The organism is Methylolobus aquaticus, assembly GCF_054172105.1.
The window spans coordinates 1-57,553 of the sequence record NZ_JBSYXP010000020.1 but is presented as its reverse complement, the minus strand read 5'-3'; the positions used below and the strand labels follow the sequence as shown (position 1 = coordinate 57,553).

The 57,553-nt window shown below is 64.0% G+C and carries 52 protein-coding genes (1 of these 52 cut by a window edge); 23 read left to right on the top strand and 29 right to left on the bottom strand.

The window, feature by feature from the left end; all coding sequences use genetic code 11:
• The 6 genes from ubiB to hslV form a co-directional block, all read right to left on the bottom strand.
• Window positions 1–1,335, bottom strand: partial view of a ubiquinone biosynthesis regulatory protein kinase UbiB gene (ubiB, locus tag ACW73L_RS20020; protein ID WP_498924337.1) — the 5' portion only. It extends 315 nt beyond the left edge of the window; the window shows 1,335 of its 1,650 coding nt (coding positions 1–1,335); its start codon is at window positions 1,333–1,335; the stop codon falls past the left edge of the window.
• Between the two features lie 9 nt (window positions 1,336–1,344).
• Window positions 1,345–1,995, bottom strand: coding sequence for a ubiquinone biosynthesis accessory factor UbiJ (locus ACW73L_RS20015; protein WP_498924336.1), 651 nt, complete (start codon window positions 1,993–1,995; stop codon window positions 1,345–1,347).
• 9 nt (window positions 1,996–2,004) lie between these two features.
• The gene (gene ubiE / locus ACW73L_RS20010) at window positions 2,005–2,754 is read right to left on the bottom strand and encodes a bifunctional demethylmenaquinone methyltransferase/2-methoxy-6-polyprenyl-1,4-benzoquinol methylase UbiE (protein ID WP_129883309.1); all 750 of its coding nucleotides are present in this window, start codon (window positions 2,752–2,754) and stop codon (window positions 2,005–2,007) included.
• Window positions 2,755–2,817: 63 nt separating this feature from the next.
• The gene (locus tag ACW73L_RS20005; protein ID WP_129883310.1) at window positions 2,818–3,174 is read right to left on the bottom strand and encodes a gamma-butyrobetaine hydroxylase family protein; all 357 of its coding nucleotides are present in this window, start codon (window positions 3,172–3,174) and stop codon (window positions 2,818–2,820) included.
• 2 nt (window positions 3,175–3,176) lie between these two features.
• Entirely contained in the window at window positions 3,177–4,502 is a 1,326-nt protein-coding gene (gene hslU, locus ACW73L_RS20000) for an ATP-dependent protease ATPase subunit HslU (protein ID WP_129883311.1), read from the bottom strand.
• Window positions 4,499–5,062, bottom strand: a complete 564-nt coding sequence (gene hslV / locus ACW73L_RS19995; protein WP_498924335.1) for an ATP-dependent protease subunit HslV — start codon at window positions 5,060–5,062, stop codon at window positions 4,499–4,501. Before hslV ends, hslU begins: the two co-directional genes overlap by 4 nt.
• Window positions 5,063–5,407: 345 nt before the next feature.
• Here hslV and ACW73L_RS19990 point away from each other — a divergent pair, with 345 nt between their 5' ends.
• Both ACW73L_RS19990 and metK read left to right on the top strand, forming a co-directional pair.
• Window positions 5,408–8,488, top strand: a complete 3,081-nt coding sequence (locus ACW73L_RS19990) for a cation-translocating P-type ATPase (protein WP_498924334.1) — start codon at window positions 5,408–5,410, stop codon at window positions 8,486–8,488.
• 3 nt (window positions 8,489–8,491) lie between these two features.
• Window positions 8,492–9,679, top strand: a complete 1,188-nt coding sequence (gene metK, locus ACW73L_RS19985) for a methionine adenosyltransferase (RefSeq protein ID WP_498924333.1) — start codon at window positions 8,492–8,494, stop codon at window positions 9,677–9,679.
• Window positions 9,680–9,744: 65 nt separating this feature from the next.
• On the opposite strand, the gene ACW73L_RS19980 is transcribed toward metK, so the two are convergent.
• Together ACW73L_RS19980 and ACW73L_RS19975 are read right to left on the bottom strand one after the other, a co-directional pair.
• Complete coding sequence (locus ACW73L_RS19980) at window positions 9,745–10,029, bottom strand: YMGG-like glycine zipper-containing protein (RefSeq protein WP_498924332.1); 285 nt, start codon at window positions 10,027–10,029, stop codon at window positions 9,745–9,747.
• A 15-nt stretch (window positions 10,030–10,044) separates the two neighbouring features.
• The gene (locus ACW73L_RS19975; RefSeq protein WP_498924331.1) at window positions 10,045–10,482 is read right to left on the bottom strand and encodes a Rap1a/Tai family immunity protein; all 438 of its coding nucleotides are present in this window, start codon (window positions 10,480–10,482) and stop codon (window positions 10,045–10,047) included.
• Window positions 10,483–11,080: 598 nt separating this feature from the next.
• Between ACW73L_RS19975 and ACW73L_RS19970 the strand changes: the two genes are divergently transcribed.
• Window positions 11,081–11,278, top strand: coding sequence for a YgaP family membrane protein (locus ACW73L_RS19970; RefSeq protein WP_498924330.1), 198 nt, complete (start codon window positions 11,081–11,083; stop codon window positions 11,276–11,278).
• 710 nt (window positions 11,279–11,988) lie between these two features.
• Here ACW73L_RS19970 and lnt read toward each other — a convergent pair.
• The 5 genes from lnt to ACW73L_RS19945 form a co-directional block, all read right to left on the bottom strand.
• Window positions 11,989–13,557 (bottom strand): apolipoprotein N-acyltransferase, encoded by a 1,569-nt coding sequence (gene lnt / locus ACW73L_RS19965; protein ID WP_129883316.1) that lies wholly within the window; start codon window positions 13,555–13,557, stop codon window positions 11,989–11,991.
• Between the two features lie 285 nt (window positions 13,558–13,842).
• Entirely contained in the window at window positions 13,843–14,565 is a 723-nt protein-coding gene (locus ACW73L_RS19960; protein WP_498924329.1) for a hypothetical protein, read from the bottom strand.
• The gene (locus ACW73L_RS19955) at window positions 14,543–15,088 is read right to left on the bottom strand and encodes a copper resistance CopC family protein (RefSeq protein ID WP_498924328.1); all 546 of its coding nucleotides are present in this window, start codon (window positions 15,086–15,088) and stop codon (window positions 14,543–14,545) included. The genes ACW73L_RS19960 and ACW73L_RS19955 overlap by 23 nt, the downstream gene beginning before the upstream one ends.
• Before the next feature lie 16 nt (window positions 15,089–15,104).
• Window positions 15,105–16,355, bottom strand: coding sequence for a sialidase family protein (locus tag ACW73L_RS19950; protein ID WP_498924327.1), 1,251 nt, complete (start codon window positions 16,353–16,355; stop codon window positions 15,105–15,107).
• A 38-nt stretch (window positions 16,356–16,393) separates the two neighbouring features.
• A complete protein-coding gene (locus ACW73L_RS19945) occupies window positions 16,394–16,732 on the bottom strand; it encodes a hypothetical protein (protein ID WP_129883319.1) in 339 nt (112 codons plus the stop codon).
• A gap of 615 nt (window positions 16,733–17,347) precedes the next feature.
• On the opposite strand from ACW73L_RS19945, the gene ACW73L_RS19940 reads away from it, so the two are divergent.
• A complete protein-coding gene (locus ACW73L_RS19940; protein WP_139559348.1) occupies window positions 17,348–17,632 on the top strand; it encodes a DUF4389 domain-containing protein in 285 nt (94 codons plus the stop codon).
• Here ACW73L_RS19940 and ACW73L_RS19935 read toward each other — a convergent pair.
• The 12 genes from ACW73L_RS19935 to ACW73L_RS19880 all read right to left on the bottom strand — a co-directional run bounded on the left by ACW73L_RS19935 (window position 17,604) and on the right by ACW73L_RS19880 (window position 29,555).
• Window positions 17,604–18,347 carry a YdcF family protein gene (locus ACW73L_RS19935; protein WP_498924326.1) on the bottom strand — a complete coding sequence of 248 codons (744 nt, stop codon included), beginning with the start codon at window positions 18,345–18,347 and terminating at the stop codon, window positions 17,604–17,606. The two genes, ACW73L_RS19940 and ACW73L_RS19935, sit on opposite strands and share 29 nt — an antisense overlap.
• A 45-nt stretch (window positions 18,348–18,392) precedes the next feature.
• Window positions 18,393–19,397: a lipoyl synthase gene (gene lipA, locus ACW73L_RS19930; protein WP_498924325.1), complete on the bottom strand. Its 1,005-nt coding sequence runs from the start codon at window positions 19,395–19,397 to the stop codon at window positions 18,393–18,395.
• A complete protein-coding gene (gene lipB, locus ACW73L_RS19925) occupies window positions 19,394–20,017 on the bottom strand; it encodes a lipoyl(octanoyl) transferase LipB (RefSeq protein WP_498924324.1) in 624 nt (207 codons plus the stop codon). Before lipB ends, lipA begins: the two co-directional genes overlap by 4 nt.
• Window positions 20,018–20,021: 4 nt before the next feature.
• Window positions 20,022–21,470, bottom strand: coding sequence for a magnesium transporter (mgtE, locus tag ACW73L_RS19920; RefSeq protein ID WP_236102407.1), 1,449 nt, complete (start codon window positions 21,468–21,470; stop codon window positions 20,022–20,024).
• A 121-nt stretch (window positions 21,471–21,591) separates the two neighbouring features.
• Window positions 21,592–21,867 carry a YbeD family protein gene (locus tag ACW73L_RS19915; protein ID WP_129883324.1) on the bottom strand — a complete coding sequence of 92 codons (276 nt, stop codon included), beginning with the start codon at window positions 21,865–21,867 and terminating at the stop codon, window positions 21,592–21,594.
• The gene (locus tag ACW73L_RS19910) at window positions 21,864–22,715 is read right to left on the bottom strand and encodes a D-amino acid aminotransferase (protein WP_498924323.1); all 852 of its coding nucleotides are present in this window, start codon (window positions 22,713–22,715) and stop codon (window positions 21,864–21,866) included. Before ACW73L_RS19910 ends, ACW73L_RS19915 begins: the two co-directional genes overlap by 4 nt.
• 15 nt (window positions 22,716–22,730) lie before the next feature.
• Complete coding sequence (locus ACW73L_RS19905; RefSeq protein WP_498924322.1) at window positions 22,731–23,894, bottom strand: D-alanyl-D-alanine carboxypeptidase family protein; 1,164 nt, start codon at window positions 23,892–23,894, stop codon at window positions 22,731–22,733.
• A gap of 146 nt (window positions 23,895–24,040) precedes the next feature.
• On the bottom strand, window positions 24,041–25,174 hold the full coding sequence (rodA, locus tag ACW73L_RS19900) for a rod shape-determining protein RodA (protein ID WP_498924321.1): 1,134 nt from the start codon (window positions 25,172–25,174) through the stop codon (window positions 24,041–24,043).
• Window positions 25,171–27,042: a penicillin-binding protein 2 gene (gene mrdA, locus ACW73L_RS19895; protein ID WP_129883327.1), complete on the bottom strand. Its 1,872-nt coding sequence runs from the start codon at window positions 27,040–27,042 to the stop codon at window positions 25,171–25,173. The genes rodA and mrdA overlap by 4 nt, the downstream gene beginning before the upstream one ends.
• A 15-nt stretch (window positions 27,043–27,057) precedes the next feature.
• On the bottom strand, window positions 27,058–27,552 hold the full coding sequence (gene mreD, locus ACW73L_RS19890) for a rod shape-determining protein MreD (protein WP_498924320.1): 495 nt from the start codon (window positions 27,550–27,552) through the stop codon (window positions 27,058–27,060).
• Entirely contained in the window at window positions 27,533–28,438 is a 906-nt protein-coding gene (gene mreC, locus ACW73L_RS19885) for a rod shape-determining protein MreC (protein ID WP_498924355.1), read from the bottom strand. The genes mreD and mreC overlap by 20 nt, the downstream gene beginning before the upstream one ends.
• A 67-nt stretch (window positions 28,439–28,505) precedes the next feature.
• Window positions 28,506–29,555, bottom strand: a complete 1,050-nt coding sequence (locus ACW73L_RS19880) for a rod shape-determining protein (RefSeq protein WP_129883329.1) — start codon at window positions 29,553–29,555, stop codon at window positions 28,506–28,508.
• Window positions 29,556–29,653: 98 nt separating this feature from the next.
• On the opposite strand from ACW73L_RS19880, the gene gatC reads away from it, so the two are divergent.
• The 7 genes from gatC (at window position 29,654) to ACW73L_RS19845 (ending at window position 38,522) form a co-directional block, all read left to right on the top strand.
• Window positions 29,654–29,941, top strand: a complete 288-nt coding sequence (gatC, locus tag ACW73L_RS19875; RefSeq protein ID WP_498924319.1) for an Asp-tRNA(Asn)/Glu-tRNA(Gln) amidotransferase subunit GatC — start codon at window positions 29,654–29,656, stop codon at window positions 29,939–29,941.
• A gap of 94 nt (window positions 29,942–30,035) precedes the next feature.
• Complete coding sequence (gatA, locus tag ACW73L_RS19870) at window positions 30,036–31,490, top strand: Asp-tRNA(Asn)/Glu-tRNA(Gln) amidotransferase subunit GatA (protein WP_498924318.1); 1,455 nt, start codon at window positions 30,036–30,038, stop codon at window positions 31,488–31,490.
• A gap of 142 nt (window positions 31,491–31,632) precedes the next feature.
• Complete coding sequence (gatB, locus tag ACW73L_RS19865) at window positions 31,633–33,066, top strand: Asp-tRNA(Asn)/Glu-tRNA(Gln) amidotransferase subunit GatB (protein ID WP_498924317.1); 1,434 nt, start codon at window positions 31,633–31,635, stop codon at window positions 33,064–33,066.
• A gap of 106 nt (window positions 33,067–33,172) precedes the next feature.
• Window positions 33,173–36,001, top strand: coding sequence for a cation-translocating P-type ATPase (locus ACW73L_RS19860; RefSeq protein WP_498924316.1), 2,829 nt, complete (start codon window positions 33,173–33,175; stop codon window positions 35,999–36,001).
• A 248-nt stretch (window positions 36,002–36,249) separates the two neighbouring features.
• Entirely contained in the window at window positions 36,250–37,494 is a 1,245-nt protein-coding gene (locus tag ACW73L_RS19855) for a glutaredoxin family protein (RefSeq protein ID WP_498924315.1), read from the top strand.
• A gap of 48 nt (window positions 37,495–37,542) precedes the next feature.
• On the top strand, window positions 37,543–38,073 hold the full coding sequence (locus tag ACW73L_RS19850) for a DNA-deoxyinosine glycosylase (RefSeq protein ID WP_498924314.1): 531 nt from the start codon (window positions 37,543–37,545) through the stop codon (window positions 38,071–38,073).
• A 323-nt stretch (window positions 38,074–38,396) separates the two neighbouring features.
• Entirely contained in the window at window positions 38,397–38,522 is a 126-nt protein-coding gene (locus ACW73L_RS19845) for a hypothetical protein (protein WP_498924313.1), read from the top strand.
• Window positions 38,523–38,621: 99 nt separating this feature from the next.
• On the opposite strand, the gene ACW73L_RS19840 is transcribed toward ACW73L_RS19845, so the two are convergent.
• The 4 genes from ACW73L_RS19840 to ACW73L_RS19825 are packed head-to-tail and all read right to left on the bottom strand — an operon-like array spanning window position 38,622 to window position 43,128.
• Window positions 38,622–39,533: a metal ABC transporter substrate-binding protein gene (locus ACW73L_RS19840; RefSeq protein WP_498924312.1), complete on the bottom strand. Its 912-nt coding sequence runs from the start codon at window positions 39,531–39,533 to the stop codon at window positions 38,622–38,624.
• 11 nt (window positions 39,534–39,544) lie between these two features.
• Complete coding sequence (locus tag ACW73L_RS19835; RefSeq protein ID WP_498924311.1) at window positions 39,545–40,732, bottom strand: ABC transporter permease family protein; 1,188 nt, start codon at window positions 40,730–40,732, stop codon at window positions 39,545–39,547.
• A 6-nt stretch (window positions 40,733–40,738) separates the two neighbouring features.
• Window positions 40,739–41,395: an ABC transporter ATP-binding protein gene (locus ACW73L_RS19830; RefSeq protein WP_498924310.1), complete on the bottom strand. Its 657-nt coding sequence runs from the start codon at window positions 41,393–41,395 to the stop codon at window positions 40,739–40,741.
• A complete protein-coding gene (locus ACW73L_RS19825; RefSeq protein WP_498924309.1) occupies window positions 41,392–43,128 on the bottom strand; it encodes a hypothetical protein in 1,737 nt (578 codons plus the stop codon). Before ACW73L_RS19825 ends, ACW73L_RS19830 begins: the two co-directional genes overlap by 4 nt.
• A gap of 905 nt (window positions 43,129–44,033) precedes the next feature.
• Here ACW73L_RS19825 and ACW73L_RS19820 point away from each other — a divergent pair.
• The 12 genes from ACW73L_RS19820 to ACW73L_RS19765 all read left to right on the top strand — a co-directional run bounded on the left by ACW73L_RS19820 (window position 44,034) and on the right by ACW73L_RS19765 (window position 56,750).
• Window positions 44,034–44,498: a hypothetical protein gene (locus ACW73L_RS19820; protein WP_498924308.1), complete on the top strand. Its 465-nt coding sequence runs from the start codon at window positions 44,034–44,036 to the stop codon at window positions 44,496–44,498.
• A 115-nt stretch (window positions 44,499–44,613) separates the two neighbouring features.
• On the top strand, window positions 44,614–45,192 hold the full coding sequence (locus ACW73L_RS19815; RefSeq protein ID WP_498924307.1) for a hypothetical protein: 579 nt from the start codon (window positions 44,614–44,616) through the stop codon (window positions 45,190–45,192).
• Window positions 45,193–45,204: 12 nt separating this feature from the next.
• Window positions 45,205–45,678 carry a hypothetical protein gene (locus ACW73L_RS19810; protein ID WP_498924306.1) on the top strand — a complete coding sequence of 158 codons (474 nt, stop codon included), beginning with the start codon at window positions 45,205–45,207 and terminating at the stop codon, window positions 45,676–45,678.
• Between the two features lie 13 nt (window positions 45,679–45,691).
• Window positions 45,692–46,063, top strand: a complete 372-nt coding sequence (locus ACW73L_RS19805; RefSeq protein WP_498924305.1) for a copper resistance CopC family protein — start codon at window positions 45,692–45,694, stop codon at window positions 46,061–46,063.
• A complete protein-coding gene (locus ACW73L_RS19800; protein ID WP_498924304.1) occupies window positions 46,063–46,719 on the top strand; it encodes a hypothetical protein in 657 nt (218 codons plus the stop codon). Before ACW73L_RS19805 ends, ACW73L_RS19800 begins: the two co-directional genes overlap by 1 nt.
• Window positions 46,720–47,166: 447 nt before the next feature.
• Window positions 47,167–49,305: a LamG-like jellyroll fold domain-containing protein gene (locus ACW73L_RS19795; protein WP_498924303.1), complete on the top strand. Its 2,139-nt coding sequence runs from the start codon at window positions 47,167–47,169 to the stop codon at window positions 49,303–49,305.
• Window positions 49,306–49,559: 254 nt separating this feature from the next.
• Window positions 49,560–50,171, top strand: a complete 612-nt coding sequence (lexA, locus tag ACW73L_RS19790; RefSeq protein WP_498924302.1) for a transcriptional repressor LexA — start codon at window positions 49,560–49,562, stop codon at window positions 50,169–50,171.
• Window positions 50,172–50,179: 8 nt separating this feature from the next.
• Complete coding sequence (gene imuA, locus ACW73L_RS19785; protein WP_498924301.1) at window positions 50,180–50,797, top strand: translesion DNA synthesis-associated protein ImuA; 618 nt, start codon at window positions 50,180–50,182, stop codon at window positions 50,795–50,797.
• Window positions 50,798–51,019: 222 nt separating this feature from the next.
• Complete coding sequence (locus ACW73L_RS19780) at window positions 51,020–52,513, top strand: Y-family DNA polymerase (protein WP_498924300.1); 1,494 nt, start codon at window positions 51,020–51,022, stop codon at window positions 52,511–52,513.
• Complete coding sequence (locus ACW73L_RS19775; protein ID WP_498924299.1) at window positions 52,497–55,610, top strand: error-prone DNA polymerase; 3,114 nt, start codon at window positions 52,497–52,499, stop codon at window positions 55,608–55,610. The genes ACW73L_RS19780 and ACW73L_RS19775 overlap by 17 nt, the downstream gene beginning before the upstream one ends.
• 142 nt (window positions 55,611–55,752) lie before the next feature.
• The gene (gene crcB / locus ACW73L_RS19770; protein ID WP_498924298.1) at window positions 55,753–56,460 is read left to right on the top strand and encodes a fluoride efflux transporter CrcB; all 708 of its coding nucleotides are present in this window, start codon (window positions 55,753–55,755) and stop codon (window positions 56,458–56,460) included.
• On the top strand, window positions 56,436–56,750 hold the full coding sequence (locus ACW73L_RS19765) for a DUF190 domain-containing protein (protein WP_498924297.1): 315 nt from the start codon (window positions 56,436–56,438) through the stop codon (window positions 56,748–56,750). Before crcB ends, ACW73L_RS19765 begins: the two co-directional genes overlap by 25 nt.
• Window positions 56,751–57,553 lie beyond the last annotated feature (803 nt).

Genomic DNA, 57,553 nt, shown 5'->3' with positions numbered 1-57,553 from the left:
CTCGAACGCCGCCTTGGGGCCGATTTGTTCGCGGAACCACTTTTCCAGGAACGGCTTTGCCGTTTTCCACAGGTCCAGTTCGGGATAGAGCTGCCGACCCAGGCCCTCGATGTTGAGCAGGGTCTTCTGCAGCAGCACGAGTTGCGGCTGCACCTGCATGTCGAAGCGCTGCGCGACCTGGAACAGCCGCAGCAGCAGCGCACCGTAGGAAATCTCGCTGAGCGGCTTCTCGAAAATCGGCTCGCAGACGGTCCGGACCGCGGATTCGAATTCCTCGACACGGGTCGAGGCCGGTACCCAGCCCGACTCGATATGCATTTCCGCGACGCGTCGGTAGTCCCGGTTGAAGAAGGCCAGCAGGGCTTCCGCGACATAATGCTGATCGGCGCGGGACAGGCTGCCGACGATGCCGAAATCGATTGCGATGTACCGCGCAGGAGGCATCACGAAGATATTGCCGGGATGCATGTCGGCGTGGAAGAAATTGTCCCGGAAGACCTGCGTGAAGAAGATCTCCACACCGCGTTCTGCCAGGAGCCGGAAATCGACTTCGGCGCCGCGGAGTTGCTCGATGTCGCCGACGGGAATGCCCGAAATTCGCTCCATGACCATCACGGCCTGGCGCGTGTAATCCCAATAGATGCGCGGAATGTAGAGGATCTCGGACTCTTCGAAACGGCGTCGGATCTCGGCGGCGTTGGCGGCTTCGCGCACCAGATCGAGTTCATCGAGGATCGTCTTGCGGAACTCGGCAACGACGTCGATAGGCCGGAACCGTCGGGCTTCCGGCCAGAACCGCTCGGCGGTCGTCGCGAGGCGCTCCAGCAGGTCGAGGTCGGAGCGGATGCGGCGGTCGATGCCCGGCCGTAGGACTTTGACGACCACGGACTCGCCGCCGTGCAGCCGCGCCGCGTGTACCTGAGCCACCGAGGCCGAGGCAAGGGCGTTTTCGTCGAATTCGGCAAACAACTCCAGGACCGGCCGTCCGAGTGCCTGCTCGATGATGCGCTGGGCGTCGGCGCCAGGGAAGGGTGGGACCTGATCCTGCAATTTGACCAGTTCGTCGGCAATGTCGTCCGGCAGCAGGTCGCGCCGCGTCGACAGGGCCTGGCCGAACTTGACGAAGATGGGCCCCAGGTCTTCCAGCGCGCGGCGCATCCGCGCCGCCCGCGGGCCGCGGACATCGCGGAGCCAGTATCCCGGCGTCAGGCTGGCGGCGAGCCGTAGTGGTGCGGGGAGCGGTACGGCCAGCAGCAGATCGTCCAGCCCGTGGTACAACAGCACCCACTGAATGTGCAGCAGTCGCCGCAGCGATTTGATCGACGAGAACCCCATGTTCGGCAATTAGTCGTGCGAGGCCGGTGCGGAAGCGTTTGCGTTGCGGAGTCGCATCAGGCGTGCTTCGAGCCGATCGCAGTCTTCGCGCAGACGGTCAACGCCGGATAGAAAGGCTTCGCCTTCTGCTGGCGCCGGCACTTCGCGCACTTCCTCCTGCAGGAATTCGGTGACGTCCTCGCGAACGGTCGTGGCGGTGCGCTCGGCCCAGACCCTGGCCGCGTCGGTGACGCCGGCGACATGTCCCGCGACGATCGGTCCGAGCAGCGACGAGACCCGTTCGCGCCATTCCCGGGAGGCGCCGCTGAACAGCTTGCGCAGGGCATCGGCGACATCGGTATTGCCATCGATCCGGATGTCGCCGGCGGCGAGCGCCTGATGCGGCGACCGACCGAGCCCCAGTCGGGCAAAGGCCGGCAACGAGCCGGTCAGCGTCGCATGGGGCGTGCTGCCGGACTCCATCTGGATCTGCAGTCCTTCGGGCGTCGGCAGCAGGTAGGCCGTGAATCCGGGCGGGTCGACGCGTAGCGCGATGGTCCGGCCAGACAGGGCCTGCAACTGGTGGCGGCTGGCGTCGGACCCGAGGAACCAGCGGCCCAGCGCCTGTTCGAGTACCGCGACGGCCGCCGTCTGGGCAATCAAGGTGACTTCGCCGGTCATGATGCGCGACTAAAGCTTGTAGCCGCGGTGGATCGCTACGACGCCCTGGGTCAGGTTGAAGTACTCGCAGCGTTCGAAGCCGGCGGACTCCATCATTTGCTGCAGTGTGTCCTGGTCAGGGTGCTTGCGGATCGATTCCGCGAGATAGCGGTAGCTCTCGGCATCGTTCGCGACCAGCTTGCCGATGAACGGCAGCACCTTGAACGAATACAAGTCGTAGGTCTTGCGGAAGGTCTCTCCCGGCGGTCTCGAGAACTCCAGTACGATCAGTCGTCCACCGGGCCTCAGCGCGCGGAACATCGACTTCAGCGCGACGTCCTTGTGCGTGACATTGCGCAGGCCGAAGGCGATGCAGACGCAGTCGAACGAATCGTCCGGAAATGGCAACTGTTCGGCGTTGATCTGTGCGTACGAGATCCCTTTGAGCACTCCGCCGTCGATCATCCGATCGCGGCCGCGTTTGAGCATCTCGGCATTGATGTCCGACAGCACGACCCAGCCCGCCCGGCCGACGCGCTGACGAAACAAGTCAGTCATGTCTCCGGTCCCGCCGGCGAGATCCAGTACCCGATCGCCGTAGCGAACATGGCTCAGTTGCACCGCAATGCGTTTCCACAGGCGATGAATGCCGAGCGACATCAGGTCGTTCATGACGTCGTACTTGCCGGCGACCGAGTCGAACACGGCGCGGACCATCGAGGCCTTTTCGTTAACCGGTACTTCCTTGAAGCCGAAGTGGGTTTTGTCGGTGTCGTTCATCGGGCTCGTGTGGGGTCGGTCATGCCCTTGCTGTGCGGGCGCGGAAGGTTCGTGGGTGCGCGTTCAAGCGCGCGGGTGGCCTGCCGCGGCGCAGCGGGCAAGGTAGTCTCCCCATAGGCGGTCGCGGTTTAGGGCCATGTCGTAGAGGAGTTCCCAGGTGTAGATGCCGGTATTGTGGCCATCGCTGAAATACAGCTTCACCGCGTAGTTGCCGACCGGCTCGACACTTTCGATCGTTACCGATTCCTTGCCGAGCTGCAGCATCTCCTGTCCTGGCCCGTGTCCGCGCACTTCCGCCGAAGGCGAATGCACGCGCAGGAATTCGTGGGTCAGTTCACCCCGGATGCCATCCTCGAAAGCGATCTCGAAGACACGCGAGCGCGTATGTACCTTGATGTCGACGGGGATCGGTGTGGCCATGCTCACAGGATGTAGCGGCTCAGGTCTTCGTCCATTGCCAGTTCGCCGAGGTGGGCGTCCACATAGGCACCGTCGATCACGATGGACTCTCCGTTGCGATCGGCGGCTTCAAAGGACACCGCCTCGAGCAGTTTCTCGAGCACCGTGTGCAGCCGGCGGGCGCCGATGTTCTCGGTCCGTTCGTTGACTTCCCAGCTGATCTCGGCGATGCGCGAGAGCCCGTTGCGCGTGAACTGCAAAGCGACGCCCTCGGTTGCTAGCAGCGCGCTGTACTGTTCGGTCAGCGACGCGTCCGGCTCGGTCAGGATGCGCACGAAGTCTCCGACCGATAATGCGTTCAGCTCGACGCGTATCGGGAAGCGCCCCTGCATTTCGGGAATCAGGTCCGACGGTTTCGACAGGTGGAAGGCGCCCGACGCGATGAACAGGATATGGTCGGTGCGCACCATGCCGTGCTTGGTGCTGACCGTGCAGCCCTCGACCAGCGGCAGCAGGTCGCGCTGGACGCCCTCGCGCGACACGTCCGGCCCACTGTATTCCGAGCGTCGGCAGATTTTGTCGATCTCGTCGAGGAATACGATACCGTGCTGTTCTACGGATGCCAGCGCGCGCAGCTTGATGTCCTCCTCGTTGACCATTCGAGCCGCTTCCTCGTCGCGGAGCAGCTTCCGCGCATCCCGAATCCGCAGCTTGCGGTTGCGGGTGCGCCCGCTGTGCATATTCTGGAAGAGGTTCTGGAGCTGGCTGCTCATTTCTTCCATGCCGGGCGGCGCCATGATCTCGACGCCAATCGGCGAGGCCTGCACCTCGAGTTCGATTTCCTTGTCGTCCAGTTCCCCGTCGCGGAGCTTCTGGCGGAATTTCTGGCGCGTCGGTGACTCGGGCGCGTCGGCCTCGGCCGTCCAGTTGCTCGCCTTCGGCAACAGCACGTCGAGAATACGTTCCTCGGCGGCCAGTTCGGCCCGTTCCTGGACGCGGGACAGTTCGCCCTGCCGCGTCATCTTGATTGCGGCGTCGAGCAGATCGCGGATGATCGACTCCACGTCGCGACCCACATAGCCGACTTCGGTGAACTTGGTGGCCTCGACCTTGATGAAGGGGGCATTGGCGAGACGTGCCAGGCGGCGGGCGATTTCGGTCTTGCCGACGCCGGTCGGGCCGATCATCAGGATGTTCTTGGGGGTGATCTCATCGCGCAGCGCTTCTGGCACGTGCATGCGACGCCACCGATTGCGCAGCGCGATCGCCACCGCCCGCTTGGCCTCGTTCTGCCCCACGATATGCTTGTCGAGTTCGTGGACGATCTCCCGAGGCGTCATTTCGCTCATAATTCTGTGGCCTCGTCGGAGGCGGTCTCGAGTTCTTCGATGACCAGATTGCGGTTGGTGTAGATACAGATGTCGCTCGCGATGCTCAGCGATTGTTCAACGATGGTGCGGGCATCGAGTGCCGTGTGTTCGAGCAGGGCCCGCGCCGCGGCCTGAGCGTAGGGGCCGCCTGACCCGATTGCGATCAGACCTTGCTCCGGTTCGATCACGTCGCCATTGCCGGAGATGATCAACGAGGCCTTGCTGTCGGCGATCGCCAGCAGGGCTTCGAGGCGGCGCAGCATCCGGTCAGTCCGCCAATCCTTGACCAGTTCCACGGCCGCCTTGGTCAGGTTGCCGCGATGCTTCTCGAGCTGTCCCTCGAAGCGCTCGAACAGGGTGAAGGCATCGGCCGTCGCGCCGGCAAACCCGGCAATCACGCGGCCATGGTGCAGGCGCCGCACTTTGCGTGCGTTGCCCTTCATGACCGTATTGCCCATCGTGACCTGGCCGTCGCCGCCGATGACGACCGTGTTGCCGCGCCGCACCGAGACGATCGTCGTGCCGTGAAACTGTTCCAAACTGCCCGCTCCTCATCGAAACGCGAATTCTACATGAAGCCGGATGTTCTGTTTCGGCTCCGCCGGTGGAGTTTATCCGGGGCGGGCTGTGAGCGCTTTCGGCTGTGGATCGCGTCGGCATCCCCCGACTGCGCCCCCTGTCACCGGACCGTAACAGAGATCGCGTAAGGTTCGAAAAGTTGCAGCGCCGGCTCTTCGCGCGTGTCAGGCGGCATGAGCGTAGGATAAGTGTGTCGGTGTGACTGGTGTCTCTTCAAAGCGGCGGTGAGGTCGCCGAAAGCCTGCCCACGGGATGTGGGGGTGGGGTTTCGGCCGGTTCGAGCGGCGACTGGATGAAAATCAGGCATGTATTTTGAGGAATCTGTTGGCGAAGCCGGGGAGCAGCGGTTGTCTGGACTGGTGATGCCATTGCGGCGGGCGTTGCCCGGCCGGATTCGGGTGCGGATCGAGGGCCTCTACCGTTCGGAGGCCATGCGTAGCCACCTGGAGCGAGTACCCCGGGGCGTCTCGAATCTGCGCGTGGTCAGTGCCAATCCGCTGACCGGCAGTGCGCTGGTGCTGTTCGATCCGCAGCGCTCGGCCCGAGAAGTTGTCGGGGAACTCGAGCGCTGGGCCGGCGCGCTGCTCAGTTCCGAGCATCCGACCCTGAGCACCTCAGTCCACGCGGCGCCGCCCGAGCGTTCCACGGCTCGCCGCAAGCGCCGCGCGCGCCCGGAGGCGACCTTCACCGCGGCGCCTGAATCGTCGCCGCGCGAGACGTGGCACACCAAGGCGGCCGAGGAAACGCTCGTGCACTTCGCGAGCACCGAACACGGGCTGCCAGCCCGCGTTGCGGCCGAGCGTCTTGACCGTTACGGCCCGAATCAACTCGGCGCGATGCAGCGCCGTTCGCCCGTCGCGATGTTCCTGGAGCAGTTCGCGAATCCGCCGGTGGCACTGTTGGGTATGTCGGCCGTGGTGTCGGTCGCGACCGGCGGGGTTGCGGACGCGGTGGTCATCGTCGGTGTGGTGCTGATCAATGCGGTGATCGGTTACGTCACTGAGGCGCAGGCCGAGAAGACCATCGATGCGTTGAGCAACATCGGCCCCTCCCACGCGACCGTATTGCGCGACGGCGACCACCGCTCGATCTCGATCGGGGAGGTCGTTCCGGGCGATATCCTCGTGCTCTCGCCCGGTACTTACGTGGCTGCGGATGCGCGATTGCTATCCAGCAACCAGCTGTCGGTCGACGAATCCGCGCTGACCGGCGAAAGCCTCCCGGTCGGCAAACATCACGATTTCATCGGCAGCGCCGAGACGCCGATGGGCGATCGCAGGAACATGCTGCATCGGGGCACGGTCGTGACCGGGGGCAGTGGGCTGGCCGTCGCGGTGGCGACGGGCGCCCGGACCGAGATCGGCGTGATCCAGTCGCTGGTCGGTGAGGTGCGGACGCCCGATACCCCGCTGCAAAAGCAGCTCGACGACATGGGCATGCAGCTGGCCATCATCTCCGGGGGCATTTGTGCGCTGGTGTTCGGGATCGGCGTTCTGCGTGGCATCCCGATGCTGGAAATGCTGAAGTCCGCGATCTCGCTCGCGGTCGCGGCCGTGCCGGAAGGGCTGCCTACGGTTGCGACGACGACGCTGGCTCTCGGGATCCGTCAGATGCAACGGCAGAAGGTCTTGATCCGCCATCTGCCGGCAGTCGAAAGTCTCGGCTCGGTGCAGACGCTGTGTTTCGACAAGACCGGCACGCTGACCGAGAACCGCATGCGCGCCGTGGCCGTGATGACGCCGGAGCATGTGGTCGAGCTGTCCTCATCCGGCGAATTCACGCTGGATGGTTCTCTGATACGTCCGTCGGAGCGGGAACCGCTGCTGCGCCTGATGGAAGTGGTTACGCTGTGCAGCGAGGTGACCTTCCACGGCGATGTCGGGCCGCCCGAGCTCGAAGGCTCACCGACCGAGAAGGCGCTTGTCGAGATTGCGCTGCTGGCGGGCGAGGACGTGCGCGCCTTGCGGCAGCGGTATCCGACGGTGAAGACCATCCACCGTGCCGAGGGGCGGCTGTTCATGGTCACCGTGCACCTGGACGAGGACCGGAAGCCCGAGCACCTGATCGCCGTAAAGGGCAGCCCGGCTGAAGTGCTGGCACTGTGCAGCGACTACGCGAATGGCGACGGCAGGGTCGCGCTGGACGATGAACGGCGGTCGGCGATCCTGGAGCAGAACGAACTCATGGCGGGTCAGGCGCTGCGCGTACTCGGCGTGGCCATTGGGCACTCGGTCCGGACGTCGACCGCGGCCGTGACCAAGGGCCTGACCTGGCTCGGACTGGTCGGCATGGAGGACACGATTCGTCCCGGTATGGAGGAACTGATCGACCGGTTCCAGGAGGCCGGGATCGAGACGGTCATGATCACCGGCGATCAGAGCGCGACGGCCTTTTCGGTCGGTCAGCGCCTGGGACTCAACCATCGAAAGCCGCTGGAGATCGTCGATTCGACGAGCCTGGACAAACTGGAGCCGGAGGTCTTGCGCGCCATCGTCCGCGACACCACGGTTTTCGCGCGGGTCAGCCCGGCGCACAAGCTGCGTATCGTGCAGGCGTTGCAGGATGCCGGGCTGGTGGTCGCGATGACCGGCGACGGCGTCAATGACGGGCCGGCGCTCAAGGCGGCCGATGTCGGCGTCGCGCTGGGCGAGAGGGGCACCGAAGTGGCCCGATCGGTCGCGGACGTCGTGCTCGAGGACGACAACCTTCACACGATGATCATCGCGGTGGAGCAGGGTCGCACGATCTATCGCAATATCCGGAAGAGCCTCCATTACCTGCTGTCCAGCAATCTCAGCGAGATCGAGATCATGCTGGTGACGACGGCGATCGGGGCCGGGGAGGCGCTGAACCCGATCCAGTTGTTGTGGATCAACCTGATCACCGACATCATGCCGGCGCTGGGCCTGTCCATGGAGCCGCCGGAAAGCGATGTGCTCAAGGAGCCGCCGCGTGATCCGAAGGAGCCGATCCTGCGGCGCAGCGACTCGCTGCGCTTGCTGCGCGAGTCCCTGGCCATATCGGCCGGAACACTCGGCGTGTACGGCCTGAGCCTCGCCCGCTACGGTATCGGTCCCCGGGCATCGACCAACTGCTTCATGACCCTGACGCTTGCGCAGTTGCTGCATGCCATTAGCTGCCGCTCGGAAAAGACCTCGGTGCTGAATGCCCGCGACGGGAATCGGATACTTGCGACCGGCATCGGCGCCTCGTTTGCATTGCAGATTCTCGCGGCCTTCGTGCCGCCGCTGCGCACGCTGTTGCATCTGACGCCGGTCGCGGCGGCTGACTGGCTGGCGATCGCGGCGGGCGCGACCTTGCCGTTCGTCGCCAACGAGGCCGTCAAGCACTTACCTTCCCCGCCAACGGCCGATCATGAGACTTGAGCCATGACCAAGAGCTTCCTGTTTACGTCCGAGTCCGTCACCGAAGGCCACCCGGATCGGGTCTGTGACATCATCAGCGATGCCGTGGTGGATCGCTTTCTGCAGCAGGATCCGTACACCCGCGTGCTGACGGAATGCGCCTTGTCGAAGAACGTGGTGTTTCTGGCGGCTCGGTTTGCGTCCAAGGCCGTCGTGGACATCCCGGAGGTCGCGCGCAACGCAATCGCGGAAATCGGCTACCACCCTCAGGAATTCAATGCTTCCGACTGTACTGTCGTGACGAGCTTCGTCGCGCAGTCATTGGACAGTCGAGCCGAGCTGGACGAGGCCGGACTGAGCGACCGCGAACTGGATCGGATCGTGGTTCGCAATCAGGTCACTCAATTCGGCTACGCATGTACCCAGACGCCTGAGTTGTTGCCGTTTCCCATCGTGATCGCCAACCGGCTCGCGCACCAGTTGACCGCGGCGCGGCGCGGACGCAAGGTCGCCTATCTGTCGCCCGACTGCACGACACAGGTCGGCGTGGAGTTCGACTGCGGGCGCCCTACACGTATCCACAGCATCACGTTGATCGCCGGGACGCACGGTGTGCCGGACTTGGGGACCGCCGAGCTGCGCAGGGACCTGGCGCAGTGGGTCATTGCCCCGGTCTTCGATCATGAGGAAATCCAACCCGATGAGCGCACCGAGATCTTCGTGAACCCCCGCGGCATGTTTCACAAGAGCGGGCCAGCCGCCCATTCCGGCATGACCGGTCGCAAGACCGCCAGCGACAGTTATGGCGGCTTTGCCCGCCAGTCAGGATCGGCTCTGAGCGGCAAGGATCCGATGCGCATCGATCGTGTCGGCGCCTATGCCGCCCGCTACGCCGCCAAGAACGTGGTCGCGGCGGGCCTGGCCGAGCAATGCGAGGTCCAGCTCAGCTACAGCATTGGTCAGGCGCGCCCCGTCAGTCTGGTGATTTCGACTTTCGGTACGGGATCCGTCAGCGAGGAAGTCATCAAGACGAGGCTCGAGGAGCACTTCGATTTCCGGCTCGGCGCGATCATCCGCGATTTCGATCTGCGGCGCCTGCCAACCCGGAGCAAGGGAGGCTTCTACCGCAAGCTGCCGTCCCACGGCCATTTCGGTTCATCCTTCACCGAGTTGCCGTGGGAGCGCGTGGATCGGGCCGGCGCGTTGCGCTGAGCGCGGACGTCCAGCGGGGTGCTGTCCTTTACCGGGGGACTGAAGACCTTGTGATGGCCGCTGGCTCAGGGCCTTGGGCCCGCACTGGCAGCACCGGCCTGGAAGCCGGCTTCATAAGATCGTTCTCTCGATTTCTGGGCCCGATCCGCGAGCAGCCCGCCCAGTAGGCCCACCCCAGCGCCGATTCCGGCGCCCATGCCCGCGTTTCCGGCGATCGCGCCGATCACGGCGCCGCCTGCCGCACCCATACCGGCGCCACTCAGAGCCCGCTGCTGGGTGGGGCTCATGTCCGCACAGCCGGCGCTCATCACGGCCGCGACCACCGGTATCACCTTGTAAGCCGTCTTCATGTCATGACTCCTGGTTCAGGGGTTCTTGCCGGCCCGGGTCTGCTGCGGGCAGGGCCATTGCGCCATCGCCCACCGGACGACGCCGTCCAGCGGGGTTTCGCTACCATATTGCGGATTCGCCAGATGCCACTGCACGAACAGGGCTGCACCCTGATCGCGGGTTACCCGCTGATCCTGGCAGTACAGGTTGTCCGTCAGCGCCGCTTGACTGACATCGTCATAGTGACGGACGCCGAGGATGAAGCCCTCACAGAAATGGATGGCGGCGACCCGGTTGGGATCGTCGGGCCGCGCGCTGCAGAGACTGACCAGGTCCGACGTGGTCCGCAACAGAAAGTTGTCGGTCGTCACCGGGCTACTCACCCGGATAGGTGCGGGTCCGGCGCGGCAGGCTGATCCCGGAATTGCCGCCAGCAGCAGTAGTCCCGCCGCGAGCGTCGTGTTGGTTTTCATCGTAGGTTCTCCTGATTCATGTTGACGCGTTGAATCTTGCGCGCGGTGGCAGCATGCAGTCATGCGGGATGCTGCAGTATCCGATTCATCGGAGGGCATTGAGCCTCAACTGGCGGGCCTCCCGTCGTGCGTGGACTCCGCCCTTCCCTGCTGCCGGCAACGGGACTGCATGGTGCAATGCATCATCCCGCTCCGGCCCGGCCGGAAAGCGCGAGGGCCAGTCCCAGGATGCACACGCCGCGTGCACCATGCCTTCCAGCGAAAGCGGCTGTCAAGGGTTCTCCGGCGGCTCCCGCCGAAGAATTCCAGGCCAACTGCTTGACCCCTGCTCATCGTTTCGGATTAACTGCGCTCACGGCACCAGTCCAGGGGCCGGGCCTGTTCCGCAGCAACCGCATCCCGTTTCACGGGAGCCTCCGGGCTAAGACCTGGCCGGACGGCATCCAGTGTCGTGATGGCCCGATGCGATCTCGCGGTTGCCTGCTCCCCGACTTTCTTGCAGGGGGTGAGCAAGCTGGTGTCGCGATGCAGCCGGTGAAGTTCCGACGGGAGCTTTCTGGAAACGACAACAAGAGACAAACGACGAGGAGGATGAGCTATGAATCTGGTGAAAAATGTCGGCAAAGTGGACAAGACCGTGCGTATCGCGGTGGGAGCGTTGCTGATCGTTCTGGCTGCGACAGGAACCATCGGTGTCTGGGGTTGGATAGGCCTTCTTCCCTTGGCCACCGGCTTCATGGGTACCTGCCCCGCGTATACGGTGATGGGCATCAGCACGACCGATACCAAGGCCTGAGTCGGTCGCGTCAGTTTGCGGTCGGTCAGTCTGGTGTAGGAGCCTCGTAAAGGCGGGCAGGGGCGTGATGAACGGGATGAAACGGGAGTACGCCCCTGCCACCTCGCGCCCGAACAGCGCACTTGCCAGCGCGGACTGTCCGTGTTGCTGATGGCTGCAATGGGTTGGTCTTGCGAATGGTAGCCATCACGCGACGGGCGCTCCGGCGCGGATATCGTGGGGCCGTAGGTGCAGACGGGGGCATGGACCCGTCTCGATGGCCACGCCGGATCTGGGCGAAAGCCCCGACATGACTGCCCCGGAACTGTCGTTCCGACTCGTCCCAAAGGGGCGTTGAGCGGGCGTACTCCATAACCCAAGACTGCCGAAAACCCGGCTGCTTCGGTGTGTCGTCTGGACGCCTTGCTTCCTGTCGCCGCACGGCTCGGCAGCTCGCTGGCCGGCGGTTTGGCTACACCCCCGATGGTTTTCCACGGCCTGATCCGAGCCTACCGTGGCCGCGGCGCTCGCTATCGGGCACTCGAAGTGCGTTCGACACGCTACTGCCTGGCGCGCTGCCCTGATCATCCGACTTTCACCATCTCTCAACGCGTATCCAATATCGCTCCGCCGCCACGCTGACGCAATACGTAAGACTACGTAGCCGGGGCCGGACATGCCCCAGCGGCAGTCGTCTGGATTGCCCGCTCGAGCCCCACTGGCGACCGCATTCAGCGGCGCCGATACGCCAGGTACATGCCCCACGCAAGTGCCCCGGCCAGCGTAGTCCAGAGCAGCGAAGGAACTAGGTAAAAGTGCGCTTGGTAAAAGGTCGCTTCGGGATTGCGCCGATAGGGTATCGAGTACACGCCGGCCCAGCGCTCGTGCACCGGTGACAGGGCCAGCACGTCCCCAGAGGCCAAGGCGGCGGTCGAGATTCCCGTATTTGTCGAGCGCAGGACCGGCCGGCGAAACTCGACGCTACGCGCCAGCGTCATGTAAAGGTGCTGATAGGGTTCCTGCCAGCTTCCGTACCATGAATCGTTGGTCGCGTTGACGATGAATTGTGCGCCCAGATCGGCCAGCGCGCGCGTGAAAGCCGGAAACAGGCTTTCGTAGCAAATCTGCGGACCGATGCGATAGCCGTCCAGCTTCAATAGCGTCGTCGGGCCGGGACCCCGAGCGAACTCGCCGATCGGTGGCAGCCAGTCGCGCAGGCCGGGAAACAGGCTCTCGCCCGGTATGTACTCGCCGAAGGCAAGCAGCACCGATTTGGCGTAGTGCGGCGGTACCAGTCGACCGTTGCGATCCAGCGTGAACAGGGCATTGGTGAGACGCCGCGAGGTCCGGTCGACACCGTAAGCCCCCGTGATCAGCGGCAGTTCGAGCCGACGCAACTCCTCGGCGAGTTCCAACTGGTATTCGCTCGGTTTGATGTCCGCGCCCAGAAAGGCCGGGAAGGCGGTTTCCGGCCAGATCGCGAAATCGATCGGCCTCGCCTGGGCCTTGACGGCCTGGTCGGTCAACTCGAGATAGCGTCGAAGGATCGAGCCCTGGTATGCATTGCCCAGTTCGGCGGCCATCTTCTCGGCGTTGCCGATATTGCCTTGTACCAAGAGGACGGACACGCTGGCATCGGGCGGCGGGAGCCGGCGAGCAAGGGTGAGCCCGCCGAGGTTGAGCATTACAAAGGCGGCGCCGACTGTGCCCATGAGGATGGGCCCGCGCCCGTTCTGCCGGTTCCGCCAGGCATAAAGCAGCGGCCAGTTGCACAGTAGAGTCGCCGCGCTGAGGCCGCTGAAGCCGACGAACTCTGCCCAATGAAATAGTGGGACCCCTGCCGCGTACCAGGAATAACCGAAATTCCAGTCGAACAGGGTCGGCGAGTAGGCTTCAGAAAGGGTCGTAATCAAGGCCAGCATGCCGATCGACAGCGGTTCGGGCCAGCCGAATGCCTGCCGACCAAGGAACCAGGCCGCTCCTGCCAACGGCACGAACAGGTGGGCCAGCAGCGCAAACGCGATCATGCCGATTCCGGCCACCAGCCAGTTCAGGTGAGCGAACTCATGCAGCAGATAGGTGACCCAGTTGAAACCGATCAGTGTGAAAACGGAAGCGGTCAACACGCCGCCCAGCACCACGCGCCGGAGGGACACTTGCCGTTGCCAGAACAGCCACAGAGGTACGAAACAGAACAATGAGGCCCATGGGGGGAACGGAATGTAGCTGGTGCCGATCATCACGCCGGACAGCAACGGGAGCAGCCAGTCCTTGCGGCAGGGCACGGGGGGTATTCTCATCGACAACTCGATTGTACGGACGAAGCGAAAGGGGGCGGACGCGGACGCGCGGTTCGGTGCTCGGGATAATCGTCCGGGCCGCGTCTTGAGGTAGGTGGGTTATCCGTAGCGCGGGCCGCGGGGTATCGCCGGCGCATATGCTACGCGGAGGTGTGTGTCAGGTCTATTTCGGCCGCGGCGTGGACGAAGTCGCGGCGAGTGAGAGTCGGGCCGTTGCCGTGCCCGGGGGGCGTAAAGGGCCGGTCGCGGCTGGACCGACCCTTAAGGCAGGAAGGGCGATTCGCTTCAGGCTGCCGGCAGTTTCCGCGCGGAAGCCGGGGCTTGGGCTTCCGTCCGCTTCGGCGGCGGGGCGGTGATGGTTCGGAAGCCGATGATCCCCATGATGCCGAAGAAGATGGTCACCGCGGTCCAGGTCAGCTTGCCCAGCCATGAGCCGGCCTGGACTGGCGCCGGCAGCGCAACGCTGAACGGTATGCGCACGCGGTCATCCTCGGAGAACGGATCCTCGCCGACACTGACGATCAGCGCGTAATGCCCGGGTTGCGCGATGTCGACGTGCGTTTCGGCCGTGCCGCTTTTGTAAACCTGTCGGGGTGTCTCGGCCAGCGTCCGGACTTCCTTGGGCGCAGCGCCGTCCTGGGAATAGCTCTCCTCGATCACTCGCAGGGCGACCGGCAGTTTGCGCACATCGCGGTCCAATAGATCCACGGTCAGGAATGTTTCTCCGACGGTGGGAATCTCCTGGCAGTACTTGACGAATTCCGTGGCCTCGTTGCGTTGGCGGCCCTTCTGCAAGGCCGTGAAGTGCATTGCATAAAAGTCGTTGGCGATGAGGCAGGTCATCGAGGCGCCCTGGTACATCTGCCGTCCATTGTCGATGCTGCGCGTCGGTCCGTTCGCGGCTTCTGCCGCGCAGGCGATGCCGAAGGCCAGGATTGCTCCACCGACGCAGCGGCGGAACACGCTGGAGGCCGGATGTGAGGCTTCAGGGTTTCTTTGGTGGCGCATGGTCGGATTCTCCTTTTGGATCTTGCATCTGAAAGAAGTACTTGCCGCTGACCACGTGGCCGTCGGCGGACAGTACCCGGTAGCGGACCATGTAGCGGCCCGGATTCAGCTTGTCGATCGACGCCCGCAAATGGGAGCGATCGGTGAAATCGAGTTTGGCGTCGTGCCGATCCACGCGATGGCCGGAGGCATCGACGACCGCCAGCGCGAGATACTCCTGCCCGACACCCTCGTTGAAGATCAACAGGACTTCCTCGGGGCTGTCCGAAATCGTCGCTTCCTTGTCCGGAGCGGCTTTCACAAGGATTGCATGCGCCAGGTGTATCGGGGGGCGGGAGGTTCCGGCGCTCAGATTGAATGGATCGGCAACCGACGTGCCGCCGCCCACCATGCTCCCCGTCAAGTCAGAATGCGTGGTCTGCGATGTGGCCACCGTCACGGGGGCGCGCATCGCAGCCGACCCCGTTGCGGGCAGGGTGCCGACACAGAGCGATAAAGCCAGTAGGCAAGCGGGGGTCTTCATCGGTCGAGCGCTGGGTTCAGTTCAGATGCGCGGTGGCAAGAATGTCACGTCCGGCGGAGTCCTTCTCGGTCCAGAAGGCCTGGAAGCCGTCGGTGGTCGCCAGGACTCGGGGTTGTCCGGATGTCTCTGCCGTCTGTGTCAGCAGCCTGGGTTGGGACCAGGTCCTGCCGGCGTCGCCGGAGCGGATGAAGGACACCGCGGCGGCCTGTGCCGCGACATCGGCGAAAACGGCTGCCAGTTCCCCACTCGCTGCGGCGAGGTCGGCGCGGCGACTGCGGCTGGTTCCGATCGCTCGCGGTGACGACCAGCTGTGTCCGAGGTCTGCCGAGCTCAGGTAGTAGAGACCGGCCGCGTCGGTCCTGCCGGTCCAGACGATACTGTGCAGCGTCGCCCGATCGCCTTGCGAAGCGATCGCCAGCGCGCCGCCGCAATGCGGGCAACCCGAGAAATGCCAGCCAAAATCGCCAACAGCGGACATGGGCTGCCAGCTGGTACCGCCGTCCTCACTGCGGCTCAGCCGCATATCGTGAGGTTCCTGGTCCCGATAGAGGACGACGATGCCGTCTCCGGGTAAGGCCGCGACGCGGTTCCAGCAGCACGTGCAGGCCGTTGCGTCGAGTGTCGTTTCCGCGTGCCAGGTTTCGCCCTGGTCCAAAGACCGTGCGTATCGCAGTCCCTGGGAGTTTCCGTTCTCGTCCCGATCGTCCAGCCATACCAGATGAAACAGCCCGTCATCGTCGGCGGTCAGGTCCATGTAGGACTGGTTGTTGGTGAGGTCGCCGGTCGCCGGGTTGGCTCCCCGGCTCCAGCTTGTGCCGCCGTCGCGAGAGAACGCCACGATCATGGGTCCGGTGCCGGGCACGGCCCCGGCGCCCTGCCATACCGCGACGAGATTGGGGCCATCCGCGGCGATTTGCACCTCGTTGCCGTGCCCGGCGATCGGTGCCGGGTCTCCGCGCTGGCCCAGCGGGACCGGCGTGCTCCAGGTGGCGCCGTGATCGTTGGACGACGTGTAGACGACGGCGGCGGTAGTGTGTTGCGGCATGGTTGCCGACAGTAACGCGTGCAACCGGTCGCCATCAGCGGTCACGTCCATGCTGGCGATGTCGTCGATGCCGCCAATGCTGGGTCGTCGCACTTCGCCTAGGTGCTCGTTGTCACCCATCTGGCAAGCCACCGCGGCGACGAGAGCGCCGCTCAATACGATGCCCCGGTGGGCCGCGTTGGTGATCATGCGCTGTGGCCGGATGTGAAATGTGCGGCCCATGCCGATGTTGCCGTGTGCATGCTGTCGCCCAACCTCTGTCAGTAAAGAACCGCGTGCGGGAAAAGAGTGAAATAGGCCAACAGGCCATAGCAGGCGACGGCAAGCCCGCCATGTGCCAGGAGGATCGCGCGGGAAACCTTTTTGCCGCGCTTGCCGGCGATACCCATCACGATTCCGAGGAGAATGATGACGACCGCGAGTCCGATATTCGCGTAGAGGCGGGTATCGCCCGCAAGGGCAGCGGCAATCACCAGTCCGGAGCCAACCAGGGCCGCGCCGGCGTGCAGGGGCGGATACAGCGGATCGATAGCGTCGCCGCGCCAGGCATCACGGACCATGACGAGCCCCATCAGCGCGACGAGAGTGAAAGTAGCCAAGGCACCCATCAACATAGGCTGTTCCTCCGGTTATTCGATACGGGAGACAAGGGATGTCAACGCACTCGCAATGGAAGAAACATGCCAGCAGACAGCGCGGCGACGCGCGCTCGGCATCCGGTTCTCCGGCGCCGCCCGGGTTGCGGGCTGCAGGGCGGACGCCCAGCGGGTGGCGGCGCACCGCAGGGGAGACGCTGGGTGTCCGTCGTTCTGGGTTATACGCCGCACCGACGCTGGCAAATGACCAAGAAATGGTGAGACGAAGGACCCGCTGTGGTGGATGGAGGCGAGGCTGGGGCGCCGCTGCACTCCGTGGTCATGCCGGTGGAGGTGGTTCTGCCTCCGCCTATGGTCTACCGCGGGGTCGAGCGTCGCGGGGGGTGTTCGTACATGACGGGGTGACCGGAGTTGCTGCGGTGGTTGGGACAACGGCGGCGACGGCGGCGGGATAGCCCTCCCGTCCTTCGCGTCAAGGTGGGGAGCCCGGCATGCGCGATGGCAATGGCTTGACAGCCGCGGTCCGGCGCGGCATCGTGGCGCCTCTCGACGCCGGCGCGGGCTTCCTCGCGCTGCTGCGCTCCGCAAGAGGCGACTTTCCTTTCAGTGCGCATCGTCATGAATACATCGACCCCGCCAGATCCCCACATCGAGACCAATGCCTTTCTGCGCCTGATCTTCATGGTGCTGTGCTTCGCGCTGTTCGGGGTGGTGCGGTTGCTGTTGTGGGCCGTCGTCGCATTCCAGTTTCTGGCGCATCTGTTTACCGGTCGCGTGACCGAGCGCGGGCAACGCTGGGGGCATGCGCTGTCGACCTGGATTTACCAGATGATGCTGTTCATGGCCTACAACACGGAACGGATGCCTTTTCCGTTTACTTCCTTCGGGCCCCACGACGATTGAGCCGCCGCCTCAGGCCATTCTCTCGGCACGTCTGAAAGTAGCGAAACAACCAGACTTGGTCCGGAAGGTAGCCGCGCCAACGGTACCACCACCAGGCCGCCAGTTCGTACAGCACCAGGCCGGTCCGCTGCAAAGCAGTCGCATTCGGTTTCCAGTCACAGCGGCCGAAGGCTGCCCGCGGCGGCAGGTAGAACCCCATGGCGGCCGGAACCACGGAAAACCCGGCTTGGCCGAAGGCCGCTGCGGCACGCCGCATGTGCCAGTCGTGGGTCACCAGCACGATCCGCACAATGCCGGCAGCATGCAGTAGGGCCCGGCACAGCCGCGCATTGCCTGCCGTGTCGAGACTCGCCGTCTCCCGCCATATCACATTCACTCCAAATTCCTCGGTTAGCGCCGAGGCCATGAGGTCGGCTTCCGAAGCCGGTGCGGCCGCCACACGGCCCCCGCTGACGGCAATCGGGAGTCCGCTGCGCCGGTGCAGCATCGCCGCATAACGAATCCGTTCCAGGGACAGGGGGGACAGAGCGCATCCGCCGAACTCCGGCGCGTAAGGCCGCAGCCCGCCGCCGATCACGACGATCGCCTGGGCTGGCGGCGCGTCTTCGGGCAGCGGGGGTGGCGAGGGGATGAGTTTACCGAGCCGCGACGCGATGGCCGGCGTGCTCGCGAGATAGAACGCGGCGACCCCGCTGATCGCGCAGTCGATCAGCAAAGGATAGGGCTTGAGTGCCGGGGAGTTGCCGCCGGCACACGCGGCTCAGTGTGTGGGTGCCGGCGCCGCATCGGTTCCGGGTTCAAGCAACGGTGCCGCCTGCAGGTCGGCGTGGTACGACGAGCGGACCATCGGGGCGCTTGCGACACTCGTGAAGCCGAGTTCGGTTGCGATCGCGCCTAGCCGGTCGAATTCTTCGGGCGGGACGTAGCGCAGTACGGGCAGGTGGGCCGGGCTCGGCTGCAGATACTGTCCCAGTGTCAGCATCTCGCAGCCATGGGCGCGCAAATCCTCAAGCACCTCGACGATCTCGTCGAAGGTTTCGCCGACGCCCAGCATCAGCCCGGACTTGGTCGGCACCGCCGGTAGCAGCGCCTTGACGTCGCGCAGCAGTTCCAGCGAGACGCGGTAGTCGGCGCCCGGTCGCACGGCGCGGTACAGACGCGGCACGGTTTCCAGATTGTGATTGAACACATCCGGCGGTTGCTGGCCGAGCCATGCGAGCGCTGCCGGCACGCGCCCGCGGAAATCCGGGGTCAGAATCTCGATGCGCGTCGCGGGGCTGGCCGCGCGGACGGCCTCTATGCAGGCTGCGAAATGCCAGGCCCCTCCGTCGCGCAAGTCATCTCGGTTGACCGAGGTGATCACGACATAGCGCAAGCCCAGCGTCCGGATGCTCTGCGCGAGGTGAGCGGGCTCGTCCGGGTCGGGCGGAACGGGTCGGCCGTGGGCAACGTCGCAGAACGGGCAGCGCCGGGTGCACAGGTCACCGAGGATCATGAACGTGGCCGTGCCGTGGCTGAAGCACTCGTTCAGGTTCGGGCAGGCCGCTTCCTCGCACACCGTATGCAAGGCGTGCTCGCGCAGCAGTTTCTTGACGCGGGTGGCGTTCTCGCCGGTCGTGGCCCGAACGCGGATCCACGCGGGTTTCCGCAATGGGGTCTCGGCCGGGACGACCTTGACCGGGATCCGCGACAGTTTCTCGGTCCCGCGCTGATGCGTGTCCGGTTGGTGCCGGGAGGGCGCGTGCAGTGTCTTGGCGTCGGTCATGGGGAAGGTCCGTCGAGGTGGAGTTCGGTGATCAGGCCGAGCAGCAGGGGGGCGGTTACCTCGCAGACACGCACGGGAATGCCGAGTGCGGTAAGGCTGGTCACCGGCAGTCCCCGATAGCCGCAGGGGTGGATGGCATCGAAGGCGGACAGGTCGAGGTCGACATTCAGACTCAAGCCATGGTAGCTGCAGCCACGCCGGACGCGCAAGCCGAGTGAGGCGAGCTTACTGCCGGCCACGTACACGCCGGGGGCGCCCCGACGGGTTTCCGCGCGCAGTCCGTATTGGGCGCACAGCCCGATCACGCTGGTCTCGAGGGCCGAAACCAGCGCGCGGACGCCGAGGCCGCGGCGTGCGAGATCGATTAACGCGTAGACGACCAGCTGTCCGGGGCCGTGGTAGGTGATCTGGCCGCCTCGATCCGAGCGGACCAGGGGCGCAGACAGTGGTGCGATCGCGTGGCCGGGGTCGCCATTGAGGCCCAGGGTATAGACCGGACGATGCTCCAGCACCCACAGTTCATCCGGTGTCGTGGGCGTGCGCTCGGCCGTGAAGCGCTTCATCGCATCCCAGACGGCTGCGTAGTCTTCGACGCCGAACTGGCGGATACGAACGTCCAAGGCCTCAGACCAGGAAGATGGTCGCGAGTCCCAGGAAGATGAAAAACCCCGCGCCATCGGTTACCGCCGTCAGCAGCACGCTGGTGCCGACGGCGGGATCCTTGTCCATCGCATCGCGCACCAGGGGAATCGAGATGCCCATGATCGCGGCGACGAGCAGATTCAGGAGCGTGGCTGCGGCCATCACGAGACTCAGGTCAAGTTCGCGGTACAGCAGATAGGCGACCGCGCCGATCACGCCGCCCCAGACGATGCCATTCATCAGCCCGATCGCCATCTCCTTGAGGATCAGCCGCTTCATGTTGGATTTGTTGATCAGCCCCAGGGCCAGCGACCGCACGATCAGGATGCTGGTCTGGTTGCCGGTGTTGCCGCCGATGGCCGCGACGATCGGCATCAGCGACGCCAACGCGACGATCCGGACGATCGTGTCCTCGAACAGCCCGATGACCCGGGTGCTCGCGAAAGCCGTGATCAGATTGATGCCTAGCCACATCCAGCGGTTCTGGGCGCTTTTCCAGATGCTGGAGAACAAGTCTTCCTCTTCCTGCAGGCCGGCCTGTGCCAGGCGCTCCTCGTCCGACGATTCGCGGATGTAGTCGACGATGGCATCGACCCGGATGCGCCCCTGCAACCGGCGTTCGCTGTCGACGACCGGCGCCGACAGCAGGTCGTAGCGCTCGAAAGCCCGGGCCGCGTCGGCCGCGTCGTCATCAAGGTGAAAATAGACGACCTCCCGCGACATGACCTCGCCGACCGAGGCGTCGAGGCTGTTGACCAACAACCGTCGCAGTGACAGCACGCCTCGCAGCACGTTGTTCTCGTCGACGACGAACAGCTTGTCGGTGTGTTCGGGCAGGTCGCCGCGCCGGCGGAGGTAGCGCAACACGACGCTGAGCTTGACGTCTTCCCGGATGGTGACCATCCCGAAATCCATCAGGGCGGCACAGGTGTCCTCTTCACGGGCCAGGACCGATTCGAGCCGCGCCCGGTTCTCCTCGTTGAGGTGCTTGAGCACCTCCAGCATGACCTCTTCGGGGAGGTCTGGCGCGAGGTCGGCGATTTCGTCGGTGTCGAGTTGCTCGGTCGCGGTCAGCAGCTCTTCGGGGTCCATGTCCGAGATCAGCGTCTCGCGGACCGCATCCGACACGTCCAGCAGGATCTGCCCGTCGAGCTCGGACTTGACCAGATTCCAGACGGTCAGTCGCTCGCGCAGCGGCAGGGCTTCGAGGATATAGGCGATGTCGGCCGAATGGAGCTGGTCGAGCTTCTGCTTCAGCGCCGCCTGGTGCTGCCGGTGCAGCATGGTCTCGACCAGATCGTGGTGTGGCATCGGCTGATGCCGAACGATGGTCTCTTCCAGCGTCTGCTTGTTCAGCAGCTCGAGCACCTCCTCCAGGTGATGCTGCAGGACTTCTTCGCTGCTGATGTTTTCGGCTTCTGACTGTTCCACTGGGCTCGGTGATCCGGGTTCGTTCGGCTGAGTCGGTTATTCCTCGGCTGTCGGTCGCTCAGCGACGGAACCACCGGCAGCCTCTGCTCGTTCAATCCGGCTGACCGGGCAAGCCGAGCCGCTACAAGGCCATCAGTACCGCCGGGGTTCGACTGAGTTCCCGGTACAGCTCATCCAGTTGTTCCTGGCTGGTCGCGGTGACCGTCACCGTGAGCGCGGTGAACTTGCCGCCGCCGCTATCGCGTGTCGACACGGCCTCTGCCGGGAGCGTCGGCACGTGCCGCCGGAAGATTGCCAACACGCTGCTCTCGAAGTCTGGCTCCTTGCGACCAATGACCTTGACCGGGAAATCGCAGGGGAAGGTCAGCAGAGAGGCCGAGGCCGGTTGTTCCGTCATGAGTCGCCGCGGAGCGTTTCCTTGTAGGCCCGGTAGTAAGCCTGCACGCGTTCCCACAGAGCGCCGGGGGCTCCCGTTCCGACCGGTGTGCCGTCGAGTTCGATGACCGGCATGATTTCGCGCGTGGAACTGGTCAGCCAGATCTCCCGGGCGGTCTTCAATTCGGTCAAGGCAATCGGGCGTTCCGCGGCAGGGACGCCGTGTTCGAGCGCGAGTTCCAGTACCAGATCGCGCGTAACCCCGGGCAACAGCTCACGCCCCTTGGGCGGCGTGACCAGGGTGCCGTCGATCAGGGCGAACAGATTGCTGGCTGCCCCTTCCACGGCGAAGCCGTCGCGGATCAGCACGGCCTCGGTCGTGCCGGCGTCGATCGCCTCCTGCTTTAACAGCACATTGGCGAGCAGCGTGATGGCCTTGATGTCGCAGCGCAGCCAGCGGATATCAGTGACGGTTACAGCGCGGATGCCTTCAGTCGGCAAGGGTGCGATCGGCGTGCACATCGCGAACACGGTCGGCTCGATGTCCGGCGGGATGGTGTGGTCCCGCTTCGGCGCGGCGCCGCGCGTGATTTGCAGATAGATCGACTGGTCATGTCCGCCCTGAATCAGCCGGGCGAAGATCGCGGACCAGTCTTCCGCCGTCAGCGGCGGCTGCATGCGGATGGCGGCGAGGCTGTTGGCGAGACGCGCCAGATGTTCGGCCAATCGCAGCGGTTGACCGCCGTAGACCGGGATGACTTCATAAACCCCGTCGCCGAACAGGAAGCCCCGGTCCATCACGGAGACCTTGGCTTCGTTCAGCGGCAGAAACTTACCGTTCAGGTAGACGGTGGAATTGTCCAGTTGCACGTTCGGTAGCCTCGCCTATTTGAACCACAGCGCGACCGAGTCGGCCATCCGGCGGAAGAGCCCACCGGTCTCGACCGTCTGCAGCGCGACCAGCGGACGTTCGGCCACGATCTGGTCGTTCAAGGTCGCCTTGGCCATGCCCGCGGCGTCGCCCTGCTTGATTGGCGCGACGAACAAACCGGCGATATCCAGGCTGGACTTGACGGCATTGAACTGGCCGCGTGGGAACGTCACGTAGAAGTCCTGTGCGAGGCCGATCGGCAGCTCCTTTGTCTCGCCCTTGTAGATTCGCGCCTGAGCCAGTGCCTCACCGCCCTTATACACGGGCTTTGTTTCAAAGAAGCGATAGCCGTAGTCGAGCAGCGCGCGGTTCGCATCGGCCCGAGCCTTGTCGCTGGCCGTTCCCAGCACCACCGAAATCAGGCGCATGTTGTCCCGCAGCGCCGAGGCCACCAGACAGTAGCCGGCGCCCTTGGTGTGGCCGGTCTTGACGCCGTCGACGGTGGGGTCGGTGAACAGCAGGCGGTTGCGGTTCGGCTGCTTGATGCCGTTGAACTCGAATTCCTTGATCGAATGCCATTCATAGAAATTGGGGAAATCCCGGATCAGCGCGGCCGACAGTAGCGCCAGATCACGCGCCGTGGCGTAGTGCTCCGGATCGGGGAGTCCCATGCTGTTCTTGTAGTGGGTGTTCTTCATGCCGAGGCGCTCGGCATGCTGGTTCATCATCTGCGCGAAGACCGCTTCGTCGCCACTGACATGCTCGGCCAGCGCCACGCTGGCATCGTTGCCCGACTGCACGATCATGCCCTTCAGGAGGTTCTCGACCGAGATCTGCGCGCCGACCTTGGCGAACATGCGCGAGCCCTCGGTTTTCCAGGCCTTCTCGCTGACTGTGACCAGGTCATCGAGCTTGACATGCCCTTTCTTGACTTCTTCGAACACGACGTAGGCCGTCATGATCTTCGTCAGGCTGGCCGGTTCGAGCCGGTCGTCGGCATTGCGCTCGGCGAGCACGCGGCCGCTGTTCGCATCCATCAGCAGGTACGCCTTGGCGGGCGGTTCGGGCGGGGACGGAATCGGGAGAGGATTCTCGGCCGCGTTCGTCGACGCGACCGTTAACCACAGCGCTACGCCGATCAGGAGCCAACGCGCAAGGGAAGGAACTGCTCTTGCCATGTCAAGGTACGGATTGTGCAAAAGAATCCTATGTTAGCACGCGTGGCCGGGTGCCGGCGCGTTGCCGCGCTTTCGGGTCGCAGAGGGATGCCGCACGAAGGTATTGCGGTGGCCGGCGACGAGGTTGGCGGTGCGCCGCCTTGGGGTCAGACCGGAAACAGCCGCCGGTGGGTCTGGATGGACATCAGGATGCCGAACGCTGCCATCAGCGTCACCATCGAGGTGCCACCGTAGCTGACCAGTGGCAGCGGTACGCCGACGACCGGCAGGATGCCGATGACCATGCCGATGTTGACGAACACGTAGACGAAGAACGTGACGGTCAGCGCGCCGCTGAGCAGCCGGCAAAAGGTATCCTGGGCCTGGGTCACGATATGCAGGCAGCGTCCCAGTATGAACAGGTAAACGGCCAGCAGGGCGACGCACCCGACCAGACCGAACTCCTCGGCCAGGATCGCGAAAATGAAGTCGGTCGAGCGTTCCGGCAGGAACTCCAGTTGGCCCTGTGTGCCGTGCAGCCAGCCCTTGCCGTAAATGCCGCCGGAGCCAATCGCAATCTTCGACTGGATGATGTGGTAGCCGCGTCCCAACGGGTCCGCCTCCGGGTTCAAAAACGTCAACACCCGGTCGCGCTGATAGTCGTGCAACATGAACCAGCCGATGGGCAGCGTCGCCCCGAGCGCGATGGCCAGTGCCAGCAGATAGGCCCAACCGATGCCGCCGAGGAACAGCGCTACGCTGCCGGCCACCGCGACGAGCATCGCGGTGCCGAGGTCCGGCTGTTTCGCGATCAGCGCGGCCGGTACGACGATCAACAGTCCGGCGATCAACACCGTCGGCCAGCGAGGCGGGAGCCCGGCTTCCGACAGATACCAGGCCAGCATCATCGGCGTTGCGAGCTTCATCAGTTCCGACGGCTGGAACCGGAATACGCCGAGGTCGAGCCAGCGCTGCGCGCCCTTGCCGATGTCGCCGATTACCAGCACCGCGCCCAGCAGCAGGACGCCGAGGCCGAACAGCAGGGGGCTGGCCGCCTTGATGTGATCCGGATGGATTTGCGCCAGGGCCAGCATGATCGCCAGTGCGAGGAGTAGTCGACCGCCCTGGCGCAACAGCACGTCGAGATCCTGGCCCGAGGCCGAATACAGGATCACGAAGGCCAGGCCCATCAGGGCGATCAGTCCACCGAGCAGGGGCAGGTCCAGGTGCAGGCGGTTCGTCCAGGGATTGGGGCGCGCTGCTGCCAGTTTCACGTTCAGCACGCTATTGTCGAACTTCATGGCGGTACCTGGAGGTAGTTGGTGATCAGCGCGCGCGCGATCGGTGCCGCAACCTTCCCCCCGAAGCCGGAATTCTCGGCAACCACGGCGACGGCAATCTTCGGCTCCTGGGCCGGCGCGAAGGCGATGAACAGCGCATGGTCGCGCAGCTTCTTTTTCACCTTCATGGTCCGGTAGTTCTGTCTCTGGCCGACCGAAAACACTTGCGCGGTGCCGGTCTTGGCCGCGATCCGGAACGGCAGCCCGCCACCGATGCGCGAAGCCGTGCCACGGCCGCTGTGCACGACATCGACCATCGCATCGACGATCAGCTTCCAATGCTTGGGGTCGGCCTCGATCGGGGGCGGGCGAGGGTCGTCGGCATGCGGGTCGCGCGTTTTGCCGCCGGCGCGCGCCGTATCGACCAGGCGCGGTGTCACCACCCCTCCGCGATTCGCCATGATGGCGGCCGCGCGGGCAAGTTGCAGGGGTGTGGCCTGCACATAGCCTTGCCCGATGCCGGAGATGACCGTTTCGCCGAGCGACCAGTCGGATTTGCGCACCCGCCGCTTCCATTCGCGGGAGGGGAACAGTCCCCGCATTTCGCCGTCCAGGTCGATCCCGGTCTTCTGGCCGAAGCCGAAGCGCTCCATGTAGTCGTGCAGCTTGTCGATGCCGATGTACACGGCCAGCTTGTAGAAATAGACGTCGCAGGATGAAGTGACCGCATAGCGGAGATCGACGGCGCCATGCCCCCGCCGAAAGGAATCGCGATACCGGTGCGACGAGCCGGGCAGCGAATACCAGCCCGGGCAGGACACCCGCTTGGCCGGATTGAGTTTGGCCGCCTCCAGTCCCGCCATCGCGACGAAGGGTTTGACGGTCGAGCCCGGCGGATACAGGCCGCGCAGCGCCCGATCGTATAGCGGCCGCTCGGGGTCCTGCTGCAGCAGTTCGTAGGCCTTGCGCGAGATGCCATTGACGAAGGGTGTCGGGTCGAAGGCGGGCTTGCTGGCCATCGCGAGGATGCGGCCGGTGGCCGGTTCCAGTGCCACGACTGCGCCGGAGTGCTCGCCGAGAGCATCGTAGGCAACCTTTTGCAGCTTGATGTCCAGCGACAGGGTCAGGTCGTTGCCGGACAGCGGTGCGACCGAGCCCAGCGAACGCAGCGGCCGCCCGGTCACGTCGGTTTCGATTTCCTCGTAGCCGGCGCTGCCGTGCAGCAGTGTCTCGTAGCTCTTTTCGACGCCGCTCTTGCCGATGTGCAAGGTGCCGCTGTAAGCCGAGCGGTCGAGCAGGTCCATCTCGGCCTGACTGATCCGCCCGACGTAGCCGACCACATGCGAGGTCAGGTTGCCGTAGGGATAGGTTCGGACCCGGTGCGCTCGTACCTCCACGCCCGGGAAGCGCGGCATCCGTACGGCGAAACGAGCGATTTCTTCTTCGCTGAGCTGCAGTCGCAGGGGAATGCGGTCGTAGGGTTTGGAGCGGCGCAGGGTCGAGTTGAAACGCTGCAACTCGTCCTCGGTCAGTCCGAGCAGTTCGGTCAGCTCGGCAATGATGCGCTTGAGATCGCCAGCCCGCAGCGGCACGACTTCGAGGCTGTAAGTCGGGATGTTGTCGGCCAGCACCTCACCGTTCCGATCGAAGATCACGCCCCGGTTCGGGGGTAGCGGGGAGATCCGGATGCGGTTGTCTCGGGACAGTGTCGCGTAATGCTCCTGCCCGACGATTTGAAGGTAGACGAGGCGGGCGACCAACAGGCCGGTCGCCAGCAGCATGCCGATCACGCACAACGCGATGCGGGACAGGAACATACGGCTATCGAACGGCGTGTGCCGGGTTCGCAGTCCGTCGCTGATCGCCGTCGACCGGCGTCCGCCGCGCATGTTTCGGAGGCCTGCTCAGTGAGCGCCGAAACGGCGGCGCAGCAGATCAAGCGAGTTCTGTACCAGCGGCCACGCCAGCAGTCCGCTGACGATCGGTAGCCAGTAAGCGTTGTCGGTGATCTCCGGACCCCTGCCGTTCTGGGTCCAGAAGACCAGGAAACGACTGACGCTGAGTAGCAGCGCGACCAGCAGGCTCTGTTGGACGAGCGGATAGAACCGCAGCCGCGGCTGGATCCGCTGGCACACGTAGATCACCGCGGTGTAGGCAAGTGCATGCTGTCCGAGCGTCCGTGCCGTCAGCGCATCGGTAAACAGGCCGACGATCCAGGCGGTTGCCAGACCGATGTGGGCCGGGGTCGACAGCACCCACGAAATCAGGAACAAGAGCACCCAGTCAGGGTTGAAGGTTGCCAGGCTGGGCGGGAGCGGCAGGATCCGCAACATCATCGCAAGGAGCAGGCTGACTGCGGCAAGCCACCGGATGCCCAGGCTACCGCGTGCGCGTGTCATGGCTGTTCGCGGCGGAGGCCTCGGTATGCGTTGCCCCGCCCAGGGCGGCGCTCGGCGGCTCGGGTACCCGTGGCACCGGGTCCGCTTTGCTCCAGACCAGCAGTACCTCGCGGAGCCGGTCCAGTCGCGCCACCGGCGTTGCGACCACCTTCGCAAACGGGCTGCCCTGCGCCGCGACATCGGTGACGGTCGCCACGGGATAGCCGGGTGGGAAAATGCCGCCCATGCCCGATGTGACGAGAAGGTCGCCAGGCTGGATGTCCGCGCTGCCGCTAAGGTAGGGCAGTGCGAGTTGGTCGAGTTGACCCGTGCCGACTGCCACGGTGCGCAGTCCGTTGCGATTGACCTGGACCGGGATGCCGTGATTGCTGTCGGTGATCAGCAGTACCTCTGCGCTGACGGGGCTGACCCGTACGATCTGCCCCACGACGCCGGTCGCGCCGAACACCGGCTGGCTGACGTGGGCGCCGAAACGCGCACCCTTGTTGACGACCAGTACCTGCTCGAATGGGAACAGGTTGACCGATAGCACTTCGGCGATCTGCATCTGTTCGCCGACCTTGAAGGATGTCTCGAGCAGCCCGCGCAGCCGGATGTTCTCCTGTTCAAGTGTTGCGAACTTCATCAGCCGCGTCTTGAGGATCAGCTGTTCCTCGCGGAGTCGCTGATTTTCGGCGAACAGGCCGGCATAGCTGGAAAACGCCTCTCGCGCCGAGCTGACGAGGCGGGTCGGGACGCTGACCGCTTGCTGCACGGGGTAGACGAGCGAGGTCAGCGCGGACCGGAATGGAACGGCCAGGCCCTTGCGCTCGGCGACCAGCAGCACGCAGGCAGCCAACACGAGCACCAGCGCCCGCAGGTGCAGCGAGGTATTTCGTCTGAAAATGGGTTTGATGGCGGACGCTCCCCTCAGCGCGGTGGCCGTGTGCCGTCGTGGCGTCGAATGGATCGCGTCACTCCAGCGAGAACGCGCCTGGCCCCTTTTCGTCCAGCAGTTCCAGCACGCGCCCGCCGCCACGGGCAACACAGGTCAGCGGATCGTCGGCGATCATGACCGGCAAACCGGTTTCCTCGGCGATCAGTCGGTCGAGGTCGGTCAGCAGTGCGCCGCCGCCGGTCAGTACGATGCCGCGTTCGGCGACGTCGGAGCCGAGCTCGGGTGGCGTCTGTTCGAAAGCGGCCTTGACCGCGCCGACGATACCGGACAGCGGTTCCTGTATCGCCTCGAGGATCTCATTGCTGTTCAGCACGAAGCTGCGCGGAACGCCTTCGGCGAGGTTTCGTCCCTTCACTTCGATCTCGCGGACTTCGCTGGAGGGATAGGCCGTGCCGATTTCCTGCTTGATGCGTTCGGCCGTGGCCTCGCCGATCATGATTCCGTAGTTGCGGCGCACGTAGCTGACGATCGACTCGTCCAGCCGGTCCCCGCCGGTGCGGACCGAAGCCGAATAAACGATACCATTCAGTGACAACACCGCGACTTCGGAGGTGCCGCCGCCGATGTCGAGCACCATCGATCCGCGCGCTTCGTGAACCGGGAGTCCGGCACCGATGGCGGCTGCCATCGGCTCGTCGATCAGATAGACCTCGCGCGCGCCGGCGCCGGCAGCGGACTCCTTGATGGCGCGCCGCTCGACCTGGGTCGAACCGCAGGGTACCGAAATCAGCACGCGCGGACTGGGGCGGAACAGGCGATATTTGTTGCTGTGCACTTTGCTGATGAAGTACTGCAACATTTTTTCGGTGACGGTGAAATCGGCGATTACGCCGTCTTTCAGCGGCCGGATTGCGGTGATGTTTTCGGGTGTGCGGCCCAGCATCAACTTGGCGGCAGCGCCGACCGCCGCGATCGACTTCGACCCGCGTGCCCGATCCTCGCGGATCGCGACGACCGAAGGCTCGTTGACGACGATGCCCTGGCCTCTAACGTAGATCAGCGTGTTCGCCGTGCCCAGGTCGATCGACAAGTCGTTGGAGAAAAAGCCTCTCAGCCGTTTGAACATGGTGCTCCGTGACATTAACCCGGTCGAGCCGGAAAGCGGTTTAAGCGGTGGGCGACAGATCGGTTATGATATCGCACTCCATGTAACGGGGTGCATTCATGTCGCTGGATTCCGAAGCTGTAAAGCGAATTGCCTGGTTGGCGAGGCTGTCGATCGATGAGGATCGCGTCGCGGATTATGCCAGGGATCTGTCGGGCATCCTGGACTTCGTCGAACAGATGAACGCTGTCGACACGGGCGGCGCCATGCCGCTCGCCCATCCCCTGGATCAGTCGCAGCGACTGCGCCCGGACGAGGTGGTCGAGTCCGACCAGCGGGAGCGGTTCCAGCAGCAGGCGCCCGCCGTCGAGGCCGGGCTCTATCTGGTGCCGAAAGTCATCGAATGACCTGCCGTCCGCCCTTCGGTCCCGGCGTGACGAAACGGCGTTTCGCACGTGCCACCGGGCCCGACGCTTCGCGTTAACTCTAAAGTCTCCGGACATGCATAACTCAACCATCGCGCAACTGGCCGAAGGACTTCGTGCCGGCCGTTTCAGCAGCCTCGAATTGACCCAGGTCTTCCTGCAGAGGATCGGACAGCTCGACCCTGGGCTCAATTGCTATGTGACGGTGACCGCGGAACAGGCGCTGGCCGAGGCGCGGGCTGCCGACGCCCGGCTCGCTGCCGGCAATGCCGGCCCGCTGACCGGCATACCGATTTCTCAGAAGGATATCTTCTGCACGCAGGGCGTGCGCACGAGCTGCGGTTCCCGCATGCTGGATTCCTTCGTTGCACCTTACGATGCGACTGTCGTCGAGCGCTTCAAGCAGGCTGGTGCGGTCATGCTCGGCAAGTTGAACATGGACGAGTTCGCGATGGGTTCGTCGAACGAAACCAGCTTTTACGGACCGGTGCGCAATCCCTGGGATACCGGCTGCGTGCCGGGCGGATCGTCGGGTGGATCCGCCGCGGCGGTCGCCGCGCGCCTGACGCCGGGTGCGACCGGCACCGACACTGGCGGGTCGATCAGGCAGCCCGCCTCGTTCTGCGGCATTACCGGGATCAAGCCGACCTACGGCCGCGTGTCCCGCTGGGGGATGATCGCGTTCGCGTCGAGTCTCGACCAGGGTGGGCCGATGGCGCGCACGGCCGAGGATTGCGCGCTGATGCTACAGGTCATGGCCGGTTTCGACGAGCGCGATTCGACGAGCGTCGACCGTCCGGTACCGGACTACCGGGCAGCCCTCGGCGGAAGTGTGGAAGGTCTGCGGATCGGCCTGCCGAAGGAGTTCTTCGGGGAGGGGCTCGACGGCGAGATCGCAACCGTGCTCCAGCAGGCGATCGACGAACTGCGCAAGCTCGGCGCCACGGTGCACGAAATTTCGCTGCCGAACATGGGCCTGTCGGTGCCTGCCTATTACGTGGTCGCGCCGGCCGAATGTTCGTCCAATCTGGCCCGCTACGATGGCGTGCGCTTCGGCTACCGCTGCGAGGCGCCCAAGGATCTGCACGACTTGTACTGCCGCTCGCGGGGCGAAGGTTTCGGGGCCGAGGTCAAGCGCCGCATTCTGATCGGCACCTATGCGCTGTCGGCCGGGTATTACGATGCCTACTATCTGAAGGCGCAGAAAATCCGCCGCCTGATCAGCGAAGATTTCCGCAAGGCGTTCGAGCAGGTCGATGTGATCGTCGGACCCACGGCCCCATCGGTCGCGTTCAAGTTCGGCGAGAAGACAGCCGACCCGATCGCGATGTATCTGTCCGACATCTACACCATCGCCGTCAACTTGGCCGGGCTGCCCGGCATGTCCGTTCCCGTCGGATTCTCCGGCCAGTTACCGGTGGGCATGCAGTTGATCGGCAACTACTTCGACGAGGCCCGGCTGCTGAACGTCGCGCACCGTTACCAACAGGTGACCGACTGGCAGACGCGGGCCCCTGAAGGATGCGCCTGACGGCCGTCCCGTCCGGCATTCCGCCCCGTCGCCGAGTCCCCGAGACGCCGGCGGCCGCCATGATCATCGTCGTCGGTGGCGTGAGGGAAGCACCCTCGCTCCGCCGATCACCGCCACAACTTCAGTCAGGGTAATGCGCGTTATGGAATGGGAAACAGTGATCGGCCTGGAAGTCCATGCCCAGCTGGCGACCCGATCGAAAATCTTCTCCGGCGCTGCGACGGCCTACGGAGCCGAGCCGAATACCCAGGCCTGTGCGATCGATCTCGGTTTGCCAGGGGTGTTGCCAGTGCTGAACCGGGAAGCCGTCCGCATGGCAATCAAGTTCGGGCTTGCAATCGGGGCCAGGATCGCGCCGATGTCGGTCTTCGCGCGCAAGAATTATTTCTACCCGGATCTGCCGAAAGGCTATCAGATCAGTCAGTACGATCTGCCGGTCGTGGCGACCGGTCAGATGACCATCACGGTGGATGGCGCCCTGAAGACGATCGGTATCACCCGCGCACATCTCGAGGAGGATGCCGGGAAGTCGCTGCACGAGGATTTCCACGGTTCGACCGGCATCGATCTGAACCGCGCAGGTACGCCCTTGCTCGAAATCGTCTCGGAGCCCGACCTGAGGTCAGCCAAGGAGGCTGTCGCGTACATGAAGAAGTTGCACGCGCTGGTTCGCTATCTGGAGATCTGCGACGGCAACATGCAGGAGGGTTCGTTCCGCTGCGATGCGAATGTCTCGGTCCGACGGAAGGGTGACAGCCGCTTCGGCACCCGTGCCGAGATCAAGAACCTGAATTCGTTCCGTTTCGTCGAACGCGCGATCAATTTCGAGGTCGAGCGGCAGATCGAATTGATCGAAGGCGGCGGCGCCGTGGTTCAGGAAACCCGGCTCTACGATTCGGTCAAGGACGAAACACGGTCGATGCGGAGCAAGGAAGAGGCGAACGACTACCGCTACTTCCCCGACCCCGACCTGCTACCCCTCGAAATCGGCGCTGCGCTGATCGATGAGGTGAGCGCGACGCTGCCGGAGCTACCCGATGCTAAGCAGCAGCGGTTCCGCAGCGAGTATGGTCTCAGCGATTATGATGCGGAGGTACTCACGGCGACGCGCGAACTTGCGGATTTCTACGAGGGCGTCGTCCGGTCCGCGGGCTGCGACGCGAAACTTTGCGCCAACTGGGTCATGGGCGATCTCTCGGCCGCATTGAACGAGGCGAATCTGGAGATCACCGCCAGCCGGGTCGATGCGGACAGGCTGGCGGGCTTGCTGCAGCGGATTGCGGATGACACCATTTCAGGCAAGCTGGCGAAGCAGGTCTTCGAAACGATGTGGCAGGAAGGTGCCACGGCCGACGCAATTATCGAACGGGAGGGTCTCCGCCAGATCACCGACTCGTCGGCGATCGAGGCGATCATCGATCGCATCATGGCCGACAATCCCGGGCAACTCGCGCAGTATCGTGCCGGCAAGGACAAGCTGTTCGGCTTTTTCGTGGGTCAGGCCATGAAGGCCACACAGGGCAAGGCGAATCCGCAGCAGTTGAACGAGTTGTTGAAGCGGAAGCTCGACGCCTAGGTCCCGCGCGTGGCGGCGGCGCCGTTCGGGTCATTCCTGCGCTGCCTGTGGCGCATTCGATCGCGCCGCCGTGGCTTGCCGCTACCCAATCCAAAGATCGTTCCAGATGCAGCACAAAAGAGGCAAGCGGGACCGCAAGCGTCGCCGCCGGGTTCCCGGCGACAAAGGTGCGACGCCGCAACCTTATCTTGCCGACGATAGCGATTCCCGCGAAGGACATTCCGATGTCGTGAACGTGGCCCGTCCGGCCGACAGTCACGATGCCGACGGACCCTGGCATGCGCTGACCGTGGCGCAGACCTTCGCGAAACTCGATGCGGATCCGCGGGGCCTGTCGGCCGAGCTGGCGCAGGCGCGTCTCTCAGCGCACGGCTTCAATGAATTCGTGGAGCAGCGGCGGGTCTCGGTGCTGCGGCTGTTGCTGTCGCAGTTTGCGAATGTTTTGACGCTGATCCTGCTACTCGCGATCGGTATTTCCGCCTTTCTCGGCCACGACACCGAAGCCGTCGTCATCGGTGTGATCGTGCTCTTCTCGGTGCTGCTCGGTTTCTTTCAGGAATACCGGGCCGAGCACGCGGTCGCCGCGCTACGCGAGCTGACAGCCCCGACGGCTACCGTCATCCGCGACGGTACCGAGGCGGTGATCGCCGCCAGCCTGCTGGTGCCCGGTGACATGGTACGGCTGGCGACCGGCAATCGGGTGCCCGCGGACCTCCGCCTCGTCGAGACCCGCAGCCTGCAAGCCGACGAGGCCGCGCTGACCGGGGAGTCCACGCCGGTTGGGAAGCATCCCGAACGTGTTCTGGCCGAGGGCGCTGCCATAGGGGAGCGTTGTAATCTGGCGTTCTCCGGGACGTCGGTGACCCACGGCAAGGGATTGGGTGTGGTGGTCGCGACCGGCATGGACACCGAGTTTGGCCAGGTCGTCCGCATGCTCGGGCAGGCCAAGGTCCGCAAGACGCCATTACAGCAGAATCTAGACCGGGTCGGCCGCCTGCTGGCCTTGTTCGCACTGGCCATCGTCGTGGTGATCTGCGCGCAGGGCGTGCTCCGGGGCGAGTCGCTGATCGAGATGCTGATCTTCGGTTTTGCGCTGGCCGTCGCCGTTGTGCCGGAAGCGCTGCCCGCGGTCGTGACCGTCTCACTGGCGATCGGTGCGCGCCGCATGGCAGCGCGTAATGCGCTGATTCGCCGCCTGCCCGCCGTCGAGACGCTCGGCTGCACTTCGGTGATCTGCTCGGACAAGACGGGCACGCTGACGCGCGACGAGATGACGGTGCGCAAAGTGGTGACCGCGGAGCGACAGGTCACGCTGTCGGGGACCGGCTACGAACCCTTCGGCCGCACTCTCTTCAAGGGCGAGAGCGTCGCGCCGAGCGCGCTCGAACACGCGGTGCTGCAGGCCGCGGCTTTGTGTTGCGATGCTGAACTGGTGACTTCCGCGTCGGGCCGTGCCGGGATCAAGGGCGATCCGACCGAAGGTGCGCTGGTGGTCGCGGCGGCGAAGATCGGTCTGAAAAAGAAGGAACTCGAGCGGCTCGCGCCGCGCCTCGATGAAATCCCTTTTTCTTCCGAAACCAAACGGATGACGACGCTGCACCGCGCTGGCGATAACGCGACCATCGCCTACTCGAAAGGGGCCGCCGAAGTGGTCCTGGCCGCGTGCACCCGGCAATTGACCAGCGACGGCGAACGGCCTCTCGACGAGGAGCAGCGGAGCCTGATCCTGGAGCAGGCCCACGAACTGGCCGACCAGGCCTTGCGCGTGCTGGCGGTAGCGCAAAAGACCGATACGACCATCGCCGATGCCGAACACGGGATGACCTTGCTCGGGCTGGTCGGGATGATCGATCCCCCCCGTTCGGAATCGGAGGCGGCGGTCGCGATGTGTGAGCAGGCCGGGATCAAGGTCGTCATGATCACCGGCGACCATCCTTCGACGGCGCGTGCCGTTGCCCGCGAGGTCGGCATCCTGAAACAGGGGCGTTTGGTGACCGGCCGCGAACTCGATGCGATGGACGATGCGGAGTTGCTGCACGCGGTGGGCGAGGCCGACGTTTACGCGCGTGTCTCCCCAAAACACAAGTTGCGCGTGGTCGAGGCGCTGCAGCGGAACGGCCAGGTCGTGGCGATGACCGGCGACGGAGTCAACGACGCCCCGGCGCTGAAGCGTGCCGATATCGGGATCGCGATGGGCATCACGGGTACCGATGTCAGCCGCGAGGCGGCGGCCATGATCCTGACCGACGACAATTTCGCGTCCATCGTCGCGGCGGTCGAGGAAGGCCGCGGCATCTTCAACAACATTCGAAAGTACCTGATGTATCTGCTGGCGGCCAACATCGGGGAGATCGGGCTGGTGGCGTGCGCCGCACTGCTCGGTCTTCCGATGCCGCTCAGCGCCGTGCAGATTCTGTACGTCAATCTCGCGACCGACGGGCTGCCTGCGCTGGCCCTGGCGCTGGATCCGAATGACGCGGCGCTGATGACCCGCAAGCCGCGTGATCCGCTGGCCGGTATCTTCACGCGGCCGGTCGTCATGCTGATGCTCGCGGGCGGACTGTGGTCCATGGTCGTGAACCTGGGGCTGTTCTTCTGGGCCTTGCAGCAGCCCGAACATTCCACCGAAATGGCGATGACGATCGTTTTCGCGGCCCTGGTGCTGACCGAATTCTTCAAGGCCTTCAGTTACCGCTCCTACGATCGTTCGATCTTCAAGCGCACATTCACCAACACGTGGCTGAACATGGCGATCCTGTGGGAACTGGCACTGCTGCTGGCGCTGATTTATGTGACGCCCTTGCAGGTTTTGTTCGGCACCGGTTCGCTAACGGGCCTCCAGTGGGCCGTGATCGCAGCGGCGGCCTTCTCGATCGTGCCGGCGCTGGAAGTCGTCAAATGGTGGACTTTTCGCCGCGGCGCCCGGGGGCGTTGATCCGGTTTTCGACGTCAAGTCCCGAAAACGCCGTCGCCCGGGGCGGGCCGCGCCAGCCCGCTTCGAACGTAACGGTTCACGCCTCCCCCTCGCGGGAGCGGGCGGGGAGGTCGAGACTCGCCGTGAATCCGTCCCTGGAGGCTCGACTGCGGGTTCCCTCCCGCAGACGGTCTCGCCCTCCCGGCTCGCTCCCACTACCCAGGAAAGGGGGGGAATGGTTACGCTTCGAAAAGGGGTACGAAGATATGATGCAGCATCGTAAACAGACGCACCTGGCCAGGGTGATCGCCATCGGTATCCTTGGCGCTCTGCTGGTGGGGTCGGGGCCCGCGGGTGCGGTTGACCGGCCGTCTGCCGAGGTTGCGACCGAGGCAATCGAGGTCTTCGTCCGCGAGGGCTGTCCGCATTGCGACCAGGCAAAGGAATTCCTCGCCCGGCTCGCCCAGGAACGCCCCAATCTCCGTATCGTGCTGCGGGACATCCGGCGGGATCCATCGGCCCTGGCTCGTCTGCAGCAGCTGGCGGAGACCCACCGCCAAAGTGCGCGGGTGCCCGCGTTCTTCGTGCACGGGGAGTTGATCGTCGGGTTTTCCGATGACGCGACGACCGGGCGGATGATTCGCGACGGCCTGTCCGCCCTATCGCCGGAAAGCGTTGCCGCGGGCGATGCCGGCAGTTGTGAAGCGGAAGAATCGCTTTCCTGCGAAGCGCCGACCGAGGAATCTTCTGTGACCGCGGCGAAGACGCATGGTCCGGCACCCTACGAGATCGAATTTTTTGGTCGCAAACTGTCGGTGGAACAGATCGGGCTGCCGCTGTTCACGCTGGCGATGGGGCTGCTCGACGGCTTCAATCCCTGCTCGATGTGGGTCTTGTTGCTGATGATTTCGCTGCTGGCCCCCCTGGGTGACCGGCGGCGGATGCTGGCGATTGCCGGCACATTCATTGCTGTGGAGGGCCTCGCTTACTTCGTCTTCATGGCCGCCTGGCTGAACATGTTTTTGTTCATCGGGCTGTCACGCATCTCGGAACTGATCATCGCGGCGATCGCGCTGTTGGCCGGTCTGCTGAACCTTAAGGATTACTTCGCTCTGGGTTGGGGGCCCAGCCTCTCCATCCCGCAGTCGGCGAAACCGGATATCTACGCCCGGATGAGAGCCATCCTGCATGCCGACAATCTGGCTGGGGCCCTGGTCGCGACCGTGGTCCTCGCGCTGCTCGTGCAAGTCGTCGAATTCATGTGCACGTCCGGGTTCCCGGCGCTCTATACCCGCATCCTGACCTTGCACGATACCCATGGCATCGGATACTACGGTTATCTGCTGCTGTACAACCTGGCCTACATGTTCGACGACCTGGTCATTCTCGGCATTGGCGTCGCCACGCTGAGCCAGCATCGCCTGCAAGAGCGTGAAGGTCGCTGGCTCAAACTGATCAGCGGCCTGGTCATGGTGGCGCTGGCGGTCTATCTGGTCGTTGCCGGCCAAGCGTGAGAACGGCGTGCGTGTCGCGGTGGGGCTGGTGACGCCAGAGCCTCCCGCATGACCACCGTCTGCAGTTTCCCTCCAGTGGCCGATTGCAACGCGCGGGTGCTGATACTCGGCAGCATGCCGGGTGTCGCCTCGCTGCAGGCCGGCCAGTACTACGCCCATCCGCGGAACGCGTTCTGGCCGATCCTGGCCGCGCTCCTCGACTGGCCCAGCGGCGTGGCTTATGCGGAGCGGCTGGCCCGTCTCCGTGCGGCGCGGATTGCCCTTTGGGATGTGCTGCAATCATGCCGGCGCGACGGAAGTCTCGATGCCGCTATCGACGATACGTCCATCGTACCGAATGATTTCGGTAGGTTCCTGCTGCAGCACACCCGCATCACCCATGTCTTCTTTAACGGCAGCAAGGCCGAGAGTGCGTTTCGCCGATATGTCCTGCCGGAACTGTTCTGCGCCGACCGGCTGGTCTGCGAACGCCTCCCGTCGACGAGCCCGGCGCACGCGGCTCGCGGCTTCGACGAGAAGCTGCGCGCATGGCGTCGTGTGGTTCAGAGCCCTTGCGTCGATCCTTCCGACCGCACTTGATCGCTGCGGCATCTGCGGCAGTCGGCACGCGAAATGCCTGATCCGGATCCGCCGTTCAACTTCCCGAAACCTATAGCTTCCGTTGCCCAGCGCGCCATTCCGCAGTCCGGCAGCGAGGGGCACAAATTCTGCGTGATGCATGAACCGGACAGACGCCGGCATGGTCTGCTCGGCAGCTTCGTGGTCATGAACCGCTTCGGGCAACCAGGTTTACCGTAGTCGCCCTCGAGCCAACGAGGGTACTGGCAAGCTAAACCCGTTGCCCCCGTCATGCTATCTGCCCATTCCATGGCCCACTTCCACAATTCAAACGAGAGCGACGAGTGATTTCCTACACGATCAAGCTGGGTGCGTTGTTGATTGCCGTTTGCCTGCTGACTGCCTGTGGCAGGGAAGGTCCCTTCGGCAACACCCCGGGACCCAAGAAGCCGGACTGGCTGCAGCATTGAACCGTATCTGAACCTGAGAGCGGCCTGAGGGTTCCCGGGCCGCGAAAGCCGGGAGGGTGCGCGGCTGCGCTGAACCTACCCGGCGCGCCTTGCGGAGCCTCAGTGGTGGTATACGGTGCGCAGGTTTTCGACGTTTGTCCGCATGACACTCAGGAAATCGCCATCGGCCGGCCGGTTTCCGCAAGGGTTGAAGACCACGCTACGCACGCCGAGTTTTGCGAGGCGCTCGGCGATCACCGGGCTCGGTCCGGCTTCCCAGATCATCGTTCGTGCCGGGTGCCGGGCCAGCAATTGTTTCAGTGCAACCCATTCGGTCTCCGGAGGCATCTCGTTGGGTTCCCAGTGCACGCTTTGCAGGTTCAGGCCGTAGCGCCGCGCGAGATACTGATAGACCGGGTGGGATCCCAGTAGTGGAAGCCCCGGTTTGTCAGCTGTAACGGTCTTCAGTTCCCTATCCAGTGCGGCCAGATCCGTCTTCAGCGCGTCGAGGTTGTTGTTGAAGCGTGTTGTCAGCGCGGGGCGCTTTCGCCTCATCGCCTGGCCGGCTGCATCGGCCTGCTGTCCGGCCAGTTCCAGGTCCAGCCACGTGGTGTAGGCCGTGCCCGAATGGGTGTGCTGTCCTCCGGGGCCGTGGCTGTGGGTCACGGCATTGTCGACCACGATCAGGCGGCCCTTGAAGCCGGCAGAGGTATCTACGAGCTTCATCTGGGGTAAGGTCGCGCGTGCTCGCCATTTCTCCAGATCGGCACCATTGAGAAGGATCAGGTCTGTCTTCTGCAGAGCGATGATGTCGGGGATGCCCGGTTGCCAGAAGGGCGGGTCCACATCGGCCGGGATCGGGAACTCGACCCCGACAGCCGGCCCGCCGATGCGTTCGGCGAAATACGCGATCGGGTAAACGGTTGCGGCCACCCGCAGCGTGCCGGCAGGGGGCGCGCCAAAAGCGGTGGTTGCGGCGATACCGAGTAGCATCACGAGGGTGTGTTGCAGAGCACGCGTTCGAGAGAGCACGGAGACCTCCTTCAGGGGATGACGAAATGCTGGACGAGTTCCGTCGACTGGTGACGGACGAGCGCGAGCAGCAACAGGCACAGTCCGGAACTGGCTATCGCAATCAGGACCAGCTCGGCTGCGGCGAGTCGCAGCACGGTCAGGCGGCTGCAACCCAGCAGCACGATGGTGTCGATTTCCCGCTGTCTCAGCCGTAGCGACAGCGCGAACACCAGCGCGACGATCAGCAGTGTCGCGATGCCCACGAGCAGCAGCACGCCGTCGAACAGCGCCCCGACGCGGAAAATGTTCTGCAACAGGGATTGTGTCGTTGCAGCCGGGTCGACGATCTGAACGCTGCTTTGGGGGGCGAGATAGCGTCCCCGCAACAGCGTCGTGGCGCGCTGATCCGGCGGTACGGCGATCACGGCGGTGATCGGGTAGGTCGCCGGGTCGCCGTGGAAATGAAAGGAGCCGACGTTTTCGGGGGTGATCTCGGTGTAGGTCAGGAGTTTCGTCTGGTCGACCTGAATGTTCGTGGCCGGGACCGCAGCTATTTGAGGTGTCATTCCACCGCTCTCCGCGACGGCGGTGTGCCCATGCCCCAGCCCCTCGATGACCCAGGCGGTCTGCAGGTCGATGAACACCGCCTCGTCGTCGGGCGTGTGGCTGCGTCCAAGGATGCCGGCGACGTGCAGTTTCAGCGGGTAGATGCCCGCGAGATCGAACAGATTCTCGGGCGTCGTCAGCAGCGGATCCCCGGGTTCGAGCCCGAGCTTGGCGGCCGCTTCGAAGCCCAGCACGCAGTCGCCCAGCATCGCCAGCGGTGCACCCGCGACCGGTTTCAACTGACGGAAATCGAAATAGTCCAGCGTGACGCCGACCAGCGGCTGCCCGCGGACCCTGAAACGCGAGTAGATGGGCAGCGCCTCGGCCCAGCCGGTCGCGGCGACACGCTCGGCTTCGGCCATCCGGATCATCGGTGGGTGCGCGGCGTTGAAATACAGCGCGCTGAGGGTCAGGTCGAGCGCGCTGCCTCGTGCCCCGACCAGCAGCGGTGTGGATTTGGCTCGGGCCGTCATCAGCGCCTCGCCCGCGTCGAGGATACGGTGTAGGGCCAATGGCAACGTGATCAGCAGCCCCAGCGATGCGATCAGGACCAACGAGCGTGTCCGGTGGTGACACAGGTAGCGCCAGGCCAGGTAGAAATCGTGCCGCATCGGTAATCAGGCGCGGAACTGGGCGAAGTCCACGACGCGGTCGAAGTGCGGGAGCAGTTCGTGGTCGTGGGTGACTGCAATCAGCGTCGCGCCGCGGCGATCCGCTGCCCGGACGAGGAGGTCGACGATGCGCAGCTTGTTCGCCGGATCAAGACTTCCGGTCGCCTCGTCGGCCAATAGCAGGCCGGGTTCGGTCAGTAGCGCGCGGCAGATGGCGGCCCGCTGGCGCTCGCCCTGTGAAAGATCGCGTGGCATCCGGCCCAGCTTGCCACCCAGGCCGACGTCCTCCGCCAATGCCCGGGCCCGCCGGCGGACCTCGGCGTTCAGTGTCAGGATATGGTTGATCCGATAGGTGTGCACGACGTTGTCGAACACATTCAAATAGTCGAGCAGTTCCAGTTCCTGGAACACGAACCCGATCCGGCTGATGCGGAAGTTGCGCCGTTCGCTATCGCTCATCCGATGTATCGCCCTGTCATCCACCTCGATCTGTCCGTGTTGGGAGGTTACGATGCCGGCAATCAGTTTGAGCAGCGTCGTCTTGCCGGTGCCGCTTGCGCCGATGATGGCCACTTTCTCTCCGCGGGACACGGCGAAGTCCGGCACGCGTAAAGAAAAACCTGACCCAGGGTAGGAGAACACGAGGCCGTCAATCCGGATCATGTCCGTTCGCCGCCATCAAGACGGTGGCCATCGAGAAACGTCAGCCCGACGATCTTCCGGTGCCCGTGTCGGTCCCCGCTCAGCGCGATGCGGGCCCGGTAAGCATTGCGGCGCGGGTGGGAGTGGCCCCAGTGCGACACCGTCCCGTGGGCGATCCACCGCGTATCCACCTCGCAGGTGTCGGGCCCGGTACCCGCGTCGACGATCTCGGCCGACAGGATTTCGATACGGTCGACTTTGCCCTCTCCCCCCAGTCCTTCCTCCTGACGCAACAGGGCCCGCCGCTGTTGCAGATAGATGTCGTCGAGCAGTGGTGATCCCAGGCTCAACGACAGCCGGTCATAGGCCGCTTCCTCGCCGCGTAACTGGAAGGCCCGATAGGCGTTGTGCAGCAACGGTTCCAGTGTCGCCACCACGGCGCTCTTCGTGACCGGTGGCCTGGCCGATTGGGCTGATCGCCAATAGGCCACGACCCCCGCAACGATGACGCCGCCTGCGAGGGCAACGAACCACGGTGCGGTGCGACGGCTGCGGTGGTCGCGCAGGACCCGCCACAGAAGTCCACCAGCCAGTGCTGCGGTCAGCGTCAGAACGATGCCGTGGGGACTTGTGGGAATGCTTCCTGGCTCAGTCGGGGCCACATATTTCAGCGGGAGGGATGTGTCGATCTCATCCGTAGCGGGCAGTGGTTCGAATGCATCGTCCTGAGTCCACTCGAAGACCGGGTTGGCCGGAGTCGCGTAGCCGTCGAACGACTCCTGGCCCTGGATTACGCTGATCGGGCGGCTGGCGGAGCCTTGGTCGAACAAGTCCCAATGGAGCCGGATGGCGCGCGCAGGACTTTCGGTCAGGTAGACCAATTGAACGCCGAGCAGGGCGCTGCGCGCGTCGATGCGGCCGGTCTCTTCGATCGGTCGCACGCCCTCCCGGGTGTAGCGGACGAAGTCCAGGCGATCGATTTGCGGCAAGGCGTCTACACCGTCAATCTGCAGGGCATTGTGCGTCTGCAGGTACGCGCCGATGCGCTGCAGTACCGATGGCCGTTCGCTGGCCGTGATGATGCCTGAATCTGCCATGCCGAGGTCCATGAGCGGCAGCAGGTCGGCGGTGCGAATCAAAAGTTCGTGGCGAACCTCGTATGGCTCCACGTAAAGAAAGGACCGGGGTTCGTTATGCCGGCGAACGAAGCCCGGATCGTCGATGTGGGACCGCCAGGGGTCGTCGGGATCGAGTGTGACTCGCACCGCCTTCCGCAGTGCGCCGAGATCGATGACGGGGACGCCATGGTGCAGCACCATCAATGCCAGAGCATCCGCTCCGGCGCCATCGTAAGGGTGTATGGTCAGATGTCGGGCAGCCGGCGGCAGCGGCTGTGTGAGCCTGACGGCATGGACGTCGCCGGACGCCACGCTACAGTCGCTGGGGGTTGCCTGCCCGGATGTGATCGTGCGTACGCTGTCGATGTGCGGAGTCATGGCAGGTCCCTGTTCGGCGGACAGTTGCAGCAGCCCCTGCGCAATGAGCGCCGGTTCAGCCGGAGTAGCCGGTGTCCGCCCCGCGGACGCGGTAAGTCGACGCAGGGCGGCATCCGGCATGCATATCTCGATGGTCACTGCATCACTGCCGACGTCGACTTCAATGACTGCAGCGTAGCGTGAGTACCCGGACCAGTCGCCGTGGGCTGGTAGACAGAAAACCACGGTCGCCAGTGCGCGGAACGAGAGCCGGCGCATGGCGGCGAGATCAAATGCTGGACAATTCATACTGGTCCTGGGATGCCGCTGGTCTGTACAGCGGTGATGCGCCGTCCGGGCATCGGACCCTCAGAGGGCTTGGCGTTCCGTGCCGGCGCGAAGCGCCTGCCTCGAGCGCTAGGCGGAATGAGTCGGCTCGCGCGAGCCACTCGATCCAAACTATCGCGGTTGTCGGGTTTTATCGTGTTCACAAACGGACGGCCGGCGATGCCCGCCGGACCGTCGCCGGATTTGGCGCTGAAGATCCGGAACGGAGTCGTCCGAATATCCAGCGCCGTTGCCGCTTCGGATCTGGTGTGGCCGAAGTTTGTCCTGATTGCTACAGCGGCGGCAGGTACGAAATATTCTTCAACCGGCCGGAATCTCCGTCCGGGGAATTGCCGCAGCCTGTCATAAGTAGCGACGCGAGTATAACGCCCAGCAGGGATACGATCTTTCTCATCTCCACCTCCTCAATCGTTTTGGAAGAACATGCGATACGAAAGGTCTGGTTGCGCCTTTCGCGGGCAGAAAATGCGCGTATTTATGCGGCTTGTCAAGTCATGCTCCTGCATAGTACCGCGCTTTCCGTCGAAAAGTTTCTTGCATGCGGATAATTGGAAAGATTGGTTTGGTATCATTTTTGTATTGGCTCGGGGCTGGCGTGGATTAAATGGATTATGTGTTTTGCCTCAATGGCTGTGGGAAAAGACTCATCCCGGTTTGCGTTTTATGACCCACTGTCTGTGTTAAAAACCCAAGTTAACTGAGTTTCTTGTCGATTCAGTCACCATATAATGACCGTATATCCTCCTACTGCGTTGATTCCCGTTCGATCGCCAAGTCATGGCACGCGCATTGCCAAGGAAAGTCGCGGTCATGGGACCGTTCAAGGAGTCCTGCAGGTGAGGCTTGCCGTATCGCAACGGCAATCGGCCGCCCCAGCAAAGGACGAACCACTGCACGCATCATCCAAATTCAAGGAGCATTCGATGAGGTTCACTCTCAGTCAGATTTCCGCAGTTCTGTTGCTCGGTTCGGTCGCGTCGGTCGGCTTCGCCGGCGGACGCTACACCAATCCGCCTGTCGGCTTGGTCGAAACCCAGGAGGCCTGCGCCAAGGGGCTGGAAGCTGCGGAGAAGGGTGATACGGCTACCGCTCTGGAAATGGCTAAGAAGGGGCGCAAGATAGCTCTGGAATCCTATAAGGAAATCAGCACGATGCCGATGGAGATCGGCTCTAGCACGATGAAAAAGGCCATCATTTCGCTTGAGGAGGGCAAGGTGGCCGAATCGGTCGAGCATTTCAAACACTGCAAGGAAAAGATGGACAGCGAGATCGATTACTACAAGAAGGAAGGAAAGCTCTGACCGAGCGGCCTTCCGAGCCTTGATACACGCCGGATGTTTGCGAGGGCCGTCCGGCCCTCGCGAGCCATGCGGGGGCATTTGTTGGTTCTATGAACGAACCCGAGCCTACATAGCGATGCATTCCGAGCCGCCACTCCAAGGGCCCCTCTCCAGGAATCTGGCGCGCACGCAGGCTGGGCTTGCGCTGCTGTTACTTGCCGGTATTGCAGGACTGGATTTCTTCTTTCCTACAAGCTATCGGATACAGGCGGGGTTACATGGATTGAGTTCCATCGCCTCGGTCGTGGTCGGGACGATGTTGACTCACCGCGCGTATCCATTGATTCGTGGTGTCCGCGTGAACTTCCGATCTTTGCGCTATTGGGTGGTCGGCTCGGCATTGCTCAACCTGCTTGGGGTCGTCAGTGGTAACTGGATCTATATGCGCTACCGGGGCCAGGACGGCCCGCGCGACTGGATTCTGGCGAGAGCTCCCGGATTCCACAATGTGTTGATGGAATTCAAGGAATTCGTATCGCTGTTTCCGTTTCCCCTGATGGTGGCGGTCACTTTCGTGTTGTTCTATTACAGCGACCGCATCCACGCGCGTCGCGACCTTACCGAGTTTGTCGCAATCGGAATCCTGGTGTCCTGGTTTTTCCTGATGCTCGGCTTTGTGGCAGGTCTGGTGTTGTCGAAGTTGCGCTTCGTCTGACGGGAGGTTTCCATGAAACGGGAGATGTACCTTGATCCCTTGCCGGAGCGATTGGATGTTGGGTCCATGCAAAGCGTGGCAAGTGCCTATCCGGCATCGGTGGAGCGGATTTATTCCGGGCCTGTGGTGGCGGCTACGCTGGCGCCGATCCTCGGCTTCTTCACGCTGATGGTGACCCACCACCTTTCCCGTTTGACCAAGGGTCTCGATCAGTTCGTTCATTCTTTCGGGCTGTGGATTCCAGGTGCCATTGGAAGCGGACCCAATGGCAGCATAGGATCCTATTCCGGTAAGGAAACCCTGGCCCTGATCGTCTGGGGCATCAGTTGGGTGACGCTGCATTTTCTATGGAGAAGGCAGGACTTCTCGATCCGCCATTGGATACCCATTTTTCTTGGCCTGCTGGGTCTGGTAACCGTGGGTTTTTTTCATCCCGTCATCGATCCGCTCGTGCTATGGCTGGCGAGTCTCGCGGGCGTCGCTTAAGGTCGCTTCCAGCATGAAACATGCTTACCGAAATATCACGTTGGCCTTCGCAATCCTGGCGGGTGGTGCTCAGCAATCCGCTTGGGCGGAGGGGGTGCTGGTGGGCGGTCAGCCACGGGACAATGCCGTGGTCGCTTCTTTCGACGGCATGGTGAGGCTCTGGTTCAGTGGCAATATCAGTGAGCGGGCGCCTTCTCTGGTCGTCGTGGATGGCGCGGGACAACGGGTCGACAACGGCGATGCCAGACTGGCGATCGCCGCGCGCAGCGAATTGACCGCGACCACTCGGCCGCTTAAGCCGGGGTCGTATGTCGTTCGTTACCGGGTTGTGACCGAGGACGGGCTCGTCGTCAGCGGACTGTACCGATTTGCGGTGAAAGCCTGATGGCTCGTAGCAAGGGAGAGTGGGCGCCTGCCCGGGGAGTCGCAGTGGTCTGGACTCTACTGCTGTCCTGCAGTTCGGTGTACGCCTCGGTTCCGCTGCCGCCGCGAGTCGGACCGGACGGGAAGAAGGCCGACATGTTCGGGTGTATGCAGAGCAACGACTATTACGTGGTCAATTTTGCCGCATACCAGATGGATCCTCAGAGCCCCCCGAACGACCGCAGACCGCCGGTGGCTTATTGTCTAGAGATTCCGCGCGCCGGTCCGACGCGTGTGACGCTCGATTTATTGGACCGGGACGTGCGGCGCAAGGCCGTCGCGCTCACGATTCTGGACGGCGCGGGGAAGCGGGTGTTGAGCATGCCGATGGGCGAGGCCAGATCCGGCGTCGTCAGCGCCGACGTCGATTTTCCGGGTCCCGGGCTTTACGACCTCGTGCTCTATGTCGACGACACGGATCTGCGGATCGCGCCGGATGTCGGCGCGCTGCACATGCCACTCAGGGTTGCCATGCCGACACCGCCTCCGGCCGCCTCAATTGGGCGAGTCGTAACGGTAGTCGGGGTGGTGGGTCTTCTGGCCTTTGGTCTCGGTGTACTGGTGCCGCGCCTGCTGAAGTCCCGGGCTGCAAGCGAATGGGAAGTCTTGGGTGGCTAACTGTGGCTTCGGTCCTGTGTTGAATGCTTTACCTTCCAGGGTGGTAATCGCGCTGCTGCCTCCCGCCATGAACTGGTAGCAATCCATCGTACGACAGCGAAGCTTTTGTTCCTTATAGGGTCCTGCGTACATTCGCGGACTGTCTCTTGTTCTGCAATGAACCGGCGGGCCTGCTCCGTTAGTGCCGTGGCAAAGCCCACACATCACTGGCCGTGGAGCTTCTTCTGCGTGGCCCCGACTTGGGACCGATTTCTCGCGCTATGCACGCTCGGCGCGCCGCTGGCTGCTCCGAGCGTGCCGCTGCCCATGACCTATCTTTCCTGACATCGGTTTTTCACTTTCCCCGCTTGCCCCCATCGACTGCATCGCGACCGCCCGGGTCGGCTGTTCGGTCGCTCGACATGGTCTTCACCCACGCAGGGCGGGCTTGGGAGAACGGAGGTTGCCATGTCTTCATTCAGATCGAACGGTTGCGCCCTGGCTAGCGTGTTGGTACTCGTATCGTGCTTGTCCGTGGCGAATGCCGAGGAGCCGCTGGTCTTCGTCAGTATGCCGGACACGGCCATGTCCGACTGGTTCCTCGAAGATGAGTTGCCCGCCGACGTCAGTCGATCGGGAGACCAGATTTTCGGCAGCGTCGCCGAGTTGGCTCCGGCTTTCGTATTGATGGACGGTGATCTCGGGGCGCAGCACTGGTGGAAGCCGGAGTTCCAGGCATGTGCCCCCGAAGCCGATCTGCGGGGGGTCGTGTCGGCTTGCGCCGATCAAGCCTGGGGTGGACTGAGCGCGTATCTGTCGGCCAAGGGGCTCTCGAATCTGCATGTTGCCGTGGGTGATCATGAGATCGGCGGCAATGACTGGCCGCTCGGCCCTCATTCCGACGCCGTGCCGTTCTTCAAGGAGGCTTTTGCCAAGCACTTTACGCGGAAGCCGGACGGTGGTCCGCGGTACGATGGCGAGATCGGTGGTGTCCCCCTGCGTCCGGTAGGCACTCCTTACGAGCATACATCGCATGCGTTCCTGGCTGGTAACCTATTGGTCGTGTCGGTCGACGAATACCAGCAAATCGATCCGGCACAGGTTCTCGGTCCGCGCGGTACGGTGCTGATTTCCGTGAATGAGGCCGATGGTCATCTGCAGTGGCTCGACGCCCTGCTGGGCGCCGCTCGCCTGGACCCCGATATCAGCCACATCATCGTGCAAGGCCACGTACCGGTCATCTCCCCGGTCAGGGGGTTCGCGTCGAGCATGAATTTCATGGATGAATACGATGACTCTGCCTTCTGGCAGGTGTTGCGCAAGCACGCTGTCGATCTCTATTTTGCGGGTGATGTCCATGAAACGACGGTTACCAGGGACAGTGCCTCGAATCTGCTCCAGGTTACTCACGGTGCCGGATTCCGGGGGAACATGGGATTTCTGGTCGGTCGTGTCTACGGCGACCGGATCGAGTTGGAACAGCGTTCTCGTCAGGCGGGTCCTGACGGGAGCATGTCGTTTGTCCCCGAAAGCACGCTACTCCTAGACAAGTCGTCGGGAACCCCACGGTACTCTTTCACCGGGGAGGCCCTGAAACCTATCGATCCCGCCGGTTTGCAGGTGCACTACTCGTTCGACCAGGATACAGCCGGTTTAGCCAAGAACAGCGGTGGCTTCGGTCGTCGCTATGACAGCAGGAAGGTAAACGTAAAGCGCATTGCTGTGGGCAAACTCGGTGCGGCCGCCTACTTTCGGCATCGTGATCGAAGCCGATTGCTCAGCGCCGGGATCACGCCGGTCGCGGGCGATCGTGCCCGAACGGTCGCGATGTGGATCAAGAAGCCTTCCAACCGCCCCGGGTATCTCTATCCCTCGGGTCAGTTCTGGAAAAACGACTATGGGCTGTTTCGGCTTTTCGTTGGGGGCGGCCAACTGGGTTTGGAAGTCGGGGTCGGGAAGCGAGTGATGGCTGCGCAGGGCGAGGTGCAGGTCAATGACGGTATGTGGCATCACGTTGCCGTGACGTTCCCAGGCAAGAGAGCCACTTTGGATGATTTGCGCTTTTACATCGATGGCGTGGCCTATCTGCCGGAAGGCGAGAATCCTCAGACTATCTTCACCGAAGCGGAGGTCAACTCGATGATGGTCGGGGGTACGCCGAGTCCCCGAATGATGCCTGGCTGGACGGGCGGAATCGACGACTTCGCAATCTGGTCATCGGCACACACGGCACCGATGGTCGCAGCGATGGTCAGTTGCGCGAATCGACTGGGCTATGACGCCGGTGAAATGGAGAGCCTGTTCAGGCTTTATCGGGACGAACAAGGGCAAGCGTCCGTCAAGGGAGTCACCTGGGAATACGATGCGGCCGTGGGCGGGGAAGCCGGTGTATGTGCTCAGGACGGAGATTCGGGCCGTCTTACGCTCGCGCTGGATGGCGAAGGCCGCGGTGTAGCCGTCCGTGTCGCCGATGACCCCACGGATCCCACGGATCCCACGGATCCCACGGATCCCACGGATCCCACGGATCCCACGGATCCCACGGATCCCACGGACCCCACGGATCCCACGGATCCCACGGATCCCACGGATCCCACGGATCCATAGCGCCACTATGTGTAATCGAGATGACATGTCCCGGCGCGCAGCGTGAGAGCGCCTTGCGTCGGAGGCTCTCCGCCGCCATGACCTGATCCCTCTGAGTGGCCTGCCATCCCTTGGAGGAGTCTTTCGGTGTCTCTCCGCGTGCCGTTGGTGCCAGTAATGGCCGGTGAGTATGAGGATGGCTTGCTTCCCGGCTTGAACCCCCGCCGGCGCCTCGGTAGACTGTCCATAAGAACAGTGTTCTTATGGACAGAAAAATGAAGCCGATTTCACCCCGTCAGCAGGATATCCTCGACTTCATCCGGCAGTTCATCGAGCAGGAAGAGTTCCCGCCGACGATCGCCGAGATCACCCGGGCTCTGGGCCTCAAGTCCCCGCACGGCGTCCGCGAGCAATTGCAGGCGCTGGCGCGCAAGGGGGCGATCGAGCTGATACCCTCGGCTTCGCGCGGTATCCGCCTGTTGCAAAAGGCAGCGGAACGGGACGGTTTGCCGCTGATCGGCAAGGTTGCGGCGGGCCGGCCGCTGATGACCGAGGCGAACGTCGAGCAGTACTGCAAACTCGGTCCTGAACTGTTCCAGAACAAGGCGGATTACCTGTTGCGGGTGCAGGGCTCGAGCATGCGCGATGCCGGCATCCTCGACGGCGATCTGCTGGTCGTGCAGCAAGCGGCCGAGGCGCGTAGTGGCCAGATCGTCGTGGCGCGGCTGCATGATGAGGTCACCGTCAAGACGCTGCGGCTGGCAGGTGAGATGGCCTATCTGGAACCCGCCAATCCGGAGTTTCCGGTGCTTGCCGTGGACTTGAGTAAGCAGGAACTCAGTATCGAAGGCGTCGTCGTCGGCGTGATCCGCAACCGCATCGACTGAAGGTGACCATGAACGCGGATCTGGAGTCGCTGTTGCGGACCGACCGCCGGATCTGGCGCGGCAAAGGCGGGCCTAAGGCCTCGTTCCCGGTCATCACGAGCGGTTTTGCCGAACTGGACCGGCTATTGCCGGGCGGCGGCTGGCCTTGTCCGGCGCTGATCGAAATTCTGGCACCGGTCTGGGGCATCGGCGAACTGAGTTTATTACTGCCGGCGATGCGGCAACTGAACCGCGACGGCCGCTGGCTGGTCTGGATTGCGCCGCCGTTCGTGCCGTATGCGCCGGCATTGGCTCGTCAAGGGCTGGACCTGCGGCGCACGCTGGTTGTCGATATACCGGATTCGGACACGGATCGCTGGTGGAGCATGGAAAAGCTGCTGCGTCATCCGGGCGCCGGGCTGGTCATGGCCTGGCCACGGCGGGTCCAGCCGGTGGTGCTGCGTCGCCTGCAACTGGCAGCGGAAGAAGGCGGAACGATCGGCGTGCTGTTTCACGGACAGCACGCCGGCAGCACGGTGGCCGCGCTGCGGCTGGCCTTGGCACCGGCGGAGGGTGGGCTGGAGGTGCGGGTGCTCAAGGCGCGCGGCGGATGGGTGGGGGGGGCGGTGAGGCTCGGGGTCGGCTGAGCGATGCTCGGACCGCGTCCATTGAGGAAGCGGCTCTCGGAGGGGGGCGTCCGGTCGATATCCCGTGCTGACTCGCCTGTTGGCTATCGATTCCGAGCCGGGTACCGCCCTCGACGAAATCTCGTACCTACCCCCCAGCCTCGAATACGTCCGTCACGTCGCAGTTACCACGGATGAGTCGCCTGGCGGGATTCATTGCAGACGCTGCGGAGCGATCCAACCATGTTGGCTGAAGTTGCGATTGCCTCTTTGCGGAGCCCGGAGTGCTTGCCGGACGACCCTCGGGGGGTGTGTTCGAAGTCGCCGGGTCCGCTCTGGCTGTGTGCTCACTTCCCGGATCTGTCGCGGGAGGTGCTGGCGCTGCCGGCCGATCGGCCGGCAGCCGTGATCGAGACCGTGAAGGGCCGACCGCTGCTCCAGGCAACGAATATCTGCGCCACCGGATACGGCTTGGCACCGGACCTGCCTTTGTCGGCCGCATACGCGCTGTGTCCGGACCTGGTCATTGTCGAGCGCGATCCGGACCGGGAGCGACAGGCTTTGGAGCGCCTCGCGCGCTGTGCGCTCGGTTTTACGCCGTGGGTCAGCCTCGATTTGGCGCCGGCCCTGCTGCTCGAAGTCCGCGGCAGCCTGAAGCTGTTCGGTGGGCTGGAGGTGCTGACGAGCCAGTTGATGGACCGGCTGGCAGCCTCAGGCCACCGGGCGGTGTGCGCGGCGACGCCGTCCCCTTATGCCAGTGCGCTGCTGGCTCGATGGGGACGGGCGGCGGCGGTCGAGCACGTCGAGGCGTTACGTTCGGCCCTCGGCGATCTGCCCGGCGCTGCGCTGGGGCTCGATGAACGCACGCACGAGCGTTTGCTGAAGGCCGGGCTCGCGACGTTGCGCGATCTGTGGCGGCTGCCGCGCGAGGGTCTGGTTCGGCGCTACGGTACCGAGTTGCTGCTGCGGCTGGATCGAGCCTCCGGCCTGCTCGCGATGCCGCTGCGCGAATTCCGCTCGCCGCCCTGTTTCCATGCCCGATTCGAACTGTCGTCCGAAACCGATTGTCTGGCCTATTTCTTTCCGGCTATCGAGCAGTTATTGCAGCGTCTGAGTGACTTTCTGCACGAACGGGATGCCGGGCTGACCCGCCTGCACCTTGCCCTGGAGCATCGCGACCGGCCGCCGACCCGCTTGAAGCAGGGTTCGCGCCGGCCCGAGCGCGCTGCCGCGCATTTCGGCCGCTTGCTGCACGAGCGCCTGGGACGGCTGTCGTTGTCGGCCCCGGTATGTGCCGTCGAAGTGTCCAGTGCGGCGCTCGTGCCGTGGGCTGCCGTGGCGACGGATCTTTTCGGGCAGTGCGCCGATGAGGCGGCCGATTGGCAGCAACTGCTCGATCAACTGGAGGCTCGGCTCGGCCCGCAGGCGCTCAAGCCTTTGGTGCTTCGCGCCGATCATCGGCCAGAGCGGGCCTGCAGCGGTACCGCGCAAGCGCTGGCGGCACCGTCCGGGTTGGCACCGCGTCCGCTATGGCTGCTTGCCCGGCCGCGGCCGGTGCCGTGCGGCGAACTGGCCGTCATTCGACCGCAGCCCGAACGCATCGAGAGCGGCTGGTGGGACGCGGCCGGTATCCGTCGCGACTACCACGTCGCGACCGACCGGCGCGGCGCGAAGCTCTGGATCTACCGCCAACTCGAGCGTCCCGACCGGTGGTATCTACATGGCCTGTTCGGATGATTGCGGGGATCTCGATGATTCGAGAATCTCCTATGCCGAGCTCCATGCGCTGAGCAATTACAGCTTCTTGCGCGGTGCATCCCACCCGGAGGAACTGGTCGCAGAAGCCGCCCGGCTCGGCTATGCCGCGCTGGCCCTGACCGACGAATGCTCGCTGTCCGGGGTGGTCAAGGCGCGTCAGGAAGCGCGCAAACAGGCCCTGTCGCTGATCATCGGTAGCGAGTTCCGGCTCGAGGATGGATTCAGGTTCGTGCTGCTGGCAACGAACCGGGCCGGCTACGGGCAGTTGTCGGCCTTTATCACGCTGGGCCGGCGGCAGGCCCCGAAGGGTTGTTACCGCTTGAACCGCGAGCAGTTGGCCGAGCATCCATTAACGGATTGCCTGGCGATCTGGTTGCCGCAAGCCGCCCCGGCCGACGCGGACGGCCTCTGGCTGGCGCAGCGCTTTCCAGGGCGCGCCTGGCTCGCCATAGAACTGTTCCTGAACGGCGGCGATCGTCAGCGCCTTGCCGAATTGCAGGCGCTGGCTGGTCGTGTCGGGCTGCCTCCGGTTGCCTGCAACGACGTGCACATGCACTGCCGTGAACGGCAGATCCTGCAGGACACGTTGACCGCGATTCGCTTGAAGCGGCCGGTTGCCGAACTGGGTTATGCGCTGTTTCCGAATGCCGAGCGGCATCTGCGCTCGCGGCCTCGCCTGGCCCGGATCTACCCGGCGGAACTGCTCGCCGAAACGATGCGCATCGCCGAGCGCTGTCGTTTTTCCCTGGACGAACTGCGCTACGAGTATCCGCAGGAACTCGTGCCGGAAGGCCATAGCCCGACCTCGTGGTTGCGGCATCTGACAGAGCATGGGCTGGCGCTACGCTGGCCGGACGGTGCGCCGCATAAGGTGCTCAGCCAAGTCGAGCATGAGCTGCGGCTGATCGCGGATATGGCCTACGAGCCGTTCTTCCTGACGGTTCACGATGTGGTCGGGTTCGCGCGGCAGCGCGGCATCCTGTGCCAGGGCCGCGGTTCGGCCGCCAATTCGGCCGTCTGTTATTGCCTGGGGATTACCGAGGTCGACCCGGGACGGCTGGATCTGTTGTTCGAACGTTTCATCTCGCGGGAACGGGACGAGCCGCCCGACATCGACGTCGACTTCGAGCACGAGCGGCGCGAGGAAGTCATCCAGTATCTCTATCGCAAATACGGCCGGCACCGCGCTGCGCTGGCGGCCAGCCTGACGACCTACCGCGCCAAGAGCGCGGTGCGCGATGTCGCGAAGGCGCTGGGCTTGGGATTGGCCCAGGTCGATGCGCTGGCGCAGACGCTGGATTATTGGGACCGGTCCGAGACGCTGGCGGCTCGCCTGCGGGAGGCCGGGTTGTCGCCCGACAGCCCGACGACCCGGCGACTGCTGTCACTGTCCCAGGCCTTGATCGGCTTCCCGCGTCACCTGTCGCAACATGTCGGCGGTTTCGTGATCGCCGCCGACGAACTGTCGAATCTGGTGCCGGTCGAGAACGCGACGATGCCGGAGCGGACCGTGATCCAGTGGGACAAGGACGATCTGGAAGCCTTGGGGCTACTAAAGGTCGACGTGCTCGCGCTCGGCATGCTGACGGCGATCCGCAAGGCCTTGGGCTATCTTGAAACCAGCACCGGCCAGCCATGGTCGCTAGCCGCCATTCCGCCCGAAGACCCGGCGGTTTATGCGATGCTGCAGCGGGGCGACAGCATGGGCGTGTTCCAGGTCGAATCGCGCGCGCAGATGACGATGCTGCCGCGGCTCAAGCCCGCGAATTACTACGATCTGGTGATCGAGATCGCAATCGTCCGGCCGGGCCCGATCCAGGGAGAGATGGTCCATCCGTACCTTGCCCGTCGCAGCGGCAGGGAAGCGGTAACCTACCCGAGTCCGGCGGTCGAAAAGGTGCTGAAGCGCACGCTGGGAGTTCCGATCTTCCAGGAGCAGGTCATGCAGCTGGCGATGGTCGCCGCCGGCTTCACGGCCGGTGAGGCCGACCAGCTGCGCCGTGCGATGGCGGCCTGGCGCCGCCGCGGCGAGCTGGACCGCTTCGAGCAGAAACTGCTGGACGGCATGCGCGCGCGCGGCTATTCGGACCAGTTCGCGCAGCAGATCTACAAACAGATTCACGGCTTCGGCGAGTACGGCTTCCCGGAATCGCATTCGGCCAGCTTCGCGCTGCTGGCCTATGCCTCGGCCTGGCTGAAGCACCACCATCCGGCCGCTTTCGTCTGCGCGTTGTTGAACAGCCAGCCGATGGGCTTTTACGCACCCTCACAGTTGATCCAGGATGCGACGCGCCAGGGTGTCGAGATCCGGTCGTTGGACGTACGTTCCAGCGATTGGGACTGCACGCTGGAACCGCCGGATCAGCTCCATCCCGCGGTGCGGCTCGGGCTGCGGCTCGTGAAAGGGTTGTCGCGGGCGGGTGCCGGCCGGATCGTTGCCGAGCGTGCCGCGAGGCCCTATGCCGACGTGCAGGATCTTGCCCTGCGCGCGGCACTGGATCGCCGCGATCTGGAGAGTCTGGCCGCGGCCGATGCGCTGTATGGACTGACCGGCCACCGCCGTCGGGCTTTCTGGGAAGCGGCCGGCGTCGAGGCGCCGACGCCGCTGTATCCCGAGCCGGGCCGCGATGAGGCAGTCCCGCTGCTGCGCGCGCCGCGCGAGCATGAGGATATCGTCGCCGACTATGCTTCGACCGGCCTGAGTCTGCGCCGCCATCCGCTGGCCTTGCTGCGCCCGCGTCTGGAGCGGCTCGGCATCCGGACGGCACAGGATTTGTGGGAGTTGCGGAATGGCGCGGCGGTGCGGGTCGCCGGGCTGGTGCTCTGCCGCCAGCGACCCCAGACCGCTGCCGGTGTCACCTTCGTCACGATCGAGGACGAGACCGGTCATGTGAACCTGATCATCTGGCCGAGCACCGCCGAGGCGCAGCGCAAAGCCTTGTTGCAATCCCGAGTCCTGCTAGTCGCTGGTACGGTGCAGCAGGAAGAAGGCGTGCTGCATCTGCTCGCCGGCAAGCTGACCGATCTCGGCGACTGGCTGGGCGGGCTGGAGGTTACGTCACGGGATTTTCATTGAGGTTGTCGTCGGGTTGAAGTCCCACCCACAGGCCTCGCAAGGCCCGCTTCGAGGCATCCCCTTAGCAGCGCATTCGCTGCGCCGACGGCTTACAATGGCGCTGGCGGAATTCAACGCGCAGGGGAAAGATGCGGAGCAGCGGATGAGAGAACTGGTCGCGATTGCCTTGGGCGGTTCTGCGGGCGCCGTCGCACGGTTTCTCGTTGCGAACGGTATTTACGCGCTGCTCGGCCGCAATTTCCCGCACGGGACGCTGGTCGTGAACGTTTCCGGCTGCGTGTTGATGGGCCTGCTGACCGAGCTGATGCTGCAACGTTTCTCGCTGGCAGTCGAGTATCGCGCGGCGATTTTGGTTGGCTTTCTGGGCGCCTATACGACGTTTTCGACCTTTGCGATCGAAACGCTCTACCTGTTCGAACAGGGCGATGTCCTGAAGGCCTTTTTGAACATATTTCTCAGCACCGTGCTCTGTGTTGCCGGAGTCTGGTTCGGCGTCGTTTGGGGGCGGACGCTGTTCGCGAGCGATGTCTACCCTTTGTGGGGGCATGGACTGCCATACGGCCAGTTACTGCTGGTTTTGGCGGGCGCCTTCGCGCTCGCGACCGCTGCCGGCTTCCTGTTCCATTACCTCGGCGTCGCACCACAGCATCGGGCCATTGCGTTGATCATGATGCTCGGGCTGCTGACCGTGGGTTCGACCTTGTGGCTTGCGCTGGCACTGTCGGAGATCCGGCCCGCGTTCCACGGGCTATTGGGTCTGTTCGCAATCAACGCCTTGTTCGGCGCTTTGGTGGTTTGGCTGGGTTCTTACGCGGGGAACTGGTTATGGGAACTCAATCTGTTACGGTAGCGCGGATCTACACCCGCGAAGGGGAGCACCTGTTGGCCGAGATCATCCGGTACTTGCACGACAATGCCAAGGTGGCCGGCGTTACCGTCATGAGAGGCCTTTCCGGTTTCGGGCCGGACGGCAAGGTCCACACAGCATCGCTAATGGATCTGTCCATGGATTTACCGCTTGTCGTCGAGTTCTACGATAGTCCCGAACGGGTCGAAAGCATTATCGCTGAGTTGGAGCGCCATCTGAGTTTGCCCCACGTTGTCACCTGGCCTGCGCAGTTATACAGCAAGGCGGACTGACGTCCATTCCTGCCAGTCATCTAATCGAACCATCAGTCCCTGAATGGACTCATTCCCCTTACTTCTTCTTGAGTAACCGCACCTAAGCCTGATCGAGCTACCCTTTTTGTTGGTGCGTGCGCACCAGTCATGTCGGTCCGCAATCCGCAAACAGGCGGTGCATGCGGGGCCATTTGGCCAGGGCTTGGGTCACCACCGTATGTGCGCCGTTGCGCTCCTGAACGCTCGCGGCAGTTAGCTTGCGGCGAGCAGTAATGCCAAGGCGTCGAACACCCAGTCCGGTTTAGCTGGGCGTCCCTCGCACCTGAGTTGCCTTGCTCGCAGGCGATCGTGCATCGCCGTGTCCACATCCCTCCGGCACTGCCGCCTGCTGGGACACATAACCCCTCGCTCGCGTGCGAGCCCAGCAACGTTTGCGCGCCCGCCTGCAGTTCCATCCACTGAGTCAATGCACTCTGCAACCCGGCCAGTGTTGCCATAAGGTTCGCGCTCACGTTCGCCTACAACTCTTGCCACTCGTCCGGCCAGGGGCAGGCCGGACGCTTTCTCTTCCTCATCGGGCGCTCTCCTCATACTGCACTCGCGACCGAAATGCCCCTGGTTGATAAGCCCAATAAATTAATATTTCAGACCGAATTGAGAGTGTGTGAAAAACGGCTCGATCCGTAGATTACGGTTGATGCAATTTTTGCCATCCGTGGTTACCGGTTCAGGTTTATCGCGTGTCTAGCAGGCTGGTGAAAAACTCCGAAGGCGTTGTGTGGCGGGGGCTCCGGCGTTCTGGACGGGGTAAAATACGGTAT

Coding starts and splice junctions, on each gene's coding strand:
- lipA (WP_498924325.1), bottom strand. CDS start 19,397: ATGACCGACGCCAAGACACTGCACGCGCCCTCCCGGCACCAACCGGAC.
- metK (WP_498924333.1), top strand. CDS start 8,492: ATGACCAAGAGCTTCCTGTTTACGTCCGAGTCCGTCACCGAAGGCCAC.
- ACW73L_RS19880 (WP_129883329.1), bottom strand. CDS start 29,555: ATGTTCAAACGGCTGAGAGGCTTTTTCTCCAACGACTTGTCGATCGAC.
- ACW73L_RS19960 (WP_498924329.1), bottom strand. CDS start 14,565: ATGCGCCACCAAAGAAACCCTGAAGCCTCACATCCGGCCTCCAGCGTG.
- ACW73L_RS20005 (WP_129883310.1), bottom strand. CDS start 3,174: ATGGCCACACCGATCCCCGTCGACATCAAGGTACATACGCGCTCGCGT.
- mreD (WP_498924320.1), bottom strand. CDS start 27,552: ATGACACGCGCACGCGGTAGCCTGGGCATCCGGTGGCTTGCCGCAGTC.
- hslU (WP_129883311.1), bottom strand. CDS start 4,502: ATGAGCGAAATGACGCCTCGGGAGATCGTCCACGAACTCGACAAGCAT.
- gatA (WP_498924318.1), top strand. CDS start 30,036: ATGCATAACTCAACCATCGCGCAACTGGCCGAAGGACTTCGTGCCGGC.
- ACW73L_RS19970 (WP_498924330.1), top strand. CDS start 11,081: ATGAATCTGGTGAAAAATGTCGGCAAAGTGGACAAGACCGTGCGTATC.
- ACW73L_RS19955 (WP_498924328.1), bottom strand. CDS start 15,088: ATGAAGACCCCCGCTTGCCTACTGGCTTTATCGCTCTGTGTCGGCACC.
- crcB (WP_498924298.1), top strand. CDS start 55,753: ATGAGAGAACTGGTCGCGATTGCCTTGGGCGGTTCTGCGGGCGCCGTC.
- ACW73L_RS19780 (WP_498924300.1), top strand. CDS start 51,020: ATGTTGGCTGAAGTTGCGATTGCCTCTTTGCGGAGCCCGGAGTGCTTG.
- ACW73L_RS19815 (WP_498924307.1), top strand. CDS start 44,614: ATGCATTCCGAGCCGCCACTCCAAGGGCCCCTCTCCAGGAATCTGGCG.
- ACW73L_RS19980 (WP_498924332.1), bottom strand. CDS start 10,029: ATGAAGACGGCTTACAAGGTGATACCGGTGGTCGCGGCCGTGATGAGC.
- ACW73L_RS19855 (WP_498924315.1), top strand. CDS start 36,250: ATGCAGCATCGTAAACAGACGCACCTGGCCAGGGTGATCGCCATCGGT.
- lnt (WP_129883316.1), bottom strand. CDS start 13,557: ATGAGAATACCCCCCGTGCCCTGCCGCAAGGACTGGCTGCTCCCGTTG.
- imuA (WP_498924301.1), top strand. CDS start 50,180: ATGAACGCGGATCTGGAGTCGCTGTTGCGGACCGACCGCCGGATCTGG.
- ACW73L_RS19905 (WP_498924322.1), bottom strand. CDS start 23,894: ATGGCAAGAGCAGTTCCTTCCCTTGCGCGTTGGCTCCTGATCGGCGTA.
- ACW73L_RS19860 (WP_498924316.1), top strand. CDS start 33,173: ATGCAGCACAAAAGAGGCAAGCGGGACCGCAAGCGTCGCCGCCGGGTT.
- ACW73L_RS19830 (WP_498924310.1), bottom strand. CDS start 41,395: ATGATCCGGATTGACGGCCTCGTGTTCTCCTACCCTGGGTCAGGTTTT.
- ACW73L_RS19975 (WP_498924331.1), bottom strand. CDS start 10,482: ATGAAAACCAACACGACGCTCGCGGCGGGACTACTGCTGCTGGCGGCA.
- ACW73L_RS19825 (WP_498924309.1), bottom strand. CDS start 43,128: ATGCGCCGGCTCTCGTTCCGCGCACTGGCGACCGTGGTTTTCTGTCTA.
- ACW73L_RS19915 (WP_129883324.1), bottom strand. CDS start 21,867: ATGACGGAACAACCGGCCTCGGCCTCTCTGCTGACCTTCCCCTGCGAT.
- ACW73L_RS19800 (WP_498924304.1), top strand. CDS start 46,063: ATGGCTCGTAGCAAGGGAGAGTGGGCGCCTGCCCGGGGAGTCGCAGTG.
- ACW73L_RS19850 (WP_498924314.1), top strand. CDS start 37,543: ATGACCACCGTCTGCAGTTTCCCTCCAGTGGCCGATTGCAACGCGCGG.
- ACW73L_RS19765 (WP_498924297.1), top strand. CDS start 56,436: ATGGGAACTCAATCTGTTACGGTAGCGCGGATCTACACCCGCGAAGGG.
- mrdA (WP_129883327.1), bottom strand. CDS start 27,042: ATGCGCGGCGGACGCCGGTCGACGGCGATCAGCGACGGACTGCGAACC.
- rodA (WP_498924321.1), bottom strand. CDS start 25,174: ATGAAGTTCGACAATAGCGTGCTGAACGTGAAACTGGCAGCAGCGCGC.
- ACW73L_RS19805 (WP_498924305.1), top strand. CDS start 45,692: ATGAAACATGCTTACCGAAATATCACGTTGGCCTTCGCAATCCTGGCG.
- ACW73L_RS20015 (WP_498924336.1), bottom strand. CDS start 1,995: ATGACCGGCGAAGTCACCTTGATTGCCCAGACGGCGGCCGTCGCGGTA.
- ubiE (WP_129883309.1), bottom strand. CDS start 2,754: ATGAACGACACCGACAAAACCCACTTCGGCTTCAAGGAAGTACCGGTT.
- lexA (WP_498924302.1), top strand. CDS start 49,560: ATGAAGCCGATTTCACCCCGTCAGCAGGATATCCTCGACTTCATCCGG.
- ACW73L_RS19990 (WP_498924334.1), top strand. CDS start 5,408: ATGTATTTTGAGGAATCTGTTGGCGAAGCCGGGGAGCAGCGGTTGTCT.
- ACW73L_RS19835 (WP_498924311.1), bottom strand. CDS start 40,732: ATGCGGCACGATTTCTACCTGGCCTGGCGCTACCTGTGTCACCACCGG.
- ACW73L_RS19810 (WP_498924306.1), top strand. CDS start 45,205: ATGAAACGGGAGATGTACCTTGATCCCTTGCCGGAGCGATTGGATGTT.
- ACW73L_RS19940 (WP_139559348.1), top strand. CDS start 17,348: ATGAATACATCGACCCCGCCAGATCCCCACATCGAGACCAATGCCTTT.
- ACW73L_RS19950 (WP_498924327.1), bottom strand. CDS start 16,355: ATGGGCCGCACATTTCACATCCGGCCACAGCGCATGATCACCAACGCG.
- ACW73L_RS19775 (WP_498924299.1), top strand. CDS start 52,497: ATGGCCTGTTCGGATGATTGCGGGGATCTCGATGATTCGAGAATCTCC.
- gatB (WP_498924317.1), top strand. CDS start 31,633: ATGGAATGGGAAACAGTGATCGGCCTGGAAGTCCATGCCCAGCTGGCG.
- ACW73L_RS19795 (WP_498924303.1), top strand. CDS start 47,167: ATGTCTTCATTCAGATCGAACGGTTGCGCCCTGGCTAGCGTGTTGGTA.
- gatC (WP_498924319.1), top strand. CDS start 29,654: ATGTCGCTGGATTCCGAAGCTGTAAAGCGAATTGCCTGGTTGGCGAGG.